Below are 42,627 nucleotides of genomic sequence, written 5' to 3'. Positions count from 1 at the left end.
GGGCAAGGTCGCGCTGGTCGCCTGCATGCGCAAGCTGCTGGGCATCGTCAATGCCAGACGGCGTGACGAGCTGCGTGCGGAAGGGGCCTTAACTGCCTGACAGCTGGGCTCACAAGACAGTTGCTGAATTAAGCCGAGCCGCGAAGCGGCTTCGGCTTGAATGAATTGTTAGGCCCATGCCAGCGGGAGCTGGATGCGGCGTATACGAATGAACCCAACAAACAAATCACCTGTACGGCGCCAAAGAATATTCTGGGCGCGAGCGCCTGTTGGCTCAATCCGCTCAGGCCAACGTCCCCTGACGCCACTACCCCGACAGCAGTCAGAGCAAGCGCAGCAAAAAGCAGCGAGACCCAAACGGCTCAATGGAGAAGTGGCCGGTTCACAATGAGGCCGGTCAAGGGGATGGCGGCGGCTAGGCGCGCCAAGACTATGAGCCAAGGTGGCGAAGTGGCGAACCACAGCGAGGAGAAAAGGAGCAGGGCAACAAGCGCGAGTTGAAGAAGAAGCGCAATTCCCCAGCAGATGCGAAAGACGACATTCATGGGCCTAACGCTTGAATTAAGCCGCGCCGCGAAGCGGCGTCGGCTTGAATGAATTGTTAGGCAGCAGTCTAGTCCTCATGGCGATAGAAGGAGTAGCCACTTGGCCTGCGGCTAAAAATGCCTGCCAGGAGCCCAAGAGGGAATGATTCCTCAACGACGAGGACGGGGACTGGGCCGCGATTGCTAGTCGAGTACTCGCCGCCAGGACGCCACTCAGAAAGAACAAGCTCCTTTGCCACCGACTCAGCCTCAGCCAAATCAGGGGCTTTGACTAGTCTCGTTGTGAAGAAGCCAACAGCCCGGTCGTCGCCGACTGCGCAATCAATTCCGCGGCCTGAAAGGATAACTTTGAAGTGCGGCATTCTTTAGTCTGCTGCCTAACACCAAGTAGACCCCGGAAATGGGGTGATATCGAATAGTCAGCCAGGCCGTTGGCGGTCGTCAACTGCTCTCATCTCATTGAAAACAACGCCTTGCGCTGGGCCCGGGGCGCACTTGCGGGTGGTATGGGCGGAGATTGCTGCGAATGTGGGGTGATAACCCGATGGGCCCCGGAAATGGGGTGATATCGATTGTCTGGCAAAGCCGATGAGCGGTCCGGTCTCGATACAGCCGCAGGTGCCCGGCCAGCGCGGCTTCACTAGGTGCCGCGGCGATGGACCGCGGCGCCGGCAGCAGCGGCCGGTCCCCGAAACAGAACGGGCGCCTTGCGGCGCCCGTTCCGTGTCCAGCTTTGGGAGCATGCCCACTCAGTAGCGGTAGTGCTCCGGCTTGAACGGGCCGTCGACCGGCACGCCGAGGTAGTCGGCCTGTTCCTGGCTGAGCCTGGTCAGCTTGACGCCGATCTTCTCCAGGTGCAGGCGAGCGACCTCTTCGTCGAGCTTCTTCGGCAGCAGGTAGACCTTGTTCTCGTACCTGTCCTTGTTCGCCCACAGGTCGATCTGGGCGAGGGTCTGGTTCGAGAACGAGTTGCTCATCACGAAGCTCGGGTGGCCGGTGGCGCAGCCGAGGTTCACGAGACGGCCTTCGGCCAGCAGGAAGATGCTGTTGCCGCCGTCGAAGGTGAACTTGTCGACCTGTGGCTTGATGTTGGTCTTCACCGCGCCGGAGGCGTACAGCGCGTCGACCTGGATCTCGTTGTCGAAGTGGCCGATGTTGCAGACGATCGCCTGGTCCTTCATCGCCTGCATGTGCTCCAGACGGATGATGTCCTTGTTGCCGGTGGTGGTGACGTAGATGTCGCCGACGCCGAGGGTGTCCTCGACGGTCTTGACCTCGAAGCCCTCCATCGCCGCCTGCAGCGCGCAGATCGGATCGATCTCGGTGACGATCACGCGGGCGCCGTAGGCACGCAGCGAATGCGCCGAGCCCTTGCCGACGTCGCCGTAGCCGCAGACCACCGCGACCTTGCCGGCCAGCATCACGTCCATCGCGCGCTTGAGGCCGTCGGCCAGCGACTCACGGCAGCCGTACAGGTTGTCGAACTTGCTCTTGGTGACCGAGTCGTTGACGTTGATCGCCGGCACCAGCAGCTTGCCGTCCTGGGCGAGCTGGTAGAGGCGGTGGACGCCGGTGGTGGTCTCCTCGGAGACGCCCTTCCAGCCTTCGACCACGGTGTGCCAGAAGCCCGGACGCTCGGCGTGCACGCGCTTGAGCAGGTCCTTGATCACCTGCTCCTCGTGGTTGCCGGACGAGGTGTTCACCCAGTCGCTGCCGTTCTCGAGCTCGTAACCCTTGTGGATCAGCAGGGTGACGTCGCCGCCGTCGTCGACCACCAGCTGCGGGCCGAGGAAACCGCCCTTGCCGTCGGGGAAGCTCAGCGCCGACAGGGTGCAGTCCCAGTATTCCTCGAGGGTCTCGCCCTTCCACGCGAACACCGGGGTACCGGTGGCGGCGATCGCGGCGGCGGCGTGGTCCTGGGTGCTGAAGATGTTGCACGAGGCCCAGCGCACGTCGCCGCCGATGTCCTTCAGCGTCTCGATCAGCACCGCGGTCTGGATCGTCATGTGCAGCGAGCCGGTCACCCGCACGCCCTCGAGCGGCGCCTCGGGTGCGTACTTGCGGCGGATCGACATCAGGCCCGGCATCTCGTGCTCGGCGATGTCGATTTCCTTGCGGCCCCAGTCGGCCAGCGAGATGTCGGCGACCTTGTAGTCGCCACCCTGGGAAAAGGTCTTCGGTACAGCGTTCATATCTGACTCCGGTTCTGTGTGTCCGCGGGCCGGGAAAGCGGCACGGGACGTGGGTTCGCAGACCGGGCGCCGTTGTTGCATGGGCCACCTCGCCGAGCCTGGCCGTCCCCGCGTGGCGCGGCAATGCGCATGCGGGAATCGGTCGCAGCGCCCCTCGGCGGGGGCGAACGGCAATTCTAGCGCCTTTCGCGTCGCACGACGGCGACCGCCGATCGTCGATCGCTGGCGTGCGCGAGGCCGGTGATTGCTACAATCCCGAATCGCAACCGTGCTCCGGCGGTTCACCGCAGGACACCGCGCGATCACACCACTAGGGAATGAAGGGGATTTTCATGGAGCGAAGCAACGACGCGCTCGACCGGGCGAACCAGGCCCAGACCTACACCGTCCGCGAGGACGATGCGCTGGCCGACATCGCCGAGCGCTACGGCGTCACCATCCAGATGCTGAATGCCGCGAACCCGGAGCACGAGCTCTCGGTGCGGCGGCTGACGGCGGGGCAGGAACTGGTGATTCCGCCGGCGCCGATGAGCGTGACCGCCGGCGCCCGCGAGCAGGGTTTCAATCCCGCCGCCGGCGCCTCCGGCAGTACTTTCGGCGTGTCCAGCCAGGTCGACGGCGTCGAGCGCGGGCTGGAGTGGAATCCGGGCGACGGCAGCGTGAAGGGCTCGGTGCAGGGTTCGGTGCCGCTGCCGCAGCTGGGTGGCGTGCGGATCGAGGCGGGCGCCGGCGGCAGCCTCGAGAGCGGCGTGCGCAACGTCGACGGCAATACGGTGGTGAGCCTGTCGCAGGAGGTCGTCGCCGCATCGGTCAAGCATGCTGCGGATGCCGGACAGGTCTCCGCCGAGAGCGTGCTCAGTGCCGGCAGCCGGGTGAAGTACGAGGTGACCCTGCCCGGCGAGGACCGCGATCCGTCCGCGGCCGCGCGCATCGACCCGTTCGATCCGACGACGATTCCCGACGGGGCGACCGTCACGCTGAACCGGCAGGACTTCGCCGGTACCGCGCTTGAGGCGTCGTTCAGGCAGATCGCGATCAGCAGCCAGCTCAGGGAGGCCGAGGGCGTCAGCTACTCGATCACCCGCGACGGCGATTCGGTGCGGGTGGTGATGGGGCCGAACGAGGCGGTGGAAGCGTTCAACGCGGTCGGCGTGAAGACCGATGTCGCGACGGCGATGCTCGGCCGCCAGGATGCGCTCGGCACCTCGACGCTGCAGACCGCACGCTTCGACCTGTCCTCGCCCGATGGCCAGGCGGCATTCGCGCACTTCGTCGGTTCCGGCGAGGTCGCGCACCAGACGCCCGGCGTCAGCGAGGTCGCGACGATCCAGCGCACCGACTTCAACTCGCAGACCCGGATGAAGCTGGGGCTGGGACCGGAAGAGCTGCGCCTGCAGGCCGACCTGGCCGGCCCGGCGAACACCGGGCAGTTCGTCACCACCACCTACCCCGACGGCTCCTATGCCCGCACGTCCGACCTGCAGTATTCGGGCAACGTGCCGCTGCAGGTGGTGCAGCGCTTCGATGCCGACGGCAACGAACTGGCCGGGATGCGCGCCTATCGTTTCACCGTCGACACCGACCGCCCCGAGGCCGGCTGGGTGGAGAGCTTCCTCGGCCGCGACGAGGCGGCCGAGGAGCGGGCGATGTCCGGGATGCTGAACGTCGCGATCGCCGGCGATCCAGGCGCCAGCAACGGACCGGTCCAGCCGGGCGACAAGGTCGTCATCGAATTCAACGAGACGCAGATGCGTGCGTTGATGGCGCAGGTGCAGGCGACGTCGGAACAGGACCGCAGCTGGATCGAGCAGCGCGAAGCGTCCGGGCAGCCGGTCGAAAACATGGAGTTCGCGATCGCGATGGCGCGGCGCATCGGTAGCGAACCGTATGCGTTCTCGGAGAACCTGTACCGCTACTCGATGGGAGACCCGTCCCGTGACGGGTTCGACCGCATCGACGCGACCGTGCGTTCGGAGCAGGGCGAGGTCCTGAGCGGGACGCAGTGGCAGCGGCCCATGCCGGCACCCGAACTGGGTACTTTGCCCCGCGACGCGGACACCGCGCGGATGTTCGATCACCTCTCCGCGGCCCTGGATCGCGGAGAACCGGCGCTCGACATCGCGATCCGCGATGTCGGTGCGTCCGACCATGCCCGGGGATTGCGTGAAGAAGCCGAGCTGCAGGTGGACGCACAACTACGACAGGCTGCCGAGCAGGAACAGGGCAGGCAGGAAGCGATGGCGCGGTGAGGTCGAGGGACGCGTCGGTCGCCGCGCGGACGGTGCGGATCGATCGTCCGCGCGGTTTCGGGTGCGTCGCGCTCCAACCCACCCTCGCCGGCACGGAGAATGATGTGTGAATGCTGAGAACCTGAAGGAAACCGTGGTCCGTGCCGCCGAGCTGCTGGACGTGTTCAAGCGCCAGAGCGAGGAGGCCGGACGTGCCAATCGCGACAACGCCGCTCGCCTGCAGCACGTGGTCGAAGAGGCGCCGCAGCAGATCCGCAAGGCTGCCGACGAAGCGCTCGGCCGCGTGTCCGGCGAGGTCGCACAGGCGGTCCGGGGCGGGATCGGCAGTTCGCTCGGCGAGCTCCAGCGTGCGGCCGGCGACAGCCGCCAGCAGGTCGAGGCGGCGGGGCAGGGCTTCGCGCAGCTGGCCAGGCACGCGGCGACGCTGGAGAAGCGCCTGTTGATGGTCGCCACCGCGGTGGGGCTGATTCTGTTGCTGGCGCTCGCCGTCGGCGCCGGTGGGCTGTGGTACATGCAGCGCGAGGCATCGCGCAACCAGGTCGAGATCGAGCTGTTGCGCGCGTACAACCGGGCTGACGTCGTTCTCTGCCACGATGGCCGGCTGTGCGCGCGCCTGGAGCCGGACGCCGCGGGCGGAGACGGCGAGTACCGCCTGGTCGCGCCCCGTCGCTGACGGGAGTCCGGGAGCCGTTGGCGACGCCACGGCAAGCCGGCCGGGCCGCGCGCTGCAGCCGGGCCTGGTCGCCGGTATGGAGGATCGTGGCCGGGGCGCCAGGCCGTACCGGCGCGGCGTCGTGACAGGTCCAGCCGATGCCGGGCTCCGGGATCCCGGCCGGCCCGGAACGACGACGGGCCGCTCGAAGGCGGCCCGTCGTAAGGGATGCGGCAGGCGCCGGATTACAGTTTGGCGGCCTTGCGCAGCTCTTCGGCCTTGTCGGTCTTCTCCCACGAGAACGCGGTCGCGGTGTGCTTGTTGCCGGCGCTGTCGAGGTAGCTGACTTCCCTGGGCTTGCGGCCGAAGTGGCCATAGGCCGCGGTCTGCTGGTAGATCGGGTGGATCAGGTCGAGCATCTTGACGATGCCGTACGGGCGCAGGTCGAAGTGCTTGCGGATCAGCTTCTCGATCTTGTCGTCGCTGATGTGGCCGGTGCCGAAGGTGGTGACCGAGATCGAGGTCGGCTCGGCGACGCCGATCGCGTAGCTGACCTGCACTTCGCACTTGTCGGCCAGACCGGCGGCGACGACGTTCTTGGCGACGTAGCGCGCGGCATAGGCGGCGGAACGATCGACCTTGGACGGATCCTTGCCGGAGAACGCGCCGCCGCCGTGGCGGGCCATGCCGCCGTAGGTGTCGACGATGATCTTGCGACCGGTCAGGCCGCAGTCGCCGACCGGACCGCCGATCACGAAGATGCCGGTCGGGTTGATGTGCACCTTGTTCTTCGGCAGCGACTCGAACCACTTCTTCGGCAGCACCGGCTTGAGGATGTGCTCGCGCACCGCCTCGACCAGGTCCTTCTGCTTGACGCCCGGGTCGTGCTGGGTCGACAGCACCACCGCGTCGAGGCCGACGATCTCGTTGTTGTCGTAGCGCAGGGTGACCTGGCTCTTGGCATCCGGGCGCAGCCACGGCAGCTTGCCGTTCTTGCGCACCTTCGCCTGCTGCTCGACCAGCCGGTGGCTGTAGTAGATGGGCGCAGGCATGAACTCCGGCGCCTCGTTGCAGGCGTAGCCGAACATCAGGCCCTGGTCGCCGGCGCCCTGTTCTTCCGGCTTCTTGGCCTTCTTGCGGGTGCCGTCGACGCCCGCGGCGATGTCCGGCGACTGCTTGCCGAGCATGTTGATGATCGCGCAGGTGTGGCCGTCGAAGCCGACGCTGGAGTTGTCGTAGCCGATCTTGTTGATGACCCGGCGGGTCAGGTCCTCGATGTCCACCCACGCGGTGGTGGTGACCTCGCCGGCGACGATCGCCGCACCGGTCTTCACCAGCGTCTCGCAGGCGACGCGCGCGCGCTTGTCCTGCGCCAGGATCGCGTCGAGGACGGCATCGGAGATCTGGTCGGCGATCTTGTCCGGATGGCCCTCGGACACGGATTCGGAGGTGAACAGGTAGCTGGACATCGATGGCTCCAAGAAAAGGGTATCCATCCTTCGATTCGGATGAAACGATGGCCGCGCATCATACAGAAGAGCCGGCCGGGGTGCATTGTGCCCTTTCGGGAAGTTGCCGGGGGTTAAGGGCGGCGAGGATCCTCGGCGGGAAGGCGGGAACGGGCGACCGGCGGGCGCGGTGTGGCTGCCGCCCTGCGTCCGGCCCCCGCTGTCACGGCACTGTCTTCCCGTCGACATGTGGCTGTCGCGGCGCGGCTGCAATCTGCGCGCCGACAGTCACGGGCTGCCGCCGCCAACGCGCCGACGCATGGGCAAGATCGAACAGCGCCTGCAACAACGTTTCCCGCACTGGTTCAACGGGCGTCGTGCCCGACTCTCCCGTCCCCTGCTGCGCACCCTCGGTCGCTGGTCGCGGCTGGACGAGGTCGACCGGTTCCTCGAAGCCAACGCCCACCTGCAGGGTTTCGGCTTCGTGTCCGCAGCCCTGGACTACCTGGGCACGCGCTACGACGCGGATCCGGACGAGCGCGCGCGCATACCGGCCAGCGGCCGGCTGCTGGTCGTGGCCAACCATCCGTCCGGCGCCCTCGACGCGCTGGCGCTGCTCGACCTGGTCGGCAGCGTGCGCAAGGACGTGCGGATCGTCGCCAACGACCTGTTGTCGGTGATCGACGGCCTCGGAGAACTGCTGTTGCCGGTGCGTATCCTCGGTGGACGGCCGAGTGCGGAGAGCCTGCATGCGATCGATGCCGCGCTGGAAGCCGAGCAGTGCGTGATCGTGTTCCCGGCCGGTGAGGTCGCGCGGCTTGGGCTGCGCGGCGTGACCGACGGACGCTGGCGGCGCGGCTTCCTGCGCTTCGCGCGGGCGAGCGGCGCGTCGGTTTTGCCGATCCGGGTCGAGGCGCGCAACTCGGCATTCTTCTATGGTGCGTCGGCCTTGTTCAAACCGGTCGGCACCGCGCTGCTGGCGCGCGAGATGTTCGCCCGCCGCGCGCGACGGGTGGTGCTGCGCGTCGGCCGCCCGCTCCACCTGCCGGACGATGTCGATCCGCAGGTGCTGCTGCGACAGGTACGGCGCGAGCTGCACGCGATCGGTACCCGGCGCGAATCGGCCAGCGCATTGCCTGCGGATGGTGCGGTGCCGCTGATCCGTCCCGTGGCTCCGGCGAATGTCGCGGCCGGTGTGGCCGCGCTACGCCTGCTCGGCCTGACCGGCGACGGCAAGGAGATCCGCGTCGGCCGGCTCGCGACCGGCGCACCGCTTCTGCGGGAGATCGGCCGTCTGCGCGAGCTGACGTTCCGCGCCGTCGGCGAGGGAACCGGTCGTCGCCTCGATGTCGACGAATACGACGGCTGGTACGAGCACATCGTGCTGTGGGATGCGACGGCGAAGAGGATCGCCGGCGCCTACCGGATCGCGCGCGGTGCCGACGTGCTGCCGGTGCGGGGGCTGGCCGGCCTCTACACCGCTTCGCTGTTCAGGTATGCCGACGAGACCGTGCCGCGGCTGCTCGAGGGGATGGAGCTGGGGCGCAGCTTCGTGACGCCCGAGTACTGGGGCAGCCGCAGCATCGACTATCTGTGGCAGGGAATCGGCGCCTATCTCGCCCACCATCCCGGCGTACGCTACCTGTATGGTCCGGTTTCGATCAGTGCCGCGCTGCCGGTCGAGGCGCGCGAGCAGATCGTCGCCTACTACGCGCACTACTACGGCACCCGCTGCCACGGAGGCGAGACCGGCCAGGCCGTGTCGAACCGCCCGTTCGCCTACCGCGCCGCGCCGCCCGACTTCGATCCGGCGCTCGATGCAGCGACCGCGTTCCGGGTGCTGCGCGACAACCTCGAGGCGCTCGGCGCGGCGCTGCCGATGCTCTACAAACAGTACACCGATCTGTGCGAGCCGGGCGGCGCGCGCTTCCTGGCGTTCGGCGTGGACCCGGACTTCAGCGATTCGGTCGACGGCCTGATCGAGGTCGACCTGCAGATGCTGCGGCCGAAGAAACGGGCGCGATACCTCGGAACCCACGGTTCCGGCGAAGCACGAACTCCGGCAACGGATCATCCGCAAGACGAGGGAGCCTGCGCATGAGCACTCCGGCAACTGTTTCGACGACGACCACCGTGACGCAGTTGCCCCCGAGGCGACGCGCCGTCTTCATCTCCGACGTCCATCTTGGTTCGAAGCACTGCCATGCCTCGGAGCTGGCGGACTTCCTGCAGGCGCAGCGCTGCGATCGCCTGTACTTGGTCGGCGACATCGTCGACCTGTGGTGGATGGCGCAGCGCCGCGCGCGCTGGGGCAATGCGCACAACCGGGTGGTCGAAGCGCTGCACGCACTGCGCCGCGCCGGCACCGAACTGATCTACGTGCCCGGCAACCACGATCGCCCGATCCGCCGCTTCTGCGGGCTGGCGCTGCCGCGCATGCAGGTGCGCCGCCGCACCATCCATGCCACTGCAGACGGCCGCCGTCTGCTGGTCACCCACGGCGACGACTACGATGCGGCGACGCATTTCGGAAGCCTGCAGGAGAAGTTCGGCGACTGGCTCTACTACCGGATACTCAGCGGCAATCAGCTGTTCAATCACATACGCCGTGCGCTCGGGATGCGCTACTGGTCGTTGTCCGAGTTCCTCAAGCGGCAGAGCGGAGCGGCCGAGCGCTATATCGGCCGCTTCGTCCAGGCCGGGCTCGACGACGCCGATCGCCGTGGCCTGGACGGCATCGTCTGTGGCCACATACACCGTGCCGCGCTGTTCGAGCGCGATGGCCTCATCTATGCCAACGATGGCGACTGGGTCGAGAGCCTGACCGCGCTCGCCGAGGATCCGGACGGAACCCTGCGTCTGCTGTCGCATCGCGGGGAAACGCTGGCGCTGCTGCCGGCGCGGGCGCGGTGGACCGCTCCGGAGGGTTCTCTGCCGGCTGCCGCGTAGCAGCCGGAGCGAGCGGTTCGCGTCGTCCATTGACCGATCCCGATGGTGAGCCGAGCAAGCCTCTAGCGGGTCGGCTGCGATCGAGGTTTCGCCCTGCGATACTGGCGCCGGTCTCCCTGGGGCTTCGCATCGGGATCGGCGTTCGCGCAGATGAGACCATCGCAGAGGATGGCGTCGGAGGCGTAGAAGGCCTGGACGACGGGAACGGCGTTCTCGTAGCGCCGCAACTCGTCCTGGACGGCAGCAAGTTCGCCACGGTAGTGGCCGAGCACCGCCCAGGCGACGAGCAGCACCAGCAGCAGGATCGATCCTGCTGCGCCGTACCACAGCCACACGGTCCTGCTGGCTCCCCGCAGATGCGCGGAGGTGGCCGAGACGGCGCGGCCGTACTCTGTGGCGACGGGGGAAACTGCATCCTTCGCCTCTTTTGCGATCTGTGTGCCGGCGCCGCCGACGATGCCCGCGATGTCGCTGCGGAACCGGCCCACCTCCTCGCGGAGCGACTGCATCTGTTCGTTGAAGGACGCGCTCATGCGTGCCTCGCGCTGGGTCATCTCCGAGCGCAACATCATCAGCGCCTTCACCGCATCCGGCGTCATCGTGGGGTTTGCTCTCCGATTGTCACTATCCATGGTGATACTCCCTTGTTCCTGTGACGCGTACGCGGGTCATATCTGCATGGCCGGCGCCTGATGGGCCCTCTGTCGCTCCTCCAACTGCCGTTGTTCCAGCGCCTGCTGCTGCGCCAGCAACTCGTCTCCCATCCGTGCAAACTGCTGCCCTTCGGGCGACCGTGCGAACTCGATCGCGATCCGGTCGGCAAGGTCGCTGTCGCCGGCCATCACCGCGGCGAAGTAGCGGTCGGCGACCGGATCGTTGAACGGGCCTGGTTGGAGCATGCCCTGGCGGTCTTCCGCCGGGCTGTTTCTTTCCGGATTCGGACCCGGCCGCTGTGGCTGGTCCTGTTCCTGGCCCTGCTCCACGTTGTGGAAAATGCCGCCCTCCGTCGAGGTGAGCACGTATTGCCAACGGGTTTGCTGGGGGTTGGCGCGAACGGCTTCAATGAATTGATCGTAATCCTCGGGGTGGATGGTCTGGCAGCCGGCAGAGTCGGTGTTGTTCCGCGAGCCGCTGTGGACCTTGAAAGAATCGTTCAGAGCCTGCACGCCATTGACATCGTTCTGGGTGAACCAGCCATCAGCATTGGTATCGCGTTGTACCAAGTCGGCATTGCGAGGAGCCGTTACCTGTTCCGGTGTTGGGCGCAGGGAAAAGTCTCTCGGATTTCCCCTGGCTGGATGCGTTGTGCGCAGCATCTCTATGGTCCCCTCAGCCATCCGGCCTAGGTCACGAGTGCCGTCTCCATTGACATCCTCGCCTTGCGGTCGCCGCCATGCAACATCCGAGTAGGGTGTGTTCTCACGATCGGGGCCTGGTCTTGCGCGTTCATCGTACTGCGCAGTCGGTTCTGTGCTGGCGCGATCAGCGATGAACCAGTGGCGCTCGCCGCTGGCATCTCTCCGCAACACCACGATATGGTCGTCGTACACACCAGTGCCGCGCTGGCCGAGATCGTCCATCGAGGCCACAGTGGAAGTTTCCCTCCGAAGTCCGAGCAACACGCTCTCTTCGTCGCGCAGCGCATCGCGGGCGGCTTGGTTGCCGCGTGTCTCTACGATGCTGGCGTAGATGTCGTACTTCTGTGCATCGGTCAGATCGACCAATTCGTTGGGCGCGTCGGCATCTCGGCCGTTGTAGTCCGGCATCCGGGGCGGTTGCGCGGCTAGCTGCAGGCGTTCGAGTGTGGATGCCAGTTCCGGTGAGGCCTGCAACGCGCCGGAGCCACGAAGTTCGTCGAGTTCGGTCTGTGCCCCAACCGCCACATAGCGATCCAGCGCCTCTTGCACCACCGATCGCTCCTCTGCCCGCTCGCGTTCGAGCAGCCGCAATGCTTCCGCGTGCTGCCCCTGTTGCAACTGCGCTATCACCCGGTCCGCAGCGGCGCGGATGTCGATATCCGTCGGGGTGGCGGGGTGCGGATTGGTCATGGTCCTTTCCTCTTGGGTTCCGTGGACTCTCTGTGGTCGAGATAGCGGTCGGCATGGCTGTCGTAGCGAGCTCCGCAGGCGTGCTCGCTGGAACGAACCGTTCGGCAGGGCCACAGTCCGGGGGGCACGGTTTCGCGCAGCTCAAAGCGCTCACCGGTCCAGACCAGGAAGCCGAAATGAGCAATGCTCGTACTGCCCCAGTCATGGTCATCGAATGCGCGTGGATCGGAGGACGGCATCGGAGGGGGCTGATAATCGCCTTCCTGCACGGGACGGAGGACCCAGCGCAGAACCGGCACATAAGCAAGGCGGCTGACATCCAACTTGACGTCCGTGGCTTTGGCATCGCCATCGGGATGCAGGTAAACGCCGTAGCGTCGACGCTCCGCCGGGGTCAGGCTCGGCGCTGGGGGTGTCAACTCGCGAGTCACGTCCTCCGGCCGGCCGCCCTTGTGGACGCGGTACAGCTTGAACTCGCGTAGATAGGCGTCGTCGGGGAAGCATTTATCAACCGGATCGCTCCATGTGGCGTCGCACTGTGGGCCATACACGAGGTATACGGTGGTATCCGGATCCGGCCCTTCGAGGGAGCGAATCCAGAAAAGACTGAAGTGATGTATCACTGCCACGAAGTCCGGGCGCTGCCCCAGCCCGCTTACGGCCTTGAAGCTCTGTCGGGCCTGCGCAGCGTCTTCGCGTTCTGCAGCCGTCAGGAAGGGGTGCCCATCCGGAATATTGCGCAGGAACCAAGCCAGATGCTCCGGCAACTGTCCGGAGCAGGCAATGTCCCCCAAGGGAGGGTCGGTGATCGCGCCGCCTCCGCAATCCGCCCCCATTGCTTTCTCGACCGCGAGCCAGTCCGCTTCGCCGGCTTCATTTGCCGGGAGCGGGGCATCGACAGCTGTCGAATCCACAGTCGAGGCGTCCGGCGCTTCCATCGGTACGGGGGGGGCGCAGGCCGTCATGGGCGCAGCCAGCGTCAGGACAATGGCCAGGAATGCATGGAGCCTATGGGGCACGTCACAACCTCCTGTCGAATGGCATGTCCACCATGGCGGGAGCCGTCCGCGTCGCTCCCTGTTTGTCTTTTCGCAAACTACACCCGGGCACGACACCGGTCCAGTTCGGCCACACGTGGGCATTTCCGTGCGAGGGCCTGCAAATCCGCCGGGAGCGGTGGACGGGGTGAGCCTCCGGGCAGGATGGAAGTCAGCTGCAGCCGCGCCCGCGTTGGGGCCGGAACGGTCGTGGCGCTTGCTAGGATATGGCGATGGATTCGTTGACCCAGATCGTTCTCGGCGCGGCGGTGGCGGCGGCGATCGCACCCGCCGGGCATCGGCGCGCGGCGCTGCTGGCCGGTGCCGCGCTCGGCACGCTTCCCGACCTCGACGTGTTGCCGATCAATCTGCTGACCGACGATCCGATACAGCGGATGACCTGGCACCGTGGCATCAGCCATTCGCTGCTGGTGCTCCCGTTCGTTGCATGGATGATCTGGGAGGGATGCCGTCGTCGTGGGGGGCGGGTGGCGGCGGCGCCGCGCCGCTGGTTCTGGGCGATACAGCTGGCGCTGTGCACGCATCCGCTGCTCGATGCGTTCACCGTCTATGGCACGCAGTTGCTGTGGCCGCTGCCGATGCGTCCGGTGATGTGGTCGAGCGTGTTCATCATCGATCCGATGTACACGGTCTGGTTGCTGCTGGCCTGCCTTGTCGCATGGTTCGCGCGCGAGCGCAGGTTGGCTCGATACGTGCTGGTGCTCGGTCTCTCGCTCAGTTCGCTGTACCTGGTCGCATCACTGGGCGCGAAGGCGGTGGTCGAGCGCGAAGCCGGGCGGGCGCTGGCCTCTCTCGGGCTGGCCGATGCGCCGCGGTTCTCGGTCCCGATGCCGTTCAATATCCTGTTGTGGCGGGTGGTCGCGATCACGCCGGACGGTTTCGTCGAGGGCGAGCGCTCGTTGGTGGCCGATCGCGGGCCGATGCGGTTCCGGGCCTATCGCTCGGACGTTCGTGCGTGGATGCAGGTGGCCGACTATCCGGGCGTGCGCCGGTTGGCGTGGTTCAACCACGGGTTCATGAAGGCCGAGCAGCGCAATGGACAGCTGGTGCTGTCGGATCTGCGGATGGGCGCCGAGCCCGATTACAGCTTCCGCTTCGCGATCGCGGAACGCGAAGGCCCGCAATGGCGCGAGATTCCACCGCAGCAGCTGGAATGGCCATGGGAAGCCAGCCGGCGGCTGGCGGGTGTCTGGGACCGGATCTGGCGATCTCCGGAGCAGCATCCATCCGAACCCGCGGCGGCCGGCGTGAGCGCGACCGGTTCCCCAGGCACCTGAGACCCGGCGACTTCCCAACGGCCGCGTGGCGCGGTTACCGGGCGCGGCGGCCACGCCCGGCTCGTTGTTGTCGTTGTCGATGTCCGGCGAACGCCGCCGGCGCATGCCGGTTACAGCGCTGAGGGCAGGTCGTCGTGACGGAGACGGATGGCGACCTCGCGCCCCTGGGCGTCGCGCAGCGAGACTTCCTCGCCGTTGAGCAGGCGCCGGAAGTTCTCCTCGCCAACGGCGCGGGTGAACTGTCTGACGCTGCGGTCGTAGGTGTAGCGGTACTCGGCATAGGCGGTGCGGTTGCCGAGCACCATCTGCACCTTGCGCTCGCTGAGGCCGGTGATGCCGGAGAGTTCGGTGATGGGGTCGTTGCCTGCCCAGGCGGGTAGTGCGGCTGCTGCGGCAAGCACGAGTGTTGCGATCTGCACTTTCATGGGGGCCTCCTGACCGGACCAGGTCCGACCGGGACGCGGCAACGGGATGTTGCCGGTAGGGGCGTCCCGGCGGGCTCATTGGACGCCCATCGGCGGCCGGGTACATCGGCCATAGGCACCAATGACTTCAGGCACGCCGCCGCGAGCGCAGGCGTCGCAACGCGCGCGTGCCTGCCGACGAACGGTTCCGTCGACGAACGGTGGTGTTCAGTACACCGTCGCCCGGGCCTGCACGAACGCGTAGAAGAACACCGCGTTGGGATCGTTCTGGACCTGGTGCATCTCGCGGCGCATGCCGTCGACCACATCCTGGGTGACCTTGCCCGCGGCGATCAGCTGTTCGGCGGCCGACAGCAGCAGCTCTTCCCAGAACGCGATCATGGTCTTGCGTCGCGCCGGTTCGCGGTTGTCGAAATAGAAGGTCTTGACCTCGGTGGTGACGTCGCGGAACCCGCCGGCCAGCAGCAGGTTGCCGAGCTTGGCGCCGACGAACGGATCGCCGCCGCTGTCGTACTGGAAGTCGTTGAAGGCCATCCAGTAGCGCCAGGTGTCGGGCGAGTACGGATCGAGCAGGAACGAGGAATTCATCACCTCGGTGATGTAGACCGGCGAGCCGGGCGCGAGCACGCGCCGTACCTCGTTGAGCACGCGCGCCGGCGTCGGTACGTGTTCGAGCACCCAGCACAGGAATGCCGCGTCGAAGCTGCGCGGTTCGAACGGCAGCCCGGTGGCGTCGGCGCGGTGCAGTTCGTAGCGGCCCTGCAGCCACGGCATGCGGCCGAGATTCTCGCCCGCGGCGGCGAGCTGGCTTTCATTGAGGTCGACGCAGGTGACGTGGAGATCGGGAAAGCGGCGCAGCAGTATTTCGGTCTGTGCGCCGACGCCGCTGCCGACCTCGAGCAGGCGCCGCGCGCCGCCGTAGTCGATGTCGTGGAAGATCGTCGATTCGGCCAGTCGCGCCTGCTTGACCAGGCGTGCCTGCTCGGTCGGAGAGAAGCCGTGCAGGTAGGGGAAGTCGCAGGTGGTGTCGGTGTCGCTCATGATGGAATCTGCTTGGCTCATCGCATTCTATGTCGGCTCGGGAATCCTGCGGCGGAGTCGGTGGCCACGGCCATACGGGACACGCCGTAAACCCATCGATGGGGGCTCGGATGCGGCATCCATGCCGCATACGGTCCCACATGGCCATGGCCACCGACTTCTGAAAGGTTGTTGGCGCTCACAGGGAAAGCATTTCGTAGTCCGGGCGAGGCGAAGCAGCACCCGGAGAGAGCGGATCACGCCGCGACCGGCAGCTCCGGCGGCACGCCCGCGATCAGCGCATCGAAGTAGTCGCGGGTCAGGCGCAACTGCGCCTCGGCGCTCTCGGCGCGGTTGGCCACGGCGCGAAAAGAGGTGTTCTCGGGACGATCCTTCGCGTACCAGCCCAGGTGCTTGCGTGCGATGCGCACACCGGACTGCTCGCCATAGAACCCGTGCAGGTCGCGCAGGTGGCCGAGCAGGATGTCGCGCACTTCGGCCAGCGACGGCGGCGCGAGCGTGTCGCCGGTGGCGAGGTAGTGCGCGATCTCGCGGAATATCCACGGCCGGCCCTGGGCGGCGCGCCCGATCAGCACCGCGTCGCAACCGGTGTACCGAAGCACCCGCGCGGCCTTTTCCGGCGAGTCGATGTCGCCATTGGCGAACACCGGGATCGACAGCGCCGCCTTGACCCCGGCGATGGTGTCGTACTCGGCGCTTCCGGTGTACTGCTGGTCGCGGGTGCGGCCGTGCACCGCCAGCGCGGCGATGCCGCAATCCTCGGCGATGCGTGCGATCGCGAGCGCATTGCGTTGGCCGGCGGCCCAGCCGGTGCGGATCTTCAGCGTGACCGGAACTTCGACGGACCTGACCACGGCGTCGAGGATGCGTGCGACCAGCGCCTCGTCGCGCATCAGCGCCGAGCCGGCCCAGGCGTTGCAGACCTTCTTGGCCGGGCAGCCCATGTTGATGTCGATGATCTGTGCGCCGTGGTCGACGTTGTAGCGCGCGGCGTCGGCCATCACCTCCGGCACGGTGCCGGCGATCTGCACGCTGATCGGCTCCGGCTCGCCGTCGTGGTCCATCCGGTGGCGCGACTTCGCGGTGTTCCAGAAGCGCGGGTCGGAGGTGGTCATTTCCGACACGCACAATCCTGCGCCCAGGCGCTTGCACAGCACCCGGAACGGCTTGTCGGTGACCCCGGCCATCGGCGCGAGGATCGCCCGCGGCGCGATGCGGTAGGGGCCGATGTGGAAGGCCTCGGTCGGCATGGCGCGCATTGTAGCCGCGGATGGAGGCCAGGCCGGGGAGGGCGTTCAGCTATTTCCCGCGCCTGCGCCGCCAGAACAGGAAACCGGTGACCAGCAGGAACGCCGGCATCAGCCCCGCCAGCGCGGTGAGCCAGCGCATCGCGGCGCCGCCGACCGCGCCGATGTGCAGCGGATAGATCGCCTGGTGGATGCGGGTGCCGGCGGGATCGGCGGTGGCATCGACGACCTGCAGCACCTCGCCGTCACGGGCGAGATGGATCGTGCTGCGGCCGACCGGGTGCCATTCGCCTTCGGCGCGGGCGCGGAAAGCGATCACGCCGTCGTCGCCCGGCACCGACACTCGATTGACGCGGGCGCCGGGCAGCGCGACGGCCGCGCTGGCGAGCACATGCCGCCACTGCGGAGGCGACGCGGTCGGAGCGGCGACCGGGGCGGCGTGGTTCGCGCCGCCCAACAATCCGGTCAGCACGTCCCGGAAGCCGTTGGAGTAGATCATCCCGACTCCGGTCAGGGTGATCAGCAGCACCAGCGGCAGCAGGATCACGCCGCTGCTGCGGTGCCAGCTGAGCCAGCGACGGGTCGGCGGACCGGCATGGAAGCGCAGGTGCGCGCGCCACTGGCGGCGCTTCGGCCACCACAGGTACAGGCCGCTGAGCAGCAGGCCCAGCGCGATCCAGCCGACGATGCCAAGCACTTCCTTGCCGGCCTTGCCGCCGAGCAGCTCGACATGCAGCTCATGAAGCCACAGCAACCAGTCGTCGCGATGGCTGCGGGTCAGCAGCAGGCTGCCGTCGACCGGCGAGAAATAGCCGCGGTGGCCGTCGGCGAAATAGCCCTGCCAGACCGGCAGCGCCTCGCGCGGCAGGTCGAGCGAGCGCAGGCCCCGCGGGCCCCATTCGTCGGCGATCCGCTCCAGCACCGGCGCACGCGCGACCGGCGCGTGACGGGTGAGATGCGGATGCTGCAGGCGCAGCAGTTCGACATGGAACACCAGCACCGTGCCGGCCAGGGCGACCAATGCGAACACGCTGCCCAGCACCAGCCCGAACCACAGGTGCAGCCACGACAACGCCGCCCGCAGGCGGCGTTGAAGGTCACGTGCCGGATGGATGCCGCTCATCGCAACGTTGGCCGGTCGCCTCAGAACCGGTGCGACCAGCCCACGGTCAGCACCCGGCCGCGCCCGGCGGTGTAGGTGTCGTTGCGTGGCGTCGTGGTCTGCGAGTAGTAGCTGATGTACTGCTCGCCGAACAGGTTCTCGATGCCGACGTCGAGGGTGCCCAGCGGCAGCCGGATGCGACCGAGCAGGTCGACGGTGGTGTAACCGTCGAAATCGTAGGTGACGACGGCCGGGTCCTTGTGCTCGAAATCGCGGTCGAACGAACGGCTGACCTGGACGCGGGTGTCGAACGCCGGAGTCCAGCGCTGCGTCCAGAACGCGGTGACGCGGTCCGGGCTGACGTTGATGCCGGGGAGATCGCTGTCGACGCGGTCGTCGCCGTCGCTGTCGAAGCGGGCGTCCGTCGTCGCGTAGGCCAGGCCGGCCTGGCCGTTCCCGGAGAAGCGGAACGCGATATTGCCCTCGACACCGCGGATCTCGGTGCGCTCGCGGGCGACGTTGTAGCTCTGGCTCACCGGATCGAACTGCAGGCGCGAGCCGAGGTCGGAATCGGACCAGTACGCGGCGAGGTGCGCGACCCAGCGGCCGTCGTCGTAGTCCAGGCCGATCTCGCGGTTGTCGGCGATCACCGGCTGCAGGTCGACCAGGCTGTCGACGCGCCGGCCGGGCACGTTGATCGCGCGCAGCACGCGGCCGATGTCGGCGACGGTGTAGCCTTCGGAGTACGAGGCGTACAGCTTCAGGTTGCCGGTGGCCTCCCAGACCAGGCCGACGTTGGGCAGGGTCTCGCTGGTCTTCGGCGAGCCCCCTTCGACGGCCTGGCTGCCATAGACGGGCAGGGTGGTGAAATCGTCGACCTCCAGCTTGCCGCGCTCGTGGCGCAGGCCGCCGGCCAGCATCACCGTGTCGGTGAGCCACCACTCCGCCTGCACGAACGGCGACCAGGATTCGTAGGTCGTCTCCGGCACCCAGTTCAGGTCGCTGGCGACCAGTTCCTGATAGGTGGTGTCGCGGGCCAGGTCGAGACCGAAGGTCAGGCGCAGGCGCTGGTCGAGGAAGTCGCCACGCGACCAGCTGAGCTTGGCGCCGGTCTTCTCGGAGACGTTCTGCGACTGGTCGTACCAGTTCGGGTCGCGGCCGTCGCCCCAGAAGTCGCCCCAGTCGCTGCCGCCGTACAGCGCCGAGAAGTCGACCCAGTAGGCCTGCGCCTGGAAGTAGCCGCCGGCGAGCGACTTGTCGGTGTAGTCGAGCACTACCGAGGTCGAGCGGTTGCGCGGGCCCTCGCCTTCGGGATCGCCGCGCTCGGAGGTGGCAGGGATACCGGCGATCGCATCGCCATCGACCACGACGTAGTCGTTTTCCCCCTGCAGCTGGTAGCGGTTGACGGTCAGTTGCAGTCGGCGTTCGCCGTCGATGTCCCAGCCGCCCTTGGCGAACAGGTTGTAGGCGCGCGAATCCATCAGGTCGCCCTGCACCGCATTGATCGCGAGTGCGTCGCCATCGCCGTCGTAGTACAGGCCCTCGCGGGCGTAGGAGGCGCCGCCGACGAAGTCGAACGCGCCGCTGCGGGTGCCGAACAGGTAGGATGCGCGCCAGCCGGTGCTGTCTTGCTCGTGCGGCAGCGCGCTGCTGGCGCCGATCGCGACGTCATGGAAGCCCGCTCCGTCCTCGCGCGGGGCGCGCTTGGTGATGATGTTGATGATGCCGCCCGATGCGCCCAGGCCCTGCAGCGCGTTGGCGCCGTGGATGACCTCGATGCGTTCGATCATCGCCGGATCGATGGTGTGGCCGTCGCGGCCGCCCTCGCGCAGCGGTGTCGACTGCGGGACGCCGTCGACCAGGTACAGCGGCTTGCGCCCGCGCAGGGTCTCGCCGCCGTTGGTGAGCTTCTGCCGCGATGGCGAGAACGAGGGAATCAGATTGGCCAGAACCTGCGAGAGGTCGCGGGTGACCGCGAGCTGCTGCTGCAGCTGGGCCTGGTCGATGACCGTGATGGTGTTCGGCAGCGCCGCTTCCGAATCCGGGATGCGGCTGGTGCTGGCCGACACGGTGATACGGTCGAGCTCGACGGCGCCTCCGGCGGCGTTGACGTGATTGCCATCCTGGGCGCATGCATGGGAAACCGGGAGGGCGGCCAGCAGGGCGCAGGCGAGGGTGGTGGGGCGGTACATCGGCACGTCCAATACGCAAAGTGTTGCGTATGGTAGTGCGAACGATTCTCAATTTAAACGTTGGAATGGCGTCTGCATCCGGCCGGGCATGGCGGAAGCCGGCAACCCGGCGGAATACGCTCGCCCTCACCCGTTGGAGCGGCGTGAGCCACGACCGGGCTTCCGCGGAAGGGAAAGTCGCGGCTTGCACCGCTCCTGCCAAGGCCTGTGGGCTGCGAAGCCGGGCCTTTCAGCCCTCGACGAGGGTCCTGTCGACCACCCGTGCGCTGGGTGCGTTGATCATCACCGATTCGATGCCGTTGTTGCGGGCGGTCGGGCTGCTGTAGCGCTGGCCATGGCCGATCACCTGGCCGTTGGCGTCCTTGAGGTTGAAATAGGGGCGGCCGTCCTCGTCGGTCAGGCGCTCGAAGAACTCGTCGTGCTCGCTGTGCTTCTTCACCGACTCGATGCCGTTCCGGCATGCGGCCTTGGCGGCGTACCCCTCGCTGCTCAGGATCACCTGGCCATTGCCCGCCAGCAGGTTGAACTGGAACTCGCCGGTGCTGCGGGTCGTGATCTCGAATCGACCGGCCATGCCTGCGCTCCAAATATGTGATGAAAGTCTCAAAATTGAGATTTTCACCCGGAGCCTAGGGCAGGAGTTGTTAGTGCGGAGTCACGGCCCCGTCATGGAATCGGTAAGGGGCTCCGGTCGTTGTCGCTGAAATCCCCGAAGCGTCCGGTGAGTTCGTGCGCCCGTGGCATTGCGGCCGCCGCGCCGCGCCGTTCGGTCGACAGCGCCGCGTAATGCACCGCCCGGGCGGCGTGGCCGGCGAAAGACGCTCCGGGAGCGAGCGCCAGCGCCGCCGCCAACGCGCCGTTGAAGGCGTCGCCCGCGCCGATGGTGTCGATCGCATCCACGCGCGGCGCCGGCTGGCGGTAGCAGGCGGCCCGATCGCCACGCAGGGATCCGGGCGCATGCGAGACGAAGCAGCCGGCGGCGCCGAGGGTGACCACGACGGTGCCATGCGGTAGCAGGCGGCGGCACAGCGCGTGCAGTTCCGCGTCCGCCAAGCCGGCCACGGTGGCCGGATCGGCGGCAACGCGCAGTCGCTGCAGCTGCGTGCAGAATTCGGTTTCGTTGGGCGTGGCCAGATCGGTCAGCGCCCACAGTTCCGGCGGCACTTCGGCATCGGCGGGGGCGGGATTGAGCAGGGTGACGGCGCCATGGTCGCGGGCGAGCGCGAACGCCTCGCGGATCGCCTCCGCAGGCGACTCGAGCTGGGCCAGCACCACCCCGGCCTCCGCCAGGCAGCTACCCAGTCCGCGAACGTGCGCGGCCGACAGCATAGCGTTGGCGCCGGGACCGATCACGATCGAGTTGCGGCCCTCCCGGTCGACATAGATGCCGGCCGTGCCGGTCGGCGCGCTGCTGTCCAGCGCATGCAGCTCGATGCCGTCGGCCGCTGCCAGACCGCGCGCGAGCTGGCCGCCGGCATCGTCGCCCAGCGCACAGGCGAAGCGCACAGCCGCGCCGGAGCGCGCCGCTGCGACCGCCTGGTTGAAGCCCTTGCCTCCGGGTCCGCTGCGGTACTCGCCGGCCAGGGTCTCGCCGGGCCGCGGCAGCGTAGCGACCGACCACACATGGTCGACATTGAAGGAGCCGACGACGATCACGCCCTTCGCCATCTGCGGCATCTCAGGCGAAATGGGTCAGCACGCCGGCGATGGTCGCCGTCATCAGGGTTGCGATCGAGCCGCCCAGCACCGCGCGCAGCCCGAACCGGGCCAGGTCGTGGCGACGGTCCGGGGCGATCCCTCCGATGCCGCCGATCTGGATCGCGATCGAGCTGAAGTTGGCGAAGCCGCACAGTGCGTAGGTCGCGATCAGCCGGCCCTGGTCGGTCAGGGTCACGCCCTCGACGTTGCCGCGCAGGATCTCGCCCAACTGCACGTAGGCGACGAACTCGTTGAGCACGACCTTGGTGCCGATCAGGCCGCCGATGGTGGTGGCGTCCTGCCACGGCACGCCGATCGCCCAGGCCAGCGGCGAAAGCGCGTACCCGAGCAGGGTCGACAGGTCGGTCGGGCGGCCCAGCCAGTCCTGCAGACCGGTGATCTGTCCCAGCCACTGCAGCGGAGCGTTGATCAGCGCGATCAGGGCGATGAAGGCCAGCAGCATCGCGCCGACGTTCAGCGCCAGCTTGAGGCCGTCGGCGGCGCCGGCGGCGGCGGCATCGATCACGTTGGTGGTGGTCTTCTCCACGCCCATCCGCACCGTGCCCAGGGTCAACGGGGTCGCGGTCTCGGGCACCAGCATCTTGCTGATCACCAGGGTCGCCGGCGCGGCCATGATGCTGGCGGTGATCAGGTGCTTGGCGTAGAACGCCTGCTGCGCCGCGTCGCCGCCGCCCAGCAGCATCACGTAGGCGCCGAGCACGCCGCCGGCGATCGTCGCCATCCCGCCGACCATCAGGGTCAGCAACTCGGACTCGGTCATCTTCGAGATGTAGGGCTTGACCACCAGCGGCGACTCGGTCTGGCCGATGAAGGCATTGGCGCAGACCGACAGGGTCTCCGCACCCGATACCGGCATCAGCTTGGTGATCACCCAGGCCATGCCCTGCACGACCTTCTGCATCACCCCCAGGTGATAGAGCACGCTCATGAAGCTGGCGAAGAAGATGATCGTCGGCAGCACCTGGAACGCGAACACGAAACCGAATTTCTCCGGGTCGGTGAAGTCGCCGAAGATGAAACGGGCGCCTTCCGTCGTGAAGCCCAGCAGCTTGACGAAACCGCTGGACAGCGCGTCGAACACGCTCGCGCCCCACGGCGTCAGCAGCACGAACCCGGCGATCAGCAGCTGCAGTCCCAGGCCGAGGCCGATCAACCGCCAGTCGATCGCCTTGCGGTTGTTCGAGAACACCCAGGCAATGGCGAGCAGCACGGCCAGGCCGAACAGGCCGAACCCGATCCGGGTCAGTATTTCCACTCGATTCTCCCCTGCGGCCGCCTTGGCCCATCCAAACGAGGCTGCAGCCTAGCAGGTTGGCGGGGCTTGAAAAACGCACCTTGGATGGCCGCTCCCGCCACCGCACGGCGCGACCGTGGACCTGTTGACGACGGATCCGCGGCCAGGGCGATTCCGGTCGGCCCTGTCGGCCGGCTCCTCACTCCTCGCGCAGGACGACGCGGTTGCGGCCGCCGCGCTTTGCCATCTGCAGGCGCCGGTCGGCGCGACGCAGCAGGGCCGACAGGCTGCGGCCGTCATGCGGATAGCAGGCCAGCCCGGCGCTGAAGCTCATGCGTATCGCGACGCTGCTGCGATCGGGTTCGAAGCTGTGGTCGGCGACGATCCGTCGGACGGCGTCGACCCGCTCCCATGCGGTGCCGATCGGCTTGCGGAGCACCAGCACGAACTCGTCGCCGCGGACGCGCGCCAGCCACTCGCCGGAATCGGCCAGCCCGTTGAGCAGCGCGACCAGGTGCTGCAGCGCGCGGTCGGCACCGCCGTGGCCGAGCTCGTCATTGAGCTGGCGGAATCCGTCGAGATTGATCAGCGCGACGGTCAGGCTGCTGTTCTCGCTGTCGGCGGCCTCGAACAGGCGCGGCATGCGGTGGATCAGCCAGGTGCGGTTGGGCAGCCCGGTCAGGCCGTCGGTGCCGGACATCTGCACCAGCTGCTGCATCCGGTAGACCACCATCGCGGTGATCACGGTGGCGACGGCCAGCAGGATCAGCCGCTGCCACTGGCTGGCCGCGGTGACCGTGCCGTAGTCGATGGAGATCAGTTCCTCCGGCGACTTCGCGACGGCGAACACGGCGAGGATCAGCAGCCCGTACTGGACCATCGCGGTGGCGCCGGCGAGCAGGGTCACCCGGCCGTCGCTGCGCAATGCGGTCAGCAGGATCGCCAGAAGGTAGCCGCACCAGACGATCAGGCTGTTGAGCGCGGCGGGCAGATGGTGGGACGCCAGCAGCACCAGCACCAGGGTGGCCACGCTGACGTCGAACACGGTGGTCACGAACGGCAGCCAGCGATAGTGGCGGCGGCGGCGCGACAGCGCGAGCCAGACCTGGGCGAGGATGTTGATGATCACCGCGCCGGCCAGGCCGATCAGGTTTTCATCGATGCTGCCGCCGGCCAGCATGTTGGCCAGCGGCAGCAGCAGCAGGACGCCGGCGATGACCGCACGCAGCCGTGCGACCGCCAGCTCGCCGCTGGCGCCGATCTCGAGCATGATCTCGTCCGGCCGCGACAGCAGCGACGAGACGATGGCCTTCAATCCACTGTCGGTTGCGAGCATGTCCGTTCCCCGCTGACCGGCGAAGGATAACGCGGGCCTGTGCCGGGAACCCGTCCTCAGGGTGCCGGGGCCCAGACAGCGCTCCACAGCGCCCACGCGGCCAGCGCCAGGAACACGGCCGCCGCGGCGATGCGTGCGGCCCGCAGCGGCAGGCGGGTGGCGAAGCGACTGCCCAGCGCGACCACCGGCACGTTGGCCGCCAGCATGCCGAGGGTCGTCCCGGCGACCACCTCCCAGAGCGGCGAGTACCTGGCGGCGAGCAGCACGGTCGCCAACTGGGTCTTGTCGCCGATCTCGGCGAGGAAGAAGGCGATCGTGGTGGCGACGAAGGCGCCGCGGGCCGGAAGGGGTTCGTCGTCGTCGAGCTTGTCCGGCTTGAGCGTCCACAGGGCCACCGCGAGGAAACTGGCGGCGACGATCCATTGCAGGACGTCCGGACGCAGCCAGGACGCCGCCGCCATGCCGATCCACGCCGCGGCGGCATGGTTCAGCAGGGTCGCGACCAGGATGCCGGCGACGATCGGCCAGGGCCGGCGGAAGCGGGCCGCCAGCATCAGGGCGAGCAACTGGGTCTTGTCGCCGATCTCGGCGAGTGCGACCGTGCCGGTCGACAGCAGCGTGGTGGAAAGGGGCAGGGTATCCATTTCGACTCCGGGGCCGGGCATTCGCGAGGCGCGAAGGCCGACGTCACGCGGCCCGGCCCGGGTACGCGCAACGCCTGCCTTCGGTCTCGCCCGGGCCCGTCGACTTCGGGCCTGCATGCGCCATGGCCTGCCGGCCAAGTGTGTTGACGCACGCGCCACGCGGACCGCGGGTCCGGCGCAGGGGCTACTCCCCGGAGGAAGAGCATGCGCATTGTAGCCGCCTTCACCGGCACAACGGGCCGATACACTGGCGGCGTCACCGGACCGGTTCAGCGCCGTGGCGCCGCCGGTACCGTCCCGTTCCCGCCACCGGAGTCTTCCCATGCAGTACCGCCGCCTCGGATCCTCGGGTCTCCAGTTGTCCGCGCTGTCGCTGGGCGCCTGGATCACCTTCGGCGCGCAGATCGGCCGTTCGCAGGCGCGCAACCTGGTGGCCTGCGCCTGGGACCACGGCGTCAACTTCTTCGACAACGCCGAGAACTACGCGCACGGCGAGGCCGAGCGGGTGATGGGCGACGTGATCGCCGACCTGCGCCTGCCGCGCGATGGCTATTGCGTGTCGAGCAAGGCCTTCTTCGGCAGCGTCGCCGATCCGCGGCCGACCCAGCGGGGGCTGTCGCGCAAGCACCTGACCGACGCCTGCCACGCGGCGCTGCGGCGCCTGCGGGTCGACTGCCTCGACCTGTTCTACTGCCATCGTCCGGATCCGGACACGCCGGTGCTGGAGACGGTGCAGGCGATGGACGCGCTGGTGCGGCAGGGCAAGGTGATGTACTGGGGGACGTCGGAATGGCCGGCCGCGCAGATCCGCGAGGCGCACAAGCTCGCCCGTGCGCATCACCTGCACGCACCGACGATGGAGCAGCCGCAATACAACCTGCTGCACCGCGAGCGGGTCGAGCTCGAATACGCGCCGCTGTACGCCGAATACGGCATGGGCACGACCGTCTGGTCGCCGCTGGCGTCCGGACTGCTGACCGGCAAGTACAACCGGGACATTCCCGGCGACGCGCGGCTGGGTGGCAGCGGAATGGGCTGGCTGCGCGAGCACCTGCTCGGAAGCGGGGGCGAGGACCGGTTGCAGCGGGTACGCCGTTTCACCCGGGTGGCGGCCGAGCTCGACCAGGCGCCGGCACCGCTGGCGATCGCCTGGTGCCTGCGCAACCCGCACGTCTCCAGCGTGATCCTGGGCGCTTCCCACACCGAGCAGCTGCAGCAGAACCTGCTGGCGCTGGACGTGCTCGGGCAGGTGGACGAGGCCGGCTGGCAGCGGATCAAGGCGGCGGTGGCGTAACGCCAGGCCTTGCTGCACCGAGCTCCCGCAGGAGCGGCGCAAGCCGCGATGAGGCATTCAACGGCGGGCCCGGTCGAGGCTTGCGCCGCTCCTGCGGAGGAGGGGGTCTGCCGGGCGGGCGTGGCACTTGACTCGTTAATGAGAATTATTATCATTTGTGACTCACCCCGAACGAGCCACGACCATGTCCTTGCGCCAGTCGATCGCCGCCCCGTCCGCCGCTGTAGCTCCGTTCCCGTCCCGCCCCCTCGAGCGAGCGCTCGACCGCACGCCGGTCCCCCCGCGCGGTGCGCTGCTCGACAGCGACGCGCTGCTGCGCGGCACCCGTGAAGTGCTGATCCGCCATGGCGACGAGGTCTACCGCCTGCGCCATACGCGCAATGACAAGCTGATCCTGACCAAGTAGCGCGTTCGGGCGGAGCCCACCGGTCGCCGCCGGGTCGTGATCCGCCGTCGCATGAGGCCTGCACCCGCGTCCGGATCCGCAGGTCAGAGGCGACGGTGCCACCTCCGTTTCCTTCCCGCAGCCGGCGGGTGCCCTCTCCCTCGCGCCGGCCGCAAACCGCCATGGACGGCGACGCCTGTCATCTGCGATGGCAGGCGACTTCTTCATCCGCATGCGATGGCGGTCGCTGCCGTCGCATGCGCTCCCATTCCACCCAGGTCGCCAGCCCGCTGTGATGCAGATGCAGCCGCCAGCCCGCCTCGGTTCCATCACGAGTCGTCAGCATGCCGCATCCACACCGTAGCTCCATTCCTGCATTCCTCGCTTCCCGCATCGCGCCGTTGAGCGCGCTGGCGCTGGCGGTCATGGCTGCGCTGCCGGCTTCCGCCGCCGCGTTCGACACCGGAGACGAGCCGGCCACGACCGCGACCGTCGTCACTGCCGCCGGCTCGGCGACCGAGATGGACCGGATCGTCGTCACCGCAACCCGCACCGAGCGCGCGATCGCCGACGTGCCGGCGACGGTCACGGCGATCTCGCGCGAGGAGATGGATGCGACCATCACCCGCGACCTCAAGGATCTGTTCCGCTACGAGCCCGGCGTCACCGTGACTTCCGATCCGGTGCGCTTCGGGATCGGCGACATCCGCATCCGTGGCCTGGGCGGCAACCGGGTGCGCCTGGAGACCGACGGCATCCCGGTGTCGGACGCGTTCTCGATCGGCAGCTACTCCAATGCCAACCGCGACTTCGTCGATCTGGACACGCTGAAGGCGGTCGAGGTCGTGCGCGGCCCGTCCAGCGCGCTGTACGGTTCGGACGCGCTCGGTGGCGTGGTCGCCTTCATCACCAAGGACCCGGAGGACTACTTCGACGCCGACGAGGACAGCTACCTCGGCATCAAGTTCGGCTACGACGGCGACTGGAACGGCCTGTTCGGCGGCGTCACCAGCGCGTTCGCCGGCGAGCGCTGGAGCGGACTGGTCGCGGTCGGCCACCACCAGGGCCGGGAAACCGGGAACAAGGGCGACGACGACGGCACCGGCAGCACCCGCACAGCGCCCAATCCGCAGGAGCGCGACGGCCGCAGCCTGCTGGCGAAGCTGCTGTACGCGACCGGCGCCGACAGCCGCCTGCGCCTGACCGTCGAAGGCAACGAGGACTACACCGACACCGACGTGCTGTCGGCGCTCGGCTTCCAGCCTTTCACCGGGGCGACCACCATCTCGCTGACCGGCAGCGACCACCAGACCCGCGCCCGGGTGTCGCTGGCCTGGGAAGCCGACGCACTGCAGACCGCGTTCGCCGACAGCGTACGTCTGCAGGTCTACCGCCAGGACAGCGAGACCACCCAGGACACCCGCGAGGCGCGCGTCACTGCCAGCGCCGGCCCGCATGTGCGCGAGCGCTCGTTCAACTTCGACCAGCGCTCCTACGGCGTGCAGGCGAACCTGCGCAAGGACTTCGCTACCGGCGCGGTCGAACATGCGCTGACCTACGGGCTGGAACTGTCGCGCGACCGCGTACGGCAGAAGCGCGACGGCCTGGTGATCTTCCCGAACGGCGCCAGCACGCCGTTCATGCCGCCGGACCTGTTCCCGGTGCGCGACTTCCCGAACAGCGAGACCACCACCGCGGCGCTGTACGTGCAGGACGAGATGCGTTTCGCCGACGGCCGGGTCAGCCTGGTGCCCGGGCTGCGCATCGACCACTACCGCCTGGAGCCGGAGGTCGATTCGATCTTCGCCGAGGACAACCCGGGCGTCGCGGTCAGCGATCTGAACGAGACCAGCGTGTCGCCGAAGCTGGGCGTGGTCTGGCGCTTCGCCGACGCCTGGTCGCTGTTCGCCGGCTACTCGCGCGGCTTCCGTGCGCCGCCGTACAACGACGTCAACCTCGGCTTCACCAATCTGCAGTTCGGCTACACCGCGATTCCCAACCCGGACCTGAAGCCGGAAACCAGCGACGGCATCGAGGCCGGCCTGCGCTTCGTCGGCGACAAGGGTTACGCCAGCCTGTCGGCCTACTACAACCGCTACGACGACTTCATCGAGTCGCTGAGCTTCATCGGCTTCAACCCGCAGGGCCTGATGGTGTTCCAGTCGCGCAACGTTGCCGATGCCGAGATCCACGGCATCGAATTCAGCGGCGGTGTCGAGTTCGGTGCGTTCATTCCGGCGCTGGAGGGCTGGTCGCTGCGCGGCGCGGCATCGTGGTCGGAAGGTGAGGACCGTGCCGATGGCACTCCGCTGGCCGGGATCGACCCATTGCGTGCGAGCGTCGGTCTGGCCTACGACCGCGAGGACTGGGGCGTGGAGCTGGCCGGCCGCTTCGCCGCGCGCAAGCGCGACCTGCCCGAGGACGCCCAGTTCGCGACTCCGGGCTACGGCGTGCTCGACCTGCTCGCGCACTGGAACTTCGCTCCGGGCACCACCGTCAACGCCGGTGTCTTCAACCTCGCCGACCGCAGGTACTGGGCCGGCGGCGACCTGCCGGTCGGCGCACTCGCCAGCAGCGGCGCGCTCGACCGCTACACCGCGCCCGGACGCAACGTCGGCGTCAGCCTGTCGGTGAACTGGTGACCGCGGCCACCCGCCCGCCGCCCGCCCCGAACTCCCGCAAGCCACTGCCAGCCAGAGGAATCCAACCATGAACATCCGACCGACCTTGCACGCTCTCGCAACCGTTCCGCTCGCCTGCGTCCTGCTCGCCGGTCCGGCCCGGGCCGACGACCGTTCCGCGGACACTGTCGTCCGCGACCGCGCCGCGATCCTGGCGATGCAGGGCGAGTACATCGTCGACTTCGCGTTCGACGAAACCGTGCGCCTGCAGCCCGGCTACGAACGCGGGCCGGCGATGCGCAGCGGTGCCGACGAGGCCGTGATCGTGGTCGAGGACAGCCCTGGCCACATCGTCCTGCAGCACATCCTGGTCGACGCCAAGAGCCAGCACGTGACCAAGCACTGGCGCCAGGACTGGGTATACGAAGCGCCAAACCGGTTCGAGTTCAGCGACGACCAGACCTGGACCGTGCACGCGATTCCGGCCGCGCTCAACGAGGGCGCATGGACACAGTGCGTGTACGAGGTCAGCGACGCGCCGCGCTACTGCGGCACCGGCCGTTGGGAGCACAAGGACGGCGTGTCGACCTGGACCAGCGACCTGAGCTGGCGGCCGCTGCCGCGCCGCGAATACACCAAGCGCGACGACTACAACGCGCTGTCCGTCGTCAATCGCCATACCGTGACGGCGAACGGCTGGACCCACGAGCAGTTCAATACCAAGGTACTGCGCAAGCCCGACGGCAGCCAGGCGGAGCTGGTCCGCGAGTTCGGCTTCAACGACTACCAGAAGGCCGACGGGATCGATTTTGCCGCCGCATACAGGTACTGGGATGCAACCCGGGACTTCTGGGCGAAGGTGCGTGAGCGCTGGGACGGTTACCTGACCCGGGCACCGGGCGCACACCTGAAGACCCAGATCGACGGCATGGCGATGATCATTCCGCTGTTCGAGCACGCGGGCACGCTGGAGGAGGGGGGATCGGTCAGCGATGCCGAGATCGACGCGGTGTTCGCGAAGTGGGTGGAGCCGGCGGCGACGCCGGTGGCCGCGGAGTCGCGCTGAACGCGGGCGCATCCGTTGCCGGCGATGCGCCGGTCCGGCCATGGAGAAGCCCCGGCGTGGAGACACGCCGGAGCGATGGGTCCAGCCTGCGGCAGGCTCAGACGAAGGCGAGCGGTGGCGCGGGTGGGGGCGGCGGCGCAGGTGCGTCGGGCGCTGCCGGCACGGCGGGTGGTGGCGGTGCCGTTGCCGGCTTCGGCGGTGCGGGCGGCCGAGGTGGCGCAGGTGGAGCGGGCGGCGGTGGCAGATTCAGCACCCGTGGCTCGGGCACGGTGACCTGGGTGGTCGCGGCCCGGCGGTCGCGCAGGTACTCGACCGCGACCTTCGCGCCGGAATCCTTTTCGCGCAGCGCGTCCATCGCCTCGCGCGGGGTGGTCACCGCCTTGCCGTCGACCTTGCGGATCACGTCGCCCGCCTCCAGGCCGGCCAGCTCGGGACCGGTGCTCAGCACCAGCACGCCGGCATCGGTGCCGAAGTAGCGGCCGAGTTCCCTGTCCACCGAGGCCAGGTTCAGGCCGTTCCAGCGGAATGCCTCGACCAGCGCGGGTGCGACGCAGCCGCCGTCCCGGCAGGCCTCGCGGCCGAGCCGGACGACCTGGGTCCGGACCAACGGAGCGATCGCCAGTTCCTCGACCCGCTCGAAATCGAAGTCGGCGTCGTCCAGTTCGATCATGGTGCCGCTGTTGCGCAGCGCGCGGCGCCCGACTTCGGGGGTCCCGAGTTCGAGTCTGTCGGCCTCGATCATCAGCAGGCCGTCGTCGCTCTGTCGCATGCGTACGCCGCCGCGGGCCAGCAGCTCGCCATCGTCGAACCCGCGGAACGCCAGCACCCGTTCGTCCATCTGCGGGGTCACCTTCACGCTGGTGCGCTTGCCGTCGCGCTCGTAGCCGATGAGCACCGGGGTATCGGTCGAAAGCCCTGACAGCAGCTCGCGCGCACCCGACAGACGACGGTTGCCGTCCGTGCCCGCGATCGCGACGCCGTCGACGCTGAGCAGACGGTCGCTGCCGCGCAGTCCGGCCTTGGCCGCGGCGCTGCCGGGGGTGACCGCGGCGATGCGCGTGCCGCGCTGGTCGTCCGCCGCCAGCACCACCCCGAGCACCGGCTTGCTCGCGATGCGGTGCTCGATGACAAGCGGATCGCCGTAGGACTGGCCCAACTCGCGCGAAAGCTCGGCGACCCGGCGCGCCGCACGGTCGAGTTCGGCGCGGGCGGTTTCGAGTTCGCGGTGCCTGTCCGTATCCGGATCGGCGGCCAGGGTCGGGCCGATGCCGACCGCCAGCACGGTGGCGCAGGCCAGCGCGAGAGCATGGAAGGACGTCGTTTTCATGGGTGCCTCGGTCATCGTCGGAATACGTGAAGGGGGGCGGCGTGTCGGTCACAGTGGGTACGACCGCATCGTTGCGGCATCAATCGACCTGCACCAGCGCGGCATCCCAGCTCTCGCCGCGCGCCGACAGCCAGCGCTGCGTGGTCTCGACGCCAGCGAGCTCGTGCAGCGTCTCGACGCGGGACCGCCACAGTTGCAGCCGCTGCTGGCGATCGAGTTCCGGCTGCGACAGCGCGCCATCGATGCGGCCGATCCGGTCGTCGAGCGAAGCGGTCAGCAGCATCGCCGGCGCGCTCGCGACGTTGTCGTCGCGCGCGATCGCGACCAGCGCCTCCAGCCGCGCCGACTCCGCGTACAGGCGCTCGAGCTCGTCGTGGTCCGGCCCGGCGACGGCATCGGTTGGATCGGTCGGTTCGCGCCTCGATATCGCGGTGCCCGCCGGGCTTGCATCGACCTGCCCGGAAGCGGGGATGCCGGCGCCGGCCGGGGAGGCTTCGCCAGGGTTGGCGGTGCCGTTCCCGTGCCGGGGCGTGGAGATATCGGCGACCCGGACCTCGTGCCGTGGAGCCGGTCGCGACGCCGTGTCGCGCGCGGTCGTCGTCGTGTCGGCTGCGCGCCGGCTGCCGCGTCCGTCGCCCTGCCCGGGCCGTACAACGGTGGCGATCGGGCTGTCACCACCTGCAGGGACATCTCCGATGGCGACCGTCGACGGCGTGCGGGTCGCGGGTGATGGGGCGGCGGGAGCGGTGGCGGACGTCGGCTGCTCCGTCGTCGGATCCGCCGAAGTCATGGACGGGACGGGCGTCGGCGGCGGGTCGTCGGCCGCCCCGGACATCAGGCGCTGCTGCAGTGGAATCGCCGCGACGGCTGCGAGCACCGCGGCCAGCGACAGCCATGCGCGCAGGCGGCGACTCCGCCCCGGCGCGGTGCGCCCGTCATGGGCAGGAGCCGCGGCTCCGGGCAGCTGACGGGTGCGCAGGTCATCGGAGGGGGCGCTGGCACCTGCGACCGGCAGACAGGCGGCCAGTCGCGCCCAGCCGTCACTGTCGGGGGTATCGAGCGGCAGTGCCGACAGCGCTTCACGCCAGTCGCGCGGGAGCGGCCGTGGCGCGCCGTCGCGGGAGTCATCGTGGCGGTCGTGGGGCAAGCCCATGTCAGGCATGGCGGGTCTCCGGAATCGGTTCGCGCCCGGCATCCGTCTCCGGGCCGGTTTCGAGCAGTTGCCGCAGGCGCCGGCTGCCGCGTGCGACCTGCGATTTCGAGAAGCTCGCGGTGCGCTGCATCAGGGCCGCGATCTCCTCGTGGGTGTAGCCCTCGGCGTGGTACAGCCACAGCACGCCACGGGTCAGTGCAGGCAGCGCGGCCAGCGCACGCTGCAGTTGCGCTGCATCGGCGGCGGCCGGCGGCAGCGGACCTTCGTCCTGCAGCCAGCCGTCGTCCTCCAGCGCGACGTCGTGGGCGAAACGGCGCTGGTGGCGCAGCCGCATCAGTGCTTCGTTGATCGCGACCTGGCGCAACCACCCCCAGAACGGACTGCCGTTCTCGCCGCGGAACTCGGTGATTCGTCCCAGCACCTTCAACATCGTCTCCTGCAGCACTTCGGCCGCCTCCTCGCGGTCGCCGCAGATCCGCAGCGCCAGGGTGAACACCGGCCGCTCGAACCATCGGTAGAGCTGCTCGAACGCGCCGCGCTCGCCGGCCCGCGCACGCGCCAGCAGGGCATCGGGGACATCGATCGCGAAGGAGGATGCGGGCTGCATTCAGGTCGATAGGATGCACCCGGCGGCGAAACCGTCGCAGTCTTCCGTCCGTCTTCGGACGGGCGGCGGCGGCCTGGAATTCCGAGCGGAGGCCGGGAATGCGCGGCCGATCTCGAACGGCACGGCTATCGGGCGGCAACGCCGTCGCCCCCGGAACGGGAACTCGCGCCGCAGGCATGAGCGTGTGGCGGAAGCAGGGCCCGGGCCTGGAAGTCGCAACGCAGGCCGCGAGGGTGCCATCGTCGTGCGGCAACGAAGAAGGCCGGGATCGCTCCCGGCCTTCGCGTCTCGATCCGTTCCGAACGGATGCCTCAGAAGTTCACCCGCACCCCGACATAGGCCTGCCGCGGCATGCCCGGGCGTGCGCCGGCCGGGCGGCGCGATGCGATCCAGACCTCGTCGGTCAGGTTTTCCACCCGGGCGAACAACTCGATCTGCCCGGTCAGCCGGTAACCGGCGGCCAGGTCGACCACGAACGCCGAACCGGTGCGCGGCGCGGTGTCGGCAGCGTTGGTGCTCATGTCGTCGATGTAGTTGCCGGCCAGGTTGACCCGCCAGCGCTCGCCCTCGAGGCCGACCTGGACGTTGAGCGCCTGCTCGGGCAGGTAGGGCAGCAGGTCGCCGGCCTCGACCACGCCCCATTCCTCGAAGTCGCTCTCGAAGCTGTTGCGGAACTCGGCGTCGGTCCAGGTGTAGCCCAGCCGAACCGGCATGCCGACGGTCCAGCCGTTGGCCTGGCCGAAGTCGTAGGCCAGGCTGGCCTCGATGCCGAGGACGCGCGCTTCGCCGCCGTCGAACTGGTCGCCGATCACGCAACCGCCGCCCGACGAGGCGGTGCAGGTGGCGACGAGGTTGTCGTAGTCGTTCCAGAATCCGACCAGCTCGGTCTGCAGGCTGTCGCGGCTCCAGCGCAGGCCGGCCTCGACGTTGAGGCTTTCCTCGGGGTCGGACTCCGAACCCGGGCCGGGAGGGTTGAAGCCCTTGTGCGCGCTGGCGAACAGGTTGAAGTCCTCGCCGGCCAGCCAGGTCACGCCGAGGCCCGGCATCCACTCGGACACCGACGACTTGCGTACCCGGGTCGGGCCGAGTGCACGACCGTCGGCCTGCCTGGCGTAGTCGGTGCGGGTCAGGTCGATCGATTCATAGCGCAGGCCCGGAGTGACGATCCAGTCGCCGAAACGGATCTCGTCCTGCACGTAGGCGGCGATCGCCTTGGCGTCGCCGGTGCGGTTGTCCTGGGTGCCCGGGGCGCCGTCCGAGGCCAGCACCATCGTGCCGTCGAGCATCGTGTAGCGGTCGTCGTCCTGGAAGCGGCTCTCCTGGTCCTCGTGGTAGCGCACGCCGAACTCGAACCCATGCCGCACGCCGTCCGTGCCGAGGCTCCAGCCCAGCACGCTCTGCACGCCCTTGCTGTAGTAGCTGCGGTTGTTGTTGCGCACGCGCAGGGCCCCGACGGTGCTGTCGTCGCCGGTCAGCCAGGCGTACTGGTCGGCATGGGTGGCCGGATCGGCCAGGATCGAGCCGATCCCGATCCAGCCGGTATCGTCGCTGTTGCGCACGTCGTTGAGCTTGTACCAGTTGCGCGAGAACTCGTTCTCGTAGACGACCGTGGTCAGGTCGACGGTGTCGGAGAAGGCGATGTAATGGCGCAGCTCGACCTGCTCGTGATCGGTGGCGATGTTGTCCTGCTGCGAGCCGGCGTAGCGGCGGTCCGGACGCGCGCGGAAGTCGGCATCGGTCAGGCCGAGATAGGTCTCGTCGCCGTCCTGTTCGGTCTTGCCGAGCTTGACCTCCAGCGACTGGTAGAAACGTGCGTCGGCGCCGGTGTGGATGCGGAACTTGCCGAGGTAGTCCTCCAGCGTGTAGCCGGTGCCCCTGCTGGACGCGCTGCCGTTGCCGTCGAGGCGCTTGAAGCCGTCGGTCGCCTGCTGTGCGGTTTCAAGCAGCCAGCCGACGTTGTCGCCGCTGCCGCCGGCCCAGGCGTGCGCCTGCAGGGTCTGGTCGGTGCCCCAGGCGAAGTCGACCAGGCCCGAGGTCCGCTGCGGGATCGGGGTGGAGATCAGGTTGATCGTGCCGCCGGTGGTGCGCGGGCCGCTGCGGATCGTCGCCGAGCCCTTGCGGACCTCGACGGCACTCATCCGTGCGGCGGTCGGGAAGTAGTACGCGGCCGGTGCGGCATAGACCGCCGGCGCGATCGGCACGCCGTCCTCCATCACCGTGATGCGGCTGTTGCGGTCGGTACCCGAGCCGCGGATGCCGATGTTCGGCCGCAGTCCATAGCCTTCCTCGTCCACCGCGTAGACGCCGGTGACCTGGCGCACGGTGCGCTGGATGTCGCGGTAGTCGTGCTTCTGCAGGGTCAGGGTGTCGAGGTAGGCGGCGGAGCCGGCGCTCTCGGCGGCCTTCTGCGCGCTGCCGACCACGGTCAGATGGTCGAGGGTGACGGCCTGGTCACTGGCGGTGACCGTCGGGGTTTCGGCATGCGCCAGCCCACAGGCGGTGGCGATGGCGAAGGCCAGCAGGGAGCGGTTGGGGTGGAGCGTCTTCACGGTTTGGTTCTTGGTGGACGGCGCGGCGCGCCAATCCTCCCAATATATTAAATATGATAATCATTCTCAATAAATTGGCACGGAAAAACAGCGGGATAGGCAAAGAATCCGCAGCCCTCGCCAGATGCCGTCCGATGGTGACGTCAACGGGTGGCCGCACTCCGGCCGCGCCCGCCTGCGCCCCGTCGCAGTCGCGGATGCAGGCGTCTATGGCGCCTTTCCTGTCTCTATACTCGGGCCGTTCGTCCACGAGGAGGGGGATATGGAGCTTGGTTCGCTGGTTTCGCTGGTGCTGCTGTTCGCCGGGGTCGTCGTCCTGTTCAAGACCGTGCGGATGGTGCCGCAGGGCTGGGAGTGGACGGTCGAGCGCTTCGGCAAGTACACCCACACGATGACCCCGGGGCTGCATTTCCTGATCCCGGTCGTCTACGGCGTCGGCCGCAAGGTCAACATGATGGAGCAGGTGCTCGACGTGCCGTCGCAGGACGTGATCACCAAGGACAACGCGGTGGTCAAGGTCGACGGCGTGGTGTTCTTCCAGGTGCTCGACGCCGCCAAGGCCGCCTACGAGGTCGCCAACCTCGAGGTCGCGATGATCGCGCTGGTGCAGACCAACATCCGCACCGTGATCGGCTCGATGGACCTGGACGCGTCGCTGAGCCAGCGCGAGACGATCAATGCCCAGCTGCTGACCGTCGTCGACCAGGCCACCAACCCGTGGGGCGTCAAGGTCACCCGCATCGAGATCCGCGACATCCAGCCGCCACGCGACCTTGTCGACTCGATGGCCCGCCAGATGAAGGCCGAGCGCGAGAAGCGCGCGAACATCCTCGAGGCCGAGGGCCTGCGCCAGGCACAGATCCTGCGTGCCGAGGGCGAGAAGCAGTCGGCGATCCTCGAGGCCGAGGGCGAGAAGGAGGCCAAGTTCCGCGAGGCCGAGGCCCGCGAACGCCTGGCCGAAGCCGAGGCCAAGGCGACACAGATGGTTTCCGACGCGATCGCCAGCGGCAACGTGCAGGCGATCAACTACTTCGTCGCGCAGAAGTACGTCGAGGCGTTCAAGGCGCTGGCGCAGGCGCCGAACCAGAAGTTCATCCTGATGCCGATGGAGTCGGCCGGCATGATCGGCTCGCTCGGCGGCATCGCCGAACTGGCGAAGGAGGCGCTGGCGGGCAAGGCGGAACAGGCGCGGCCGCCGATGCCGCCGCGAGTCGGAGGCTGAGCCATGTTGTCGGGCATGCACTGGAACTGGCCGATGGTGATCTGGGCAGCGGCGGCGTTGCTGCTGTTCGCGGCCGAGGCGCTCGCGCCGGGCGCGTTCATGCTCTGGCTCGGCCTCGCCGCGACTGCCGTGTTCGTGATGGTCTGGGCGTTCCCGGGCATGTCGCTGCTGCTGCAGGTGACCGCCTTCGTCGTGCTCAGTTTCGTCTCGATCCAGATCTACCGCACCTGGTTCCGCGGCCGTGAGCGCCAGAGCGACCGGCCGTCACTGAACCGCCGCGCGGAGGCGCTGGTCGGCCGGGTGGTGCCGCTGGAGCGCGCGATCGTCGGCGGCCGCGGCCGGGTCCAGATCGCCGACGCGTACTGGGATGTCAGCGGCCCCGATCTCGACGCAGGTACGCCGGTGCGCGTGGTTGCGGCGGACGGAATGACCCTGCAGGTCGAGAAGGCCGGATAGGTCCGCCGCTCGCCGATGCTGAGGGAATGGCGACAGAGGAGGCAGGAGGGATGCGAGCCCGATTGGAATTCACGACCAGACTGCTGGCGGGTCTGCTGGCCGCGACATCGCTTGCGGCGATGGCCGACGGGACGGTGTCTGCCGGCAATGGCGATGCCGCGGCGGCGGCCGACGAACGGACGGCGGCTTCCGACGTGGCGCCGGTGTCCTCTGCGCAGCCGGCCAGGCCGGCAGTACCGCATGCCGGAGAGCAGAGCGAAGGGCAGCTCGACGGAACGCAGCCGCCCGGGCCTTCCCCGATCGCGGATGCGGACATCGCCGTCATCGCGGATCTGATCGGTCACGAGGTGCCACCGTTCCCGGAGGCGCTCGGCGAACTCGGCGGCACCTGTTTCTCCGCGCCGGGCAGCGGCCCGCAGAGCGGGATCTGCGCGTACTCGGTATCGATCCACGGCACGGACGCCACGCGTCCGACCCATGCGATGGTGCTCAAGGCGGTCGGCCGCGACGGCGACCATGTTGTCTGGCGTGTGCTCGAGGTGGTCGAGCGTCCGGCCATCGAGGGCGCCGGCTTCGTGCACTACGGTTGCGAGTCCCTGGCTGGCGACGATGTCGTCGTGCTCGCGGTTGCGGATCTGGCGCCCGATGGCGAATGGTACGAACCGCTGCATCGTGCCTGGGCCTTCGACTTCGCAACCGAGGGTATCGCCGAGGTCGATGTCGCGCAGGTGCGCTGTGTCAACGAGGGCTACGGCTACGACGGCTGACATCTGGGATAATCGCCGCTTCCCCTGACTGTGACCCGCGGCGATGACCCAGAAGACCGTCCTCAACGACACCCACCGCTCCCTTGGCGCCAAGATGGTCGATTTCGGCGGCTGGGACATGCCGATCCACTATGGTTCGCAGATCGAGGAGCACCACCAGGTCCGCCGCGATGCCGGCATGTTCGACGTCAGCCATATGACCGTGGTCGACCTGCGCGGCGAGCGCGTGCGCGATTTTCTGCGCCGCCTGCTGGCCAACTCGGTCGACAAGCTGAAGAAGCCCGGCAAGGCGCTGTACACCTGCATGTTGAACGCCGAAGGCGGCGTCATCGACGACCTGATCGTCTATTTCCTGTCCGAGGAGTACTTCCGCCTGGTCGTCAACGCGGCGACCCGCGAGAAGGACCTGGCCTGGATCAACGGGCAGGCTGCGGCTTTCGGCGTCGAGGTGGTCGAGCGCGACGACTACGCGATGGTCGCGGTACAGGGGCCGAACGCGCGCGACAAGGTGGTCGGGCTGCTGCGCGGGGAGGACCGCGAGCGCATCGGCAAGCTGGCGCGCTTCGCTGCCGGCAGCGCCGAACTGGCCGACGGCGGCGTCGAACTGTTCATCGCCCGCACCGGCTACACCGGTGAGGACGGCTTCGAGATCGTCGTGCCGCAGGGCAATGCGGTGGCGCTATGGAACGCACTGCTGGCCGCGGGCGTGAAGCCGGCCGGCCTGGGCGCGCGCGATACGCTGCGGCTCGAGGCGGGCATGAACCTCTACGGCCAGGACATGGACGACACCGTCTCGCCATATGAGGCCGCGCTTGCCTGGACCGTGAGCCTGGACGAGGGCCGCGACTTCATCGGCCGCGACGTGCTCGAGCGGCAGAAGGCATCAGGTGCTCCGCGGCAGATGATCGGCCTGGTAATGGATGAGAAGGGCGTGTTGCGTCACGGGCAGAAGGTGCTGACCGCGAACGGCGACGGCGAGATCCTGTCCGGCACCTTCTCGCCGACGCTGGGCAAGGCGATCGCGTTCGCGCGTGTGCCCGCCGGCGAGATCGCCACGGCAGGCGGGGGCGACGTGCGCGTCGACATCCGCGGCCGCGAGGTGCCGGTGCGGGTTGTGAGGTTCCCGTTCGTGCGCGACGGACAGCCGCAGGACGGCGTCCTCGGCTGACGCGCCGGGGAGGGAACCCGCATGCCGTCGATCGACTACTACTTCACCGTGATCTCGCCGTATGCCTACCTCGGGCATGCGGCGTTGCTCGACCTGGCGCGCGAGACCGGAGCAAGCCTGCGGTACCGCCCGGTGCGCATCTTCGAGCTGTTCGAAGCCAACGGCGGACTGCCACTCGGCCTGCGCGCGCCGGCACGCCAGCGCTATCGCCTGGTCGAGCTGCAGCGCTGGCGCGAGGCCAGGGACCTGACGCTGAACCTGCAGCCGCGCCACTTTCCCGCCGATCCATCGTTGGCGGACTGCTGTGCGATCGCGCTGGCCGGGAGCGGTCTGGATCCGGGCGCATTCGTCGCGTCGGCATTCCGCGCGGTCTGGGCCGAGGACCGCGACATCGCCAGCAAGGAGGTGGTCGCCTCGCTGCTGGAGACGAGCGGTTTCGAATCCGCCGCGGTGATGGAGGCGGCCGCACAGGAAACCGTGCGGGCCAGCTACGCGGCGAACACCGCCGAGGCGATCGCCGCCGATCTGCCCGGCCTGCCGGGGTACGTGCTCAATGGCGAGCCGTTCTGGGGACAGGATCGGATCGACGCGCTGCGCACTGCGGTCGTCAGTGGCCGCGCACCCTATCCGCGCAACTGATCGATGGGTCGCTGCGGGCGACGCGCGCACCCTGTTGCGCGCAGGGGCGGGCCGCTACACTAGGCGCCCAGCTGCAAAGCATTCCCCCAGCCGTTCCAGCCGAGATACAGAGGCCAGCCATGAGTGAAATCCCCGGCGATCTGAAGTTCATGAAGTCCCACGAGTGGGCCCGCGTCGAAGGTGACGGAAAGGTCACCGTCGGTATTTCCGATCACGCCCAGGGTCTGCTCGGTGACCTGGTCTATGTCGAGCTGCCCAACGTTGGCGACCGTGTCGAAGCCGGCAACGCCTGCGCGGTGGTCGAGTCGGTCAAGGCCGCCTCGGACGTCTACGCGCCGGTCACCGGCACCGTCGTCGAGGTCAACGCGGCGCTGGCCGACAAGCCCGAGACCATCAACGAGGACGCGTACGGCGAGGGTTGGCTTTACACGCTCGAGATGGAGGAGCCGGAGCAGCTCAACGAACTGCTCGGCCCCGACGACTACGCCGAGCTGCTGGAGAACGACGACCACTGACGGAGCCGCTGCCGAGGACGCCGAGCAGGCGACGACCGGAGCCGGACCGAGCGCCGGGCATCGAGAGATGTCCGGCGTTTTTCTTTTCGAGCGTGATCCCTGATGCGTCGGAAGCGGTTGCCGGACAGCCGGCTTCGACACGGGACACACGACAGCCCGTCCGTCATCCGTGCGGGTCGGAGTCGCGACCGCTGCGCGACATGGGCGCATGCTCCCTCGATCAATTCGTCGACGATGATCGTTCGCGCATGTCGGGCTACCGACGTCGGTCGACCGCCGACGGCATGCGCGAGGGTCGATCGGAGCGTGCGCGGCGGGGCGCGCACTTTCGCGCATTTCGGGTTGTGCGGCGCCAAAAAACGGACGCGCTCGACCGCCGTCGTGAAAGTTTTTTCACCTGGGCGTCGTGGTGAAATTTTCGCCAGGTGCATGCGTTGCTGGAAATCGCGACGACACGACGTTCCGGATTTGTGTTCGCGTTTTTTGCCTAGAAATTGGCGGTTTTATGCAACGAGCAGTCGTTGCCTGCGCGACGGCGGATCGAGCGTGTCGCGCGCGTCGTGCAGAAGTCGACGCGCCAACGCCGGCCGGTCGGCCGTCCGCCTCCGGAAAAAGTCGCGTCGAAGTTGTTGACACCCGCAAAAACCGTGATTACGTTTCGCCCAGCAGACGGTTCCTGCGAACACGAGTGAGCAAAACGATCGCGACAACGCGCCGTACACAACCCAACTCCGCCAGTTCGGTCATCACGGTGGACGTCGGGTTTCTGTCCCCTGAAGGATCGCAGCGACTCACACCCGACTCGTACTGCCACCCGGTGGAGATCTTTCCGGCACCGTCCAATTCCCCTCTTTTGCAGGCTGCCCGATCCCGGTCGAGCCGGGCGGATGCGCGCCTGCCAACTATCCGTCCGGCACGCCTCGCGCGCCGGCGGTTTGTCGCGGGCCGTACCGCCGCGATGCTGGTTCGTACTGGGCAATACCCCCGATCGATCCACGATCGGTCAATGTTCGACCACTGACGAGGAGCCATGCCATGGCCACTAAGAAAGCTGCGAAGAAGAAACCTGCCGCCAAGAAGGCGACCAAGAAGGTCGCCAAGAAGTCGGCAGCCCGCAAGACCGCGAAGAAGGCCACCAAGAAGGCCGCGAAGAAGACCGTCCGCAAGGCTGCCGCCAAGAAGACAGTGAGGAAGGCGGCAAAGAAGACCGCGAAGAAGACTGCGAAGAAGGCAGCGAAGAAGACCGCCCGCAAGGCCGCCGGCAAGAAGGCCGCCAAGAAGACGGTGAAGAAGGCGGCGAAGAAGACCGCCCGCAAGGCTGCCGGCAAGAAGGCCGCCAAGAAGACGGTGAAGAAGGCGGCGAAGAAGACCGCCCGCAAGGCCGCCACCAAGAAGGCGGCGAAGAAGACCGCCAAGAAGCCGGCCAAGAAGGCCGCGAAGAAGAGTGCCAAGAAGCCTGCCCGCAAGGCGGCCAAGCGCACCACCAAGAAGGCGGCTCCG

Annotated in this window: 35 protein-coding genes and 2 riboswitches (1 of these 37 cut by a window edge); of the genes, 16 read left to right on the top strand and 19 right to left on the bottom strand. The window is 68.2% G+C overall.

Features of this window, described 5'->3' with window-relative positions:
- Positions 1–1,294 precede the first annotated feature (1,294 nt).
- Complete coding sequence (ahcY, locus tag L3V18_RS12420; RefSeq protein ID WP_237055297.1) at positions 1,295–2,737, bottom strand: adenosylhomocysteinase; 1,443 nt, start codon at positions 2,735–2,737, stop codon at positions 1,295–1,297.
- A gap of 57 nt (positions 2,738–2,794) precedes the next feature.
- A riboswitch (S-adenosyl-L-homocysteine riboswitch) is annotated at positions 2,795–2,899 on the bottom strand.
- A gap of 170 nt (positions 2,900–3,069) precedes the next feature.
- Between ahcY and L3V18_RS12415 the strand changes: the two genes are divergently transcribed.
- Together L3V18_RS12415 and L3V18_RS12410 are read left to right on the top strand one after the other, a co-directional pair.
- Positions 3,070–4,986 carry a LysM peptidoglycan-binding domain-containing protein gene (locus L3V18_RS12415; RefSeq protein ID WP_237055295.1) on the top strand — a complete coding sequence of 639 codons (1,917 nt, stop codon included), beginning with the start codon at positions 3,070–3,072 and terminating at the stop codon, positions 4,984–4,986.
- A 106-nt stretch (positions 4,987–5,092) separates the two neighbouring features.
- Entirely contained in the window at positions 5,093–5,659 is a 567-nt protein-coding gene (locus L3V18_RS12410; protein ID WP_237055293.1) for a hypothetical protein, read from the top strand.
- A gap of 224 nt (positions 5,660–5,883) precedes the next feature.
- On the opposite strand, the gene metK is transcribed toward L3V18_RS12410, so the two are convergent.
- Positions 5,884–7,107 (bottom strand): methionine adenosyltransferase, encoded by a 1,224-nt coding sequence (gene metK, locus L3V18_RS12405; protein WP_237055291.1) that lies wholly within the window; start codon positions 7,105–7,107, stop codon positions 5,884–5,886.
- 298 nt (positions 7,108–7,405) lie between these two features.
- On the opposite strand from metK, the gene olsF reads away from it, so the two are divergent.
- Together olsF and L3V18_RS12395 are read left to right on the top strand one after the other, a co-directional pair.
- Positions 7,406–9,187, top strand: coding sequence for a bifunctional ornithine lipid synthase OlsF (gene olsF, locus L3V18_RS12400; protein ID WP_237055289.1), 1,782 nt, complete (start codon positions 7,406–7,408; stop codon positions 9,185–9,187).
- A complete protein-coding gene (locus tag L3V18_RS12395) occupies positions 9,184–10,035 on the top strand; it encodes a UDP-2,3-diacylglucosamine diphosphatase (protein WP_237055287.1) in 852 nt (283 codons plus the stop codon). The genes olsF and L3V18_RS12395 overlap by 4 nt, the downstream gene beginning before the upstream one ends.
- A 62-nt stretch (positions 10,036–10,097) precedes the next feature.
- Here L3V18_RS12395 and L3V18_RS12390 read toward each other — a convergent pair whose 3' ends face one another.
- From L3V18_RS12390 to L3V18_RS12380, 3 genes are read right to left on the bottom strand one after another with little or no spacing between them, the layout of a single operon-like run.
- The gene (locus tag L3V18_RS12390; protein WP_237055285.1) at positions 10,098–10,667 is read right to left on the bottom strand and encodes a hypothetical protein; all 570 of its coding nucleotides are present in this window, start codon (positions 10,665–10,667) and stop codon (positions 10,098–10,100) included.
- 36 nt (positions 10,668–10,703) lie between these two features.
- The gene (locus L3V18_RS12385) at positions 10,704–12,083 is read right to left on the bottom strand and encodes a hypothetical protein (RefSeq protein WP_237055283.1); all 1,380 of its coding nucleotides are present in this window, start codon (positions 12,081–12,083) and stop codon (positions 10,704–10,706) included.
- Complete coding sequence (locus L3V18_RS12380) at positions 12,080–13,102, bottom strand: hypothetical protein (RefSeq protein WP_237055281.1); 1,023 nt, start codon at positions 13,100–13,102, stop codon at positions 12,080–12,082. The genes L3V18_RS12385 and L3V18_RS12380 overlap by 4 nt, the downstream gene beginning before the upstream one ends.
- Positions 13,103–13,353: 251 nt before the next feature.
- On the opposite strand from L3V18_RS12380, the gene L3V18_RS12375 reads away from it, so the two are divergent.
- Entirely contained in the window at positions 13,354–14,418 is a 1,065-nt protein-coding gene (locus tag L3V18_RS12375) for a metal-dependent hydrolase (RefSeq protein WP_237055279.1), read from the top strand.
- 110 nt (positions 14,419–14,528) lie between these two features.
- Here L3V18_RS12375 and L3V18_RS12370 read toward each other — a convergent pair whose 3' ends face one another.
- The 10 genes from L3V18_RS12370 to L3V18_RS12320 form a co-directional block, all read right to left on the bottom strand.
- Positions 14,529–14,843: a hypothetical protein gene (locus tag L3V18_RS12370; protein WP_237055277.1), complete on the bottom strand. Its 315-nt coding sequence runs from the start codon at positions 14,841–14,843 to the stop codon at positions 14,529–14,531.
- Between the two features lie 207 nt (positions 14,844–15,050).
- The gene (locus L3V18_RS12365; RefSeq protein ID WP_237055275.1) at positions 15,051–15,884 is read right to left on the bottom strand and encodes a class I SAM-dependent methyltransferase; all 834 of its coding nucleotides are present in this window, start codon (positions 15,882–15,884) and stop codon (positions 15,051–15,053) included.
- Between the two features lie 236 nt (positions 15,885–16,120).
- Positions 16,121–17,134: a tRNA dihydrouridine synthase DusB gene (gene dusB / locus L3V18_RS12360; protein ID WP_237055273.1), complete on the bottom strand. Its 1,014-nt coding sequence runs from the start codon at positions 17,132–17,134 to the stop codon at positions 16,121–16,123.
- 49 nt (positions 17,135–17,183) lie between these two features.
- Entirely contained in the window at positions 17,184–18,254 is a 1,071-nt protein-coding gene (locus L3V18_RS12355) for a PepSY-associated TM helix domain-containing protein (protein WP_237055272.1), read from the bottom strand.
- Between the two features lie 20 nt (positions 18,255–18,274).
- Positions 18,275–20,425, bottom strand: coding sequence for a TonB-dependent receptor (locus L3V18_RS12350; protein WP_255783958.1), 2,151 nt, complete (start codon positions 20,423–20,425; stop codon positions 18,275–18,277).
- A gap of 229 nt (positions 20,426–20,654) precedes the next feature.
- Positions 20,655–20,999, bottom strand: a complete 345-nt coding sequence (locus L3V18_RS12340) for a YegP family protein (RefSeq protein ID WP_237055270.1) — start codon at positions 20,997–20,999, stop codon at positions 20,655–20,657.
- A 92-nt stretch (positions 21,000–21,091) separates the two neighbouring features.
- Positions 21,092–22,093, bottom strand: coding sequence for a ribokinase (locus L3V18_RS12335; protein ID WP_237055268.1), 1,002 nt, complete (start codon positions 22,091–22,093; stop codon positions 21,092–21,094).
- A gap of 10 nt (positions 22,094–22,103) precedes the next feature.
- Positions 22,104–23,399, bottom strand: coding sequence for a NupC/NupG family nucleoside CNT transporter (locus L3V18_RS12330; RefSeq protein ID WP_237055267.1), 1,296 nt, complete (start codon positions 23,397–23,399; stop codon positions 22,104–22,106).
- A 178-nt stretch (positions 23,400–23,577) separates the two neighbouring features.
- The gene (locus L3V18_RS12325) at positions 23,578–24,714 is read right to left on the bottom strand and encodes a GGDEF domain-containing protein (protein ID WP_237055265.1); all 1,137 of its coding nucleotides are present in this window, start codon (positions 24,712–24,714) and stop codon (positions 23,578–23,580) included.
- A 56-nt stretch (positions 24,715–24,770) separates the two neighbouring features.
- Positions 24,771–25,358, bottom strand: coding sequence for a TMEM165/GDT1 family protein (locus L3V18_RS12320; RefSeq protein WP_237055264.1), 588 nt, complete (start codon positions 25,356–25,358; stop codon positions 24,771–24,773).
- Between the two features lie 92 nt (positions 25,359–25,450).
- Positions 25,451–25,556, bottom strand: a riboswitch (yybP-ykoY riboswitch).
- Positions 25,557–25,680: 124 nt separating this feature from the next.
- Here L3V18_RS12320 and L3V18_RS12315 point away from each other — a divergent pair.
- The 4 genes from L3V18_RS12315 to L3V18_RS12300 all read left to right on the top strand — a co-directional run bounded on the left by L3V18_RS12315 (position 25,681) and on the right by L3V18_RS12300 (position 30,724).
- Positions 25,681–26,652 (top strand): aldo/keto reductase, encoded by a 972-nt coding sequence (locus L3V18_RS12315; RefSeq protein ID WP_237055262.1) that lies wholly within the window; start codon positions 25,681–25,683, stop codon positions 26,650–26,652.
- Between the two features lie 184 nt (positions 26,653–26,836).
- The gene (gene hemP, locus L3V18_RS12310; protein WP_237055260.1) at positions 26,837–27,058 is read left to right on the top strand and encodes a hemin uptake protein HemP; all 222 of its coding nucleotides are present in this window, start codon (positions 26,837–26,839) and stop codon (positions 27,056–27,058) included.
- A gap of 323 nt (positions 27,059–27,381) precedes the next feature.
- Positions 27,382–29,679, top strand: coding sequence for a TonB-dependent hemoglobin/transferrin/lactoferrin family receptor (locus tag L3V18_RS12305; RefSeq protein WP_425493521.1), 2,298 nt, complete (start codon positions 27,382–27,384; stop codon positions 29,677–29,679).
- A 67-nt stretch (positions 29,680–29,746) separates the two neighbouring features.
- Positions 29,747–30,724, top strand: a complete 978-nt coding sequence (locus L3V18_RS12300) for a DUF6607 family protein (protein WP_237055258.1) — start codon at positions 29,747–29,749, stop codon at positions 30,722–30,724.
- A gap of 97 nt (positions 30,725–30,821) precedes the next feature.
- Here L3V18_RS12300 and L3V18_RS12295 read toward each other — a convergent pair whose 3' ends face one another.
- The 4 genes from L3V18_RS12295 to L3V18_RS12280 all read right to left on the bottom strand — a co-directional run bounded on the left by L3V18_RS12295 (position 30,822) and on the right by L3V18_RS12280 (position 36,360).
- Complete coding sequence (locus L3V18_RS12295; protein WP_305068986.1) at positions 30,822–32,051, bottom strand: PDZ domain-containing protein; 1,230 nt, start codon at positions 32,049–32,051, stop codon at positions 30,822–30,824.
- Positions 32,052–32,130: 79 nt separating this feature from the next.
- Entirely contained in the window at positions 32,131–33,213 is a 1,083-nt protein-coding gene (locus tag L3V18_RS12290) for a hypothetical protein (protein ID WP_237055255.1), read from the bottom strand.
- Complete coding sequence (locus tag L3V18_RS12285) at positions 33,206–33,811, bottom strand: RNA polymerase sigma factor (RefSeq protein WP_237055254.1); 606 nt, start codon at positions 33,809–33,811, stop codon at positions 33,206–33,208. The genes L3V18_RS12290 and L3V18_RS12285 overlap by 8 nt, the downstream gene beginning before the upstream one ends.
- Before the next feature lie 311 nt (positions 33,812–34,122).
- Positions 34,123–36,360, bottom strand: coding sequence for a TonB-dependent receptor family protein (locus L3V18_RS12280; RefSeq protein ID WP_237055252.1), 2,238 nt, complete (start codon positions 36,358–36,360; stop codon positions 34,123–34,125).
- A 262-nt stretch (positions 36,361–36,622) separates the two neighbouring features.
- Between L3V18_RS12280 and L3V18_RS12275 the strand changes: the two genes are divergently transcribed.
- From L3V18_RS12275 to L3V18_RS19465, 7 genes are all read left to right on the top strand, one after another.
- Complete coding sequence (locus tag L3V18_RS12275) at positions 36,623–37,582, top strand: SPFH domain-containing protein (protein ID WP_237055250.1); 960 nt, start codon at positions 36,623–36,625, stop codon at positions 37,580–37,582.
- Between the two features lie 3 nt (positions 37,583–37,585).
- Positions 37,586–38,038, top strand: coding sequence for an NfeD family protein (locus L3V18_RS12270; protein WP_237055248.1), 453 nt, complete (start codon positions 37,586–37,588; stop codon positions 38,036–38,038).
- 50 nt (positions 38,039–38,088) lie between these two features.
- Positions 38,089–38,805, top strand: a complete 717-nt coding sequence (locus tag L3V18_RS12265) for a hypothetical protein (RefSeq protein WP_237055246.1) — start codon at positions 38,089–38,091, stop codon at positions 38,803–38,805.
- Positions 38,806–38,848: 43 nt separating this feature from the next.
- The gene (gene gcvT, locus L3V18_RS12260) at positions 38,849–39,973 is read left to right on the top strand and encodes a glycine cleavage system aminomethyltransferase GcvT (RefSeq protein ID WP_237055244.1); all 1,125 of its coding nucleotides are present in this window, start codon (positions 38,849–38,851) and stop codon (positions 39,971–39,973) included.
- Positions 39,974–39,994: 21 nt separating this feature from the next.
- Entirely contained in the window at positions 39,995–40,612 is a 618-nt protein-coding gene (locus L3V18_RS12255; protein ID WP_237055242.1) for a 2-hydroxychromene-2-carboxylate isomerase, read from the top strand.
- Between the two features lie 119 nt (positions 40,613–40,731).
- Entirely contained in the window at positions 40,732–41,127 is a 396-nt protein-coding gene (gcvH, locus tag L3V18_RS12250) for a glycine cleavage system protein GcvH (RefSeq protein WP_237055240.1), read from the top strand.
- Positions 41,128–42,162: 1,035 nt separating this feature from the next.
- Positions 42,163–42,627 carry the 5' portion of a hypothetical protein gene (locus L3V18_RS19465; RefSeq protein WP_425493520.1) on the top strand. It continues 36 nt past the right edge of the window, so only the first 465 of its 501 coding nucleotides appear in the window; the start codon lies at positions 42,163–42,165; its stop codon lies beyond the right edge, outside the window.

The organism is Marilutibacter chinensis, from assembly GCF_021725675.1.
Lineage (GTDB): Bacteria > Pseudomonadota > Gammaproteobacteria > Xanthomonadales > Xanthomonadaceae > Marilutibacter > Marilutibacter chinensis.
This window is presented reverse-complemented; position numbering and strand designations above follow the sequence as displayed.

Coding starts and splice junctions, on each gene's coding strand:
- ahcY (WP_237055297.1), bottom strand. CDS start 2,737: ATGAACGCTGTACCGAAGACCTTTTCCCAGGGTGGCGACTACAAGGTC.
- L3V18_RS12415 (WP_237055295.1), top strand. CDS start 3,070: ATGGAGCGAAGCAACGACGCGCTCGACCGGGCGAACCAGGCCCAGACC.
- metK (WP_237055291.1), bottom strand. CDS start 7,107: ATGTCCAGCTACCTGTTCACCTCCGAATCCGTGTCCGAGGGCCATCCG.
- olsF (WP_237055289.1), top strand. CDS start 7,406: ATGGGCAAGATCGAACAGCGCCTGCAACAACGTTTCCCGCACTGGTTC.
- L3V18_RS12395 (WP_237055287.1), top strand. CDS start 9,184: ATGAGCACTCCGGCAACTGTTTCGACGACGACCACCGTGACGCAGTTG.
- L3V18_RS12390 (WP_237055285.1), bottom strand. CDS start 10,667: ATGGATAGTGACAATCGGAGAGCAAACCCCACGATGACGCCGGATGCG.
- L3V18_RS12385 (WP_237055283.1), bottom strand. CDS start 12,083: ATGACCAATCCGCACCCCGCCACCCCGACGGATATCGACATCCGCGCC.
- L3V18_RS12375 (WP_237055279.1), top strand. CDS start 13,354: ATGGATTCGTTGACCCAGATCGTTCTCGGCGCGGCGGTGGCGGCGGCG.
- L3V18_RS12370 (WP_237055277.1), bottom strand. CDS start 14,843: ATGAAAGTGCAGATCGCAACACTCGTGCTTGCCGCAGCAGCCGCACTA.
- L3V18_RS12365 (WP_237055275.1), bottom strand. CDS start 15,884: ATGAGCGACACCGACACCACCTGCGACTTCCCCTACCTGCACGGCTTC.
- dusB (WP_237055273.1), bottom strand. CDS start 17,134: ATGCCGACCGAGGCCTTCCACATCGGCCCCTACCGCATCGCGCCGCGG.
- L3V18_RS12355 (WP_237055272.1), bottom strand. CDS start 18,254: ATGAGCGGCATCCATCCGGCACGTGACCTTCAACGCCGCCTGCGGGCG.
- L3V18_RS12350 (WP_255783958.1), bottom strand. CDS start 20,425: ATGTACCGCCCCACCACCCTCGCCTGCGCCCTGCTGGCCGCCCTCCCG.
- L3V18_RS12340 (WP_237055270.1), bottom strand. CDS start 20,999: ATGGCCGGTCGATTCGAGATCACGACCCGCAGCACCGGCGAGTTCCAG.
- L3V18_RS12335 (WP_237055268.1), bottom strand. CDS start 22,093: ATGGCGAAGGGCGTGATCGTCGTCGGCTCCTTCAATGTCGACCATGTG.
- L3V18_RS12325 (WP_237055265.1), bottom strand. CDS start 24,714: ATGCTCGCAACCGACAGTGGATTGAAGGCCATCGTCTCGTCGCTGCTG.
- L3V18_RS12320 (WP_237055264.1), bottom strand. CDS start 25,358: ATGGATACCCTGCCCCTTTCCACCACGCTGCTGTCGACCGGCACGGTC.
- L3V18_RS12315 (WP_237055262.1), top strand. CDS start 25,681: ATGCAGTACCGCCGCCTCGGATCCTCGGGTCTCCAGTTGTCCGCGCTG.
- hemP (WP_237055260.1), top strand. CDS start 26,837: ATGTCCTTGCGCCAGTCGATCGCCGCCCCGTCCGCCGCTGTAGCTCCG.
- L3V18_RS12305 (WP_425493521.1), top strand. CDS start 27,382: ATGCCGCATCCACACCGTAGCTCCATTCCTGCATTCCTCGCTTCCCGC.
- L3V18_RS12300 (WP_237055258.1), top strand. CDS start 29,747: ATGAACATCCGACCGACCTTGCACGCTCTCGCAACCGTTCCGCTCGCC.
- L3V18_RS12295 (WP_305068986.1), bottom strand. CDS start 32,051: ATGAAAACGACGTCCTTCCATGCTCTCGCGCTGGCCTGCGCCACCGTG.
- L3V18_RS12290 (WP_237055255.1), bottom strand. CDS start 33,213: ATGCCTGACATGGGCTTGCCCCACGACCGCCACGATGACTCCCGCGAC.
- L3V18_RS12285 (WP_237055254.1), bottom strand. CDS start 33,811: ATGCAGCCCGCATCCTCCTTCGCGATCGATGTCCCCGATGCCCTGCTG.
- L3V18_RS12275 (WP_237055250.1), top strand. CDS start 36,623: ATGGAGCTTGGTTCGCTGGTTTCGCTGGTGCTGCTGTTCGCCGGGGTC.
- L3V18_RS12270 (WP_237055248.1), top strand. CDS start 37,586: ATGTTGTCGGGCATGCACTGGAACTGGCCGATGGTGATCTGGGCAGCG.
- L3V18_RS12265 (WP_237055246.1), top strand. CDS start 38,089: ATGCGAGCCCGATTGGAATTCACGACCAGACTGCTGGCGGGTCTGCTG.
- gcvT (WP_237055244.1), top strand. CDS start 38,849: ATGACCCAGAAGACCGTCCTCAACGACACCCACCGCTCCCTTGGCGCC.
- L3V18_RS12255 (WP_237055242.1), top strand. CDS start 39,995: ATGCCGTCGATCGACTACTACTTCACCGTGATCTCGCCGTATGCCTAC.
- gcvH (WP_237055240.1), top strand. CDS start 40,732: ATGAGTGAAATCCCCGGCGATCTGAAGTTCATGAAGTCCCACGAGTGG.